Source organism: Streptomyces sp. NPDC051218 (genome assembly GCF_044455475.1).
GTDB lineage: Bacteria > Actinomycetota > Actinomycetes > Streptomycetales > Streptomycetaceae > Streptomyces.
In genome coordinates, this window is sequence record NZ_JBITEU010000002.1 from 790,511 (window position 1) to 847,293 (window position 56,783).

The following is a 56,783-nucleotide window of genomic DNA, read 5'->3' on the forward strand; positions in this document are numbered from 1 at the left end:
AGGCGAAGGCGGAGCTGAGGTCATGACCACCACCACCGACATACCCGCTGACGCCGCGCGGACCGAGCGCCCCGCGCCACCGACCAAGCAGCCCGGCAGGCTTCGGCGCGAGGGCGCCGCCTGGGTGTTCCTCTCGCCCTGGGTGCTGGGCGCCGCCGTCCTGACGCTCCTTCCGATGGCCGTCTCGCTGTATCTGTCCTTCACCGACTACGACCTGTTCAACGCCCCGCGCTGGGTGGGACTGCGCAACTACGTCCAGATGTTCACCGAGGACCCGCGCTACTGGCGCTCGGTCGGCGCGACCTTGATGTACGTCGTGATCGCCGTGCCGCTGCAACTGGCGCTCGCCCTCGCCGTCGCCCTCGCCCTGAAGTCCATGAAGCGCGGCAAGTCCTTCTACCGGTCCGCCTTCTACGCCCCTTCGCTGCTCGGCGCGTCCATGTCGATCGCCCTGGTGTGGCGGGCGGTCTTCAACGACGGCGGCACCGTCGACAACCTCCTGGCGGACGTCGGCATCCATACCGGCGGCTGGGTCAACAAGCCCGGCTGGGCGCTGCTCGCCGTGGCGCTCCTGACGGTGTGGCAGTTCGGCGCCCCCATGGTGATCTTTCTGGCGGGTCTCCAGCAGATTCCCGTGGAGCTCTACGAGGCTGCCGCGGTCGACGGGGCGAGCCGCAGGCGGCAGTTCGTGTCGATCACCCTGCCGATGCTGTCACCGGTGCTCTTCTTCAACCTGGTGCTCCAGACCATCCAGGCCTTCCAGGTCTTCACGCCCGCCTTCGCGGTCAGCGGCGGCAAGGGCGGCCCCGCCGACTCCACCCTCTTCTACACGCTCTACCTCTACGACCGTGGATTCGTCGCCTCGCACATGGGCTACGCCTCCGCCATGGCCTGGGTCCTGCTGATCGCCATCGGAGCAGTGACCGCGGTGGTCTTCCGCACCTCGCGCTCCTGGGTCTTCTACGCGAACGAGGGGGAGCGATGACCACCACCACTGCCACCGCCACGGGCCGCAGGGCCTTTCCCTGGCGTCGCGTCGCGCTGCACGCCGGATGCCTGGCCGCTCTCCTGGTGATGCTCTACCCGCTGGCCTGGCTCGTCGCCACGTCGCTCAAGCCGGCCGACGAGGTGATCGCGAGCCTGAATCTGCTGCCGAGCAAGCTGGAGTGGTCGAACTACTCGACCGCCCTGGACGGCGTGGACGACGTGTCCGTCGGACGACTGCTCTCCAACTCCCTGCTGATCGCGGGCGGCGCGGTCCTCGGCAACGTACTCAGCTGCTCCCTGGCGGCCTACGCCTTCGCGCGGCTGCGTTTCCGCTTCCGGGGCCCGCTCTTCGCCTTCATGATCGCGACGATCATGCTGCCGCACCACGCCGTCCTGATCCCGCAGTACATCATCTTCAACCAGCTCGGCATGGTGAACACCTACTGGCCGCTGATCCTGCCGAAGTTCCTCGCCACCGAGGCCTTCTTCGTCTTCCTCATCGTGCAGTTCATGCGGGGCCTGCCGCGCGAGCTGGAGGAAGCGGCCAGGATCGACGGCTGTGGCCCCTTCCGGAGCTTCTTCCTGGTCGTCCTGCCGCTCACCAGGCCCGCCCTGGTCACCACGGCGATCTTCACGTTCATCTGGACGTGGAACGACTTCTTCACGCAGCTGATCTATCTCTTCTCGCCGGAGAAGTTCACGCTGACGCTCGCGCTGAGGTCGTTCGTGGACGCCTCCAGCCAGTCCGCGTTCGGCCCGATGTTCGCCATGTCGGTGATCGCACTGCTCCCGATCGTGCTGTTCTTCCTCGCCTTCCAGCGTTTCCTGGTCGAGGGCATGGCCAACTCCGGGGTGAAGGGATGAGCGCGCGGGCCCGCGAGACGGGCGAGATCTTCGGACCGCGGATGACTCTGTTCGCGGACGTCCTCGCACTCGGCGTGGTCACAGCGCTGGCCTGTCTGCCCTTGATCACCGCTCCGGCGGCGCTCTCCACCGCCTGCGCGGTGGTACGCGGCACCGAGGACGACCAACCGGCCACGGCGAAGCGTTACTTGGTGCTTCTACGCGACCGGTTCCGTCCCGGCGACCTCGCGGCGGGGCTGGCCGCCGTCATCGGGGTGCTGCTGCTCGCGGCGGACTTGGCGCTCGCGGGGGCGGGACTGCCGGGGGCCCGCGCTTTCGCCGTCACGGCGGCGGCGATCGGGGCGTGCGCGGTGATCGTGGCCCTGCGCGCCTGCGCCCACCCCGCGTCGCTCACCGACTGGCGAGCGGCGGTGCGCGGCGCCGGGGGTGCATCGGCGCGGGACGTGGGCGGCAGCGTCCTGGTCCTGCTCGCCCTCGCGGCGGCCGTCTTGTGTGCCTGGATGATGTTGCCGCTGGCGTTCCTGGTGCCGGGGCCGCTGGCCATGGCGCTTACCGCCGTTGATGTGCGCAAGCGGCGCGTGGCGCTCTCGTCGACGTGTTAGCGGGGCGGCGTGCGGTGGGCGAGGATGGCGTGCGGCGGTGCGGGCGGCCGTCGGTTATTCGGTGCGGGACGTGGGTGGCAGCGTCCTGGTGCTGTTTGCCCTCGCGGCGGCTGTTCTGTGTGCCTGGATGATGTTGCCGCTGGCGTTCCTGGTGCCGGGGCCGCTGGCCATGGCGCTTACCGCCATTGATGTGCGCAAGCGGCGCGTGGCTTTCTCGTCGACGTGTCAGCGGGGCGTCGGGCGGCGGGCGAGGAAGACGAACTCCTTGCCGGGGCGGTCCGGGGCGTCGCGGATCTCTTCCACCAGATAGCCGTGGGCGGCGAGCGATGCGGTCACTTCGTCGCGCTCGCGGAAGCGCAGGGTGGAGTCGGAGGTGAGGGCCTCGCCGGTCGCGGTGAGGACGTAGGTGTGGCGAAAGCTCACCAACGGCAGGCTGACGTCGGTGACTTGCACCCAGGTCTCGACGTCGCCGACGCCTTCGACGGCGACCGTGCGCAGGGTCGCGTCGCGGTTCCACTCCCGCCACGCCCTGCGGTCGGGGTCACGGGTCTCGAAGACGAGATGGCCGCCCGGTCGCAGGGCGGCATGGACTCCGCGAAGGGTGGACTCCCACATCTCCGGAACCGCGATCGCCTGAGCCACGTTGGCGGTCATGGTGGCCAGGTCCACCCGCATGTCCGGGAGCGCGGTCGCGTCACCGTGGATCCATCGCACGCGGTCGCTGCCGGGCTTGGAGCGGGCGATGTCGAGGGAGGCGGCGGCCGGTTCGACGCCGGTCACTCGCAGCCCCCGGCCGGCTAGGAGCAGCGCGAATGTTCCTGTGCCACACCCGACGTCCAGCACCTGATGTGCTTTCAGTTCCTGGGCCACATCGGCGTATACGTCCAAGTCGCCGCGGTCCGACTCCAGCGGGTCGTAGAGCGCTGCCAGCCTCGGATCCTCGTACGCCTCGTCTGCCACGCCCGGAGGCTATAACGGCAGCGACGGTGGAGACACGCCATTTCACGTGCCTCCACCGTCGCGTGCCCGCTCCCGCCGCGACCTATCGGTTGACGGTCAACTCCTGGATGCCCGCGGGCTTCTTCGGGTCCTTGGAGGTGAGCTTCACGCGGACGTAGCGGGCCGTGGATCCTTCGTCCGGCTCGGTGGTCTTCCAGTGGTGGCCGTCTCGCGACGTCTGCACCGCGTACTTCGTGGGCTTCACGTCCGTCCAGCGCGGGGTGATATCGGCGATACGGGACACCTTGCCGAGATCCGCGGTGAGCGTGGCGCGCGCGGCTTCGGGGACCCAGGCGGTGGCGGTATTGCCGTCGAGGGCGGCGTCCGCGTACTGGCCCGGCTGCTCCGAAGTCGCCTTCGCGGCACGGCACCTGGCGAGGTTGTCGGTAGGTTCGAGGTCCGGGCGGCGGGTCTTGAGGTGCGCGGGCGCCCCTTCGCTGACGATCTGCTTGCCCTGCGGCGTCTCGATCTCGAAGGGCTCGCCGTGCGTGAGCCGCACGGTGGTCTCGTGGGCGCCGATGGCGATGTCGTACGTACGGCCCTGCCAGTGCAGGGAGTTGAGCTTCACACCCTGGGACAGCTGCGGCGGCAGCATCGGGTCGAGATGCACGCTGTTCTCGCGCATCCGCTGCCCGGTCAGGCCGTTGGTGAAAACCTGGAGGAAGCCGCCCTGGCCGGTCGTGAAGTTCTGCGCGGGGGAACCGGAGAGCGGGTCGGATGCTCCCGCCTTGTCGCCGCGCGCCTCCGAGAACAGGTCGAACGGCCCCCGCACGAAGGGCCGGATGGAGCGCGTCAGGTACGTGTACGCGGAGCAGCCGGGCTCACCGATCGCGGCGGCGTCGATGGCGTGCACCGAGTCGGTCATCGCGGGCCCGTCGGGGTCGGTGCGGGCCGCGTAGTAGTCGAGGGTGTTCGTGGCGGCCTGCTTCGACATCGGCCACTCCAGCGGGTACATCAGGAGCACGGTGTCCGCCTGCTTGATCACCGAGCCCTTGTAACCGTCGTACTGCTGGAAGACCTGCTTCTTCTTGTCGTAGGGGATGCGCAGTTTGTCCGCGACGCTCTCCCAGCTCGCCGGTGCGTCCTTGCCGAGCAGTTCCGCCGCGCGGGTAGCGGTACGCAGGGTGGTGGCGGCGCCCGCGTTGGTGAACACGCCGTCGTCGACGCCGTTGCTGTACTCGTCGGGACCTGCGACGTCCTTGATGGAGTAGCTGCCGTCGGCGTTGCGCGTGGCGCGGTCGGCCCAGAACTCGGCGATGCCCTTGATCACCGGCCAGCCGCGGGTGCGCAGCCAGTGGGAGTCCTTGGTCGCGAGGTAGTACTGCCAGGCGGCCAGGGCGACGTCGCTCTGCAGGTGGTTCTGGGTGCGGCAGTGCGGCGGGTCCACGCTGTGGCACTCGGCCTTGAGGTCGCCCTTGCTTGCGCTGGTCCACGGGTAGAAGAGGCCGCGGTGGCCGAGCTTCTTCGCGTTGGCGCGGGCGCCGTCCCGGGTGCGGTAGCGGTACTCCACCACGGACTTGGCGAGCTCGGGGTGGGCGGCGAGCAGCGCGGGGTACATCCAGGTCTCCGCGTCCCAGAAGACGAGCCCCGCGTAATTGTCGCTGCTCAGACCGGTGGGGGAGATGCTGTTGGCCGAGCCGGTGCGGGTGCTGGACAGCAGCCCGTACTGGGCGGAGCGCACCCACGACTGGAGATCGCGCTGCCCGGCCACCTCGATGTCGCTGTGCCACAGCTTGCGCCAGGCGGCCGTGTGGCTCGCGAACAGTGCGTCCCAGCCGCGCCCGGCAGCCTGCTGCGAGGCCGCGACGGCGTCACGCTCGGGGGAGCGGGAGGTCAGCGCGGTGTCGACGCCGACGAACTTGGTCATTTCGTACGTCCGGCCGGACCGCACCGGCACGCCGACGGACTGATGCGCGCTCAACTCGTGGGCAGGAGCTGAGCGTTGTTCATTTCCTGTACGCACACCATGCCCCGCGCGGAGCGTCGAGGCGACAGCGCCTTCGGTCTTCGTGCCATCCGTGCGGAACCCCACGGCCATGGTCTGCCCTCCGGAGCGTGCGCCGCCGCCGGTGGCGGTCATGCGCCGGGCGCCGCGTCCGTCGATGCGGTCGGTGACCTTCGCCTCGCCGTCCCAGTGCGGGGTGACGCGCAGGCGTACGGCGCCGACGTGGGGGTTGGCGCGGTCCGCGAGCACGTCGTAGACGAGGTCGGTGGCCCGGCCGTCCGTGGCGGTCCAGGTGAGCTCGGTCCGCACCAGGCCGCGGCGCAGGTCGAGGCTCTGCCGGTAGTGCGAGATCCGGGAGGCCGGCGTCGCGGAGGTGAACGTCTCGGAGTCGGGACCACCGGTGGAGACCGTGAGCGGGCTCCAGGTGGGGATGGCCGCGGCGACCTCGCGGTTCTCGGTGGTGTCCTTGTTGTGCGCGTACAGCCCGGAGACGAAGGAACCGTCGTAACGGCGGCTGAACAGCGGCCAGCCGGTCTTGGCGTCGGAAGCGGTGTAGCCGGATCCGTTGGGCGCGACGCGCTGACCGAGATAGCCGTTGCCGACGAGGGCGTGGTACGTGTCCTTCGCGTCGATACGGGTCGACGTCAGCGTCCAGCCGTCGTCGGACGAGGGCGCGGGCGTCGTCGGCTTCTCGGTGCCTGGGGACGCGATGTCGGCCGCCGCGGTGGGGGGAACGGCTGCGGCAAGCACACCCACGAGGAGGGGTGCGATGAACCGGGCCGTGCGGGGGAGGGACCTCATTGTGCTCCGTTGCGGGGTCGCCGGGGAAGGTCAGGCGACCATAAAGAGGTGAACGGTCCGCGTCAATGAATCGCGCGATGTGTTGAAGAATCAAACGAACCCGCGAGTAGGGCGCGAGGTGGCCTGCCTCGTGCTGTGCGCTCGCTGTGGGCCCGGGGGTACCAATGCGTAGGTACAGGCACTGTTCCGCCTCTTTCGGGCCTCCACCTTCGGTGGGCTGGGGTCGGTGTCCGTACGACACCGGTGATTTCGCCGATGCCGACACCCCGTCAGCGCCACCACGGTGGGGACCGCCAACGAACACGGCGGTCTCCACCGGGACATACCTCCCTCTCCCGGTCGGCCCCGCCATGACCGAGAGGACCCCTCCGTGCGCATGCACGTCTTCTCCCGCCCTGTGGTGCGGGCCGCTCTGGCCGCCGCGGTCGCCACCGCGGGCCTCCTCGGGACCGGCCTCGCGCCCGGTGCCCAGGCCGTCGCGGACAACCCGTACGAGCGTGGCCCCGAACCCACCGTCTCCAGCATCGAGGCATCGCGCGGCTCGTACGCCGTCTCGCAGACCAGCGTCTCCTCGCTGAGCGTGTCCGGCTTCGGCGGCGGGACCATCTACTACCCGACGTCCACTGCTGACGGCACCTTCGGTGCGGTCGTCATCTCCCCGGGCTTCACCGCCTACCAGTCGAGCATCGCCTGGCTCGGGCCGCGGCTCGCCTCCCAGGGCTTCGTGGTCTTCACCATCGACACCAATACGACGGTCGACCAGCCCGACAGTCGAGGCCGCCAACTCCTGTCTGCTCTCGACTACTTGACGCAGTCGAGCTCGGTACGGGGCCGCGTCGACGCCTCCCGGCTCGGTGTGATGGGGCACTCGATGGGCGGTGGCGGCACCCTGGAGGCCGCCAAGAGCCGTTCCTCGCTGAAGGCGGCGATCCCGCTGACCGGCTGGAACACCGACAAGACCTGGCCCGAGCTGCGCACGCCCACTCTCGTCGTGGGCGCCGACGGTGACACCGTCGCGCCTGTCTCCTCCCACTCCGAGCCGTTCTACCAGTCGCTGCCGAGCAGCCTGGACAAGGCGTACCTGGAGCTCAACGGCGCCTCCCACTTCACGCCGAACTCGTCGAACACGACGATCGCGAAGTACAGCATTTCGTGGCTGAAGCGGTTCATCGACAACGACACCCGCTTCGAGCAGTTCCTCTGCCCGCTGCCGAGGCCGAGCCTCACCATCGAGGAGTACCGGGGCAACTGCCCGCACAACTCCTGACCCTGACGGCCCGTCATGGGGGCCCTTCGTCCGTCGCCGGTGGATCAGCCGGCGGCGGACGACGTATGTCGTCCCCCGGTCCGCGGACTGTGCCCGCGCACACCCGGACGCGGATGCCGCTGGTGGTGTGCCCAGTGCGGTGGACGCGGGGCTTCCGGGGGGTGTTACGCGGAGTAACGTGCGAGCGTGACCCTTTCGACGACCGGACCCGGCGTGCTCACGGCCCCCGAGCTCTACGGCCGCCGCGAGGCAATCGTTGCGGTGGAAGCCCTGGTGGCACGCTTGTGGGCGGGCCGAGGGGGCATCCTCGCCCTGGTCGCGCAGCCGGGCCTCGGCCGCACCGCGCTCGTGGAGTACGCGCGAGCGATCTGCGCCCCGCTCCCATCGGTTCAGCTCGCCGCCCCGGCGGCATTGCCGCGGGAGGGCCCGCTGCTGGTCTGCGTCGACGACGCACACAGGTGGCACCCGGCGGCCCGGGACGCCCTCTTGGCCGACTTACGCCGCCTGCCCGCCGACAGACCGGTGGCGGTCCTGCTCACGCACACCGAACACAGCTACGGTACGCGCGAGTTGAGAGACCTCACGCCCCTGCGCCTGGGCCCGCTCGACGACAGCGCGGCGGCCGCCCTGCTCGACCGGCTGACCCGCGGCTCGGCCGACCCGGTCGTCGGAGCCTGGCTGATCCGCGAGGCCGCGGGCAACCCACGCCTGCTCACCGCGTTCGTCGCGGCTCTCACCCCCGCCCAACTCTCCGGCCGCACCCCGCTGCCCGATCCCCTGCCGGGCGCCGAACCCCTCCTCGACGACTACACAACCCCCCTCGCCGCCCTGCCACCCGACACCCGCACCTTGCTACTGCTCGCCGCAGCAGCGGGGGAGCACGAGCCCGAGGGCACGGGCGCGGACCTGTCACTGGTGTTACGGGCGGCAGCGGTTGGGGAGGGGGAGGGGGAGGCTGAACGCGCGCCCGGTGGGTTTGCTGCGGCTGAAGTTGCCGGGGTGGTTTTCAGGGCTGGGGGGCGGGTTTACTTCGCTCATCCTCTTCTTCGGCGGGCCGTGTTGCACCGTGCCCCCCTAGCTCGCCGTAGAGCTGCCCATGCCTGGATTGCTGCGGTCTGTCGGGATCGGCTCTCCTGCTTGGTGCAACTGGCCTGCGCCGCAGGGGAGTACGACGCGCGGCTCGCCGAAGCCCTCGCCGGGGCCGCCGCGGCGAGCGTGCCACGCCCGCCCGCCGAGCGTTCCGCCGCCCTGGCCCGCGCCGCGGCCCTCACCGCCGACACAGGGCTCCGCACCGACCGGCTCGCCGACGCGGCCGAAGCCGCCCGCCAGGCGGGCGACCCCGTACGGGCCCGCGCCCTGCTCGCCCGCACCGCCGCCGTTCCCGCGCACGGCGGGGTCCACCGAGTCCGCGGGCTGCTGTCCCTCGCCGACGGCCCCGCCGCCGACGCCCGTGAGGACCTGCTCGCAGCCGCCGCACTGCTCCCGCCCGCACCGGCCCGCCACGCCCTGATCGGCGCGGCGGAAGCGTCCTGGGCGATGGGCGACGCCGCGGCCTACCGGGAGGCGATGGCCCGCGTGCCCGCCTGCGCCGACGACCCCTCCCTGGAGGCGTACCGCGCCGGGATGTGCGCGGTCCTCGCGGGCCGCATCGCCGAGGGCCACACCCTGCTGCGCCGCTGCCTGGACGCGCTGCCCGAAACGGCTGACCCGGCCGCTCTGTTGCGCGCCGGGGCCGCCGCCCTGGTCGTCGGCGAGGTCGACACCGCCTGCGGCGCCGGCGCCCGAGCACTCGCCGCCGTACGCGCCCACGGCCCCGAGGTCCTGCTGCCGCGGGCCCTGGAACACCTGGCGTACGGAGAACTGCGTGCGGGTCGGCACACCACGGCGCGGGCGCACGCCCTCGAAGGGCTTCGGGCAGCGCACCGTATCGGGCAGCCCAACGTCGCCGCCTGCCTGCACGCCGTCCTCGCGCTCGCGGCGTCCGTGGAGGGCGACGCCGATGCCTGCGCCGGGCATGCGGCCGCCGCTGCCGAGGGCGCTGGGCCGCACGGTCTCAACCAGGCGGCCACGCTCGCGGTCTGGGCGGTCGCGCGATCGGATCTCGCGGCGGGGCGCCCCGGGGACGCGGCGGCCCGCCTTGCCCCACTGGTCGCCCCCGGCCCCCGGCGCGGGCACTTCGCCGTCAGGATGCTGGCCGCCCCCTGCTTCGTCGAAGCGGCCGTCCAGGCCGGGCGCACGGCAGAGGCCCGGAACGCTACCGAAGAGTTCACCCGCTGGACGGAATCCACCGCGGACCGGCTCGCCCCGGCTCAACTGGCCCGCTGTCAGGCCCTGTTGGCTCCACCTCAGCAGACAGCCGCATCGTACGAGAACGCCCTCGCACACCACGACCGCTCACCCGGCGAGTTCGAACGCGCCCGCACACAGCTGCTGTTCGGCCAGTGGCTGCGCCGCAGGCGCCGTACCCGCGAGGCGCGCGGCCCGCTGCGGGACGCGCTGGTCGGCTTCGAACGGTGCGGAGCGCGCGCCTGGGCGGACCGCAGCCGCGGTGAACTCCGCGCCGCGGGCACGGCGGTGGCGGGGGAACCGGGAGCGGGAGTGCTCTCGGCGCTGACCCCGCAGCAGCAGCGCATCGCCCGTCACGTGGCGGAGGGCGCCACCAACCGCGAGGTGGCGGAACGCCTGTCGGTGAGCCACCGCACCGTCGACCACCACCTGCGCAATGTGTTCGCCGCGCTGGGCATACGCTCCCGCGTCGAGCTGTCCCGGCTCCTCGCCGGCGACGCAGGGTTGCCGGACCGTGATGAGGAGATTGCCGCACACCTCTAGGTACCGACCGGGCGGTATGCCATTCTTCGGGCGTCAGGAAGATCCGGCAGTGCGGTTGCGCACACTCCCGTGGAGGCCCCATGCCACACGTCCTGCGGTCACGGGTCGGGCCCCTGCACGAAGTGCCCGCCATCACCCCGCTCGCACCGGGCGCCCGCTCCCTCCTCGACGCCGATGCCGTCGCCGTACTGCACCGCGCGGCCCGCGCCCTGCTGAGGGACCTGCCCGCGATGACCGACCGGCTCGTCGCGGAGCTGCGTGAGCAGGAACCCGCCTACCGTACGGACATCGCGGCCCGCCCCACCGAGGTGTGGCAGGAGGTGCACCGCTCCCTGCGGTACAGCGTGACCTCGCTCCTCCAGCCGACGGAGACCAGGGAGGCCGCCCACCGCACGTCCATCCAGATCGCCGGGGTGCGCGCCGAACGCGGCCTGCCGCTCGACGCGTTACTGCACGCCTTCCGGCTCGGCGGGGCGATGGTGTGGCAGGGCCTGGTCGAGGAGGTCGCGCGCGGCAACCCCGACGACATGCGGCTGCTCATCCATGTCGCCACGGACGTATGGAACTTCGTCGACGAACACTGCGGCGTGGTCGCCGACGCCTACCGCCGCACCGAGCGCCGCATGGCCTGGCGGCACGAGAACAGGCTGCGGCTCCTGACCGCGAGTCTCCTCGACGGAAGTGCGCGTCTCACGGATCTGCCCACCGCCGCGGACGTCCTGGGGCTGCCCGAGGACGGGTGGTACGCCGTGATCGCCCTGGCGGGGGAGAACGGCACCCCCGCCCTGCCGCCAGGAACGCGGACGCTGCGCCACACCGGGCCCGGGGTCCAGTACATCCTGGTGCTGCTCGGCGACTCCGCCGCCGACGGCGGACCGGCAGCCGAACTGTCCGCGCTCGGCGCGGGTCTCGCCCTGCCCACCGGGGCCCGCGCGGGCATCGGCTCACCGGTGGAGGGCCTCACCGCCGTCCCCTGCGCCCGCCGCCTCGCGGACACCGCCCTGCGCGCCTGCCCCCGCAGCGGCGGCATCGTACTCCTGGACGAACGGCTGCCCGACGCCCTGGTCGTCTCGTCGCCCGAGCTCGCGGAGGCGCTCGCCGAGCGCGTTCTCGGCCCGCTGCGTTCCCTCGACCCCGCCGACCGGGACCTCCTCATCGACACGCTCGTCGTGTGGATGGAGACCGACGGCTCCGCGCAGCGCGCGGGCGCCCGCCTCTACTGCCACCGCAACACCGTCCTCAACCGGCTGCGCCGCGTCGAGCAGCTGACCGGCCGCAATCTCACCCGGGTCGGCGACCTGGTGGAGATCTCCCTCGCCCTCGGCGCCCGCAGGCTGCTCGGCGGGTGACGGGGAAACGGCGACGGGCGGCAAGGGAACGAACCCCTTGCCGCCCGTCGCGGAGCCGTAGGCCTTGTCAGGCCACCGGCACCGGGTACGTCGGGTACTCCACGCCGGAGACGTGCTGGACGACGCGGATGACCTGGCACGAGTAGCCGAACTCGTTGTCGTACCAGAGGTAGAGGATCGCGTTGTCGCCGTCGACCTTGGTGGCGCCCGCGTCGACGATCGAGGCGTGCCGCGAGCCGACGAAGTCCATGGAGACGGCGTCGGGAGCGGTCGTGAAGTCGATCTGGCGCTTCAACGGCGAGTGCAGCGAGACGTCGCGGAGGTGCTCGAGGACCTCTTCGCGGGTGGTCTCGCGGCCCAGGCGCAGGCTCAGGATGGCGATCGAGACGTCCGGGACGGGCACGCGGATCGAGCTGCCGGTGATGGGCGCCTTGAGGTCGGGCAGCGCCTTGGCGACGGCGGAGGCGGCGCCGGTCTCGGTGATGACCATGTTGAGCGGCGCGGAGCGGCCGCGGCGGTCGGCCTTGTGGAAGTTGTCCAGGAGGTTCTGGTCGTTGGTGAACGAGTGGACGGTCTCCACGTGGCCGCGCAGCACGCCGTACTCGTCGGCCATCGCCTTCAGCGGCGGGACGATCGCGTTGGTGGTGCAGGAGGCGCAGGACAGGATCTGCTCGTCCGGCTTGATCGTGTCGTGGTTGACGCCGTGCACGATGTTCGGGACGTCGCCCTTGCCCGGCGCGGTCAGGACGACCTTGTCGATACCGGGGCGCAGGTGCTGGGAGAGCCCCTCGCGGTCGCGCCACTTGCCGGTGTTGTCGATGAGGATGGCGTCCTTGATGCCGTACGCCGTGTAGTCGACCTCGGAGGGGTCGTTGGCGTAGATCACCTTGATCGCGTTGCCGTTGGCGATGATCGTGCTGGTCGCCTCGTCGACGGTGATCGTGCCCTGGAACTGACCGTGGATGGAGTCACGTCGCAGCAGCGAGGCGCGCTTGACGATGTCCTGCTCACCGCCCTTGCGGACGACGACGGCGCGCAGGCGCAGGCCGTTGCCGGAACCGGCCTTCTCGATCAGCAGACGCGCGACGAGGCGGCCGATGCGGCCGAAGCCGTAGAGGACGACGTCGCGTCCCTCGCGGCTCTCGATCTTGTTGGCGCCCGTGGCTCCGGCGACGGCCTCGGCGGTGAAATCGGCCACCGACATGCCACGGTCGTCGGTCCTGTACGCCTCGGCGAGCAGGCCGACGTCGATCTGCGAAGGACCGAGGTCGAGGGTGGTGAGGGCCTGGAGGAACGGCAGCGTCTCGGTGACGGAGAGTTCCGCACCGGCTATCTGTCGCGCGAATCGGTGGGTCTTGAGGAGGCTGACCACCGACTTGTTCACCAAGGAGCGGCTGTGGAGCAGGACGGTGACGTCCCGCTCCCGGTGCAGCTTCCCGATGATCGGGATCATCGACTCCGCGATCTCCTCGCGGTGCTTCCAATTGGTGAACGAGTCGTCATTGACAGTCACAGGTTTATCTTTCGAGCTAGGCGGCGCTCATATGCTAACCCGTGCGACTTTTGATCTTGCAGTGGGCTCCCGTGAGCGACCCGTGGCCCAAACCCCGCCTTCGTGATCCCATAAGCCGACCTTATGAGGTCATAGGTCCAACCCCAGTACTAACTTAGGATTGCCTTAGTTTAGGCTTCCCCACGAGCCCCATGTCTTCGCTCGAAGGGAAACCTGATCATGTCTCGCCCTCTGCGGGTAGCCGTTGTCGGAGCCGGTCCGGCCGGCATCTACGCCGCCGACGCGCTGCTGAAATCCGCAGTGGCGGTCGAGCCCGGTGTGTCGATCGACCTCTTCGAGCGGATGCCCGCACCCTTCGGCCTCATCCGCTACGGCGTCGCCCCCGACCACCCCCGGATCAAGGGCATCGTCACGGCCCTGCACCAGGTCCTCGACAAGCCGCAGATCCGCTTCTTCGGCAACGTCGACTACCCGCGCGACATCGACCTGGACGACCTGCGCAGCTTCTACGACGCGGTCATCTTCTCCACCGGCGCGACGGCCGACCGGGCGCTCGGCATCCCCGGCATCGACCTCGACGGCTCGTACGGCGCGGCGGACTTCGTCTCCTGGTACGACGGGCACCCCGACGTCCCGCGCACCTGGCCGCTCGACGCGGAGAAGGTCGCCGTCCTCGGCGTCGGCAACGTCGCGCTCGACGTGGCGCGCATCCTCGCCAAGACGGCGGAGGAGCTCATCTCCACCGAGATCCCGCCGAACGTCCACGAGGGGCTCAAGGCCAACAAGGCGCGCGAGGTGCACGTCTTCGGGCGTCGCGGCCCCGCGCAGGCCAAGTTCAGCCCGATGGAGCTGCGGGAACTCGACCACTCCCCGAACATCGAGGTCATCGTCGACCCCGAGGACATCGACTACGACGACGGCTCGATCGCGACCCGGCGCGGCAACAAGCAGGCCGACATGGTGGCCAAGACGCTGGAGAACTGGGCCATCCGCGACATCGGCGAGCGGCCGCACAAGCTGTTCCTGCACTTCTTCGAGTCGCCGACCGAAATCCTCGGCGAGGACGGCCGGGTTGTCGGCCTGCGCACCGAGCGCACCGCCCTCGACGGCACCGGCAACGTCAAGGGAACCGGCGAGTTCAAGGACTGGGACCTCGGCGCCGTCTACCGCGCCGTCGGCTACCTCTCCGACGAACTGCCCAAGCTGCCCTGGGACGTCGCGTCGGGCACGGTGCCGGACAAGGCAGGCCGCGTCATCGAGGAGACCGGGGAGCACCTGCAGTCCACGTACGTCACCGGGTGGATCCGCCGTGGTCCCGTGGGCCTGATCGGGCACACCAAGGGCGACGCCAACGAGACCGTCGCCAGCCTCCTCGACGACCACGCGAACGAGCGTCTGCACACGCCCGCCGCCCCCGAACCGGCGGCAGTGAACGCCTTCCTCGGCGAGCGGAACATCCGCTTCACCACGTGGGAGGGCTGGCACCGCCTCGACGCCGCGGAGAAGGCCCTCGGCGCGGCCGAGGAGCGCGAGCGCGTGAAGATCGTCGAGCGCGAGGACATGCTCAAGGCGAGCGGCGCGTAGCCCTCTCCGGCGGGCGGAGCAGATTGGGGAGCGCGGTCACCCCGGCATGGATGTGGCCGTGCGGTAGTCCGCGAGGGCTGCCGCGGTGTCCGCGAGGGAAAAGCGGGCGCCGAGCTGTCCGTCGGGGCGGACGACGAAGCCGGTCGGTCCTTCCGGTCGGTAGAGCCGGGCGAACTCTCCTGCGGCGTCGCGGTATCCGGGAACGGTGAGGGTGCCTGCGAGGTCCGGTGCGCCTCCGCGGGCGAGGACGGCGATCGTCTCCAGGCCCGCGCGGGCGGGGCCACCTCCGTCGGTGGCAGCCGCGGCCGCTGCGTTCACGTCGGCGATGTCGTCCGCGTACAGCAGCAGGACGTGTTCGGTGCGGCCCCGCAGGACGTCGAGCAGACGCAGTGGGTAGGTGGCCAGGGTCCCGGTGAGACCGCCACAATCGGGGCTCCGGTCACCGGGCTGGGGCGCATCGGCCGGTCCGTACGGGGCGTGGGCCAGCGGACCGCCCCGATAGCCGACCAGCAGCTGGGCCTCGCGCAGCATCAGGGTCCGCGGGTCGTCCGGGTCGGTCTCGATGCCCTGGGTGGCGTGCCGCACGGTCCGGCCGACGACTTCCTCGCCGACCGGCCGGCGCTCGGCGTCATAGCTGGTCAGCAGGGCGGGCCCGGCCGTGCCCCGGACCACGAGCGCCAGCTTCCAGGCCAGGTTGCAGGCATCCTGGATGCCGGTGTTCATGCCCTGGGCGCCGGTCGGCGGATGGATGTGGGCGGCGTCGCCCGCGACGAAGACGCGTCCCTCGCCGTAGCGGTCGACGATGCGGTGGCTGATGCGGAAGACGGAGGACCAGCGCAGCCGGGAGAGGCGGGCGGGGCGCGGCGCCAGGCGGTCGACGACGGCCTGGAGATGGTGCAGCTCCGGGGCGACCTGCCCCTCCAGGCCGTGCACGACGCCGTCGTCCCCGGCTCGCCCCCGGCCCGTGGTCCGCGTGGACAGTTCGGGCGGGACCAGCATCGACATGCGATAGCGGCCGCCACGGCCGGGCAGTGGGATGCAGACCAGCAGGTCGTCGGTGGAGCCGTCGTCGGCCACGTGGAGGGAACGGATGCCGTATCCGTGCGGCAGGTCCCAGTCGGCCTCGACGTCGCCCAGCATGTACTCCTCGGGCAGCGCGCCGCCCTCGAATGTCAGGCCGAGGCCCTTGCGGACGGTGCTGTGCGCGCCGTCGCAGCCGATCAGATAGCCGACGTGTGACTCCTCCTCGGCCCCGGAGGCCGTCCGCAGCCGGACCGTGACGCCGTCCGGGTCCTGAGCGAACGACACCAGTTCCGTCCGGCGCTCGATGACCGTACCGAGCCCCGCCAGGTACTCCTCGAGAAGCCGCTCCGTCTCGTACTGCGGCAGCGCGGCGAACCCGTAGGGCACCTCGGGCGGCAGCTCGAGCTCGATCCGCGCCCGCTCCTGACCGTTCGCGTAGATCAGCTGGCCGCGCATCGGGGCGGCGTTCTCCATCGCGGCGCGCGCCAGACCCATCCGGTCCCAGATCTCCAGGGTGCGCGGCTGTACGCCGACCGCCTTGGCGTACGGAAGACGCTCGGGCAGGCGGTCGACCAGGCGGCAGCGCACCCCGTGGCGGCGCAGCTCGGCGGCCGCGCTCAGCCCCACGGGGCCCGCTCCCGCGATCAGTACGTCGGTCGTGTGGGTGTGCGCCACGTGAGCCTCCCGTACCCGGCTCCGGGGCCGGTATCAGCTCCATGGTCACCCGGCGGTACGCGCGCGGCGAGCCGGGCGGTCAGCCCGGGGCCCCTGCGCCGGGAAACAGCGGGGCACCAACAGGGAGGCAGCGGGGAACCAGACGCGTCCCGCGGCCGACCACTGGTGCGCACGTCCCGTACGCCGTCGCTCACGCAGCCGCGGCGTACGGGCCACGACAGCCCACTGGATCGAGGTCGCGGCAGCATGCACTGGTACGAGGACGAGGGATTCTGGTCCGACTTCTCCGAGACGATGTTCTCCGAGCGGCGGCGGGAGGAGACGGCGGACACCGTCGCCCGCTCGCCGCTCCTCGGGTTCCCGGCCGGCAGCCGCGTACTCGACCTGTGCTGCGGACCCGGCCTCTATCTGGAGCCGCTGGTGCGCCGCGGCTACACGGTCACGGGCGTGGACCTCAGCGCGGAGCTCCTGAAACGCGCCAGGGCCGGGTGCGACGACGCCGGGGTCGATGTCCGCCTGATCCAGGCCGACATGCTCACCCACGTCGAGCCGGACACGTACGACGTGGTACTCAACGTCTTCACCTCCTTCGGCTACTTCGACGACCCGCAGGACAACGTCCAAGTGCTGCGCAACGCGCACGCCTCGCTGGTGCCCGGCGGGCAACTGCTCATCGACGTGATGGGCAAGGAAGTCCTCGCCGGCTGGATCGGCCGCCCGCAACTCGTCGAACTCGACGGTGCGTACGTGGTGCAGCGCGACACCGTCCTGGACAGCTGGACACGGCTGCGGACCGACTGGACGCTCGTGCGTGACGGTGTCGCGCGCGAGGCCTCCCTCACCTCCTTCCTCTACAGCGCGGCAGAGCTGCGCGGCCTCTTCGAGGACGCCGGGTTCACCGGCGTGGAGTGCTTCGGCGGCTTCGACGCCGAGCCCTACGACCACCACGCGCGGCGGCTGATCGTGCGAGGGACCAAGCCCGCCCGCTGACGGGGGGCAGTTCGTGAATCTCCGGGAACTGAGCGGCGACGCCCGCCGACTACTGGATCGTGCCGCACCCCGCAGGGGCGGCCACACCGCTCCGAACTGTCCGACGGGTGAAGGGACTTCATGACCGAGGCCACATCTGATGCCCCGACAGAGGCATCACCCGGGACCGCTTCCCCCGAGGCCACCCTTCACGAGGCGGCGGGCAGGGCAGGCCGCGGCCGGCTCGTGACGACGCTCGCGGTGCTCTCCGTGACGCTGGTCGTCTCCGTCATCGCCGGGATCGCGCTCGGGCCGACCGTCGTACCGCTCGGGGACGTCGTGCGCTTCCTGACCGCCGCCCTCACCGGCGGCAGCATCGGGGCCGATGACGTGACCGGCTACTCCATCGTCTGGCACGTGCGCACCCCGCGGGTGCTGCTCGCCGCCGTGGTCGGGGCGGGGCTCTCGGTCGTCGGCGTCGCCATCCAGGCGCTGGTGCGCAACGCGCTCGCGGACCCGTTCGTCCTCGGTATCTCGTCCGGCGCCTCCGTCGGGGCCACCGCTGTCGTGGTGTTCGGAGTCTTCGCCGGGCTCGGCGTCTACGCCCTGTCAGCCGCCGCGTTCCTCGGGGCGCTCGGCGCCACCGTCCTCGTGTACCTGGCCGCGCGCGGGCCGCTCGGCCTGACACCGCTGCGTCTTGTGCTCACGGGCGTAGCACTGGCCTACGGGTTCCAGGCCCTGATGAGCGTGCTCGTCTTCCTGTCCCCGAACGGCCAGGCCGCGCGCACCGTGCTGTTCTGGCTGCTGGGCAGCCTCGGTTCGGCGTCCTGGGAGTCGCTGCCGCTGGCGGCCGGTGCCGTACTGGTGACGGTCGTGGTGCTGCTGCGCCAGAGCCGTTCCCTCGACGTCCTTTCACTGGGGGACGAGACCGCGGCCAGCCTGGGCGTCGACGCGGAGGCGCTGCGGCGCCGTCTCTTCCTCCTCACGGCGGCGGTCACCGGCCTGATCGTCGCGGTCAGCGGCGCGATCGGCTTCGTCGGGCTCGTCCTGCCGCATATCGTGCGCATCCTCGTCGGCTCGACGCACCGCCGGGTCCTCGCCGTGGCGCCACTGGCCGGGGCCTGCTTCCTGGTCTGGGTCGATCTCGTCGCCCGTACCGCCTTCGCTCCCGAGGAACTGCCGCTCGGGGTCATCACCGCGCTCATCGGCGTACCGGTGTTCATCGTGCTGATGCGGCGCCGCGGTTATCTGTTCGGAGGGCGGTAGATGACCCTCGTACTGCGGGACCTCTCGGTCGAGGCGGCGGGGCGCGCCCTGGTCGACCGGCTGAACATCGAGGTGGAGGCCGGGCGGATCGTCGGGCTCGTCGGCCCGAACGGCAGCGGCAAGTCCACCGCGCTGCGCTGCGTCTACCGGGCGCTGAAGCCGACGTCCGGAGCCGTGCTCCTGGACGGATCCGACCTGACGACGCTCAAGCTGCGCGACAGCGCCCGGTCGATCGCCGCGCTCACCCAGGAGAGCCACACCGAACTCGACTTCACGGTCGGGGAGGTCGTAGCCCTCGGCCGTGCCCCCCACGCACGCGGCAACCAACCCCTCACCGCACGCGAACACGCCCTGTGCCGACAGGCGATGGACCGGCTCGACGTCACCCACCTCATCGACCGCAGCGTGCTCACCCTCTCCGGCGGCGAACGGCAACGCGTGCTCGTGGCGCGCGCCCTCGTGCAGGAACCGCGCGTCCTGGTCCTCGACGAGCCCACCAACCACCTGGACATCCGCCACCAGGTGGAACTCCTGTCCTTCCTGCGCGGATCGGGCCTCACCGTGCTCACGGCCCTGCACGACCTCAACCTGGCTGCCGCCGCCTGCGACAGCATCGCCGTCCTCGGCGCGGGCTCCCTGGTCGCCACGGGGCCCCCGGCGGACATCCTCGACCCCGAGCTGATCCGCAAGGTGTTCGGCGTCGACGCCACCGTCGTGCACCACCCCCGCACCGGCATCCCCCAACTCGTCTACGACCTCGCCCCCACCGGCACCCCGGCCCCCGCCGACGCCCTGGCAGAAGGACCCCACTCATGATCCGACCACCGCTGCCCCGCGCCCTGGCAACCGCCGCACTCCTCACGACCGGGCTCCTGATCACCGGCTGCGGCGCCGAGGTCGAGCCGACGGCGAAGAACAAGCCGGAGACGGTCACCGTCTCCAACTGCGGCAAGGACGTCACGTACACCCGTCCCGAGCGTCCGGTGGCCTACGACGTCAGCGGCGCCGAGAAGATGTTCTCCCTCGGCCTCGCCGACCGGATGCGCGGCTACGTCATGAACAAGCTCGGCGACCCCTCCATCAAGGGCTCGCCCTGGCGCGAGGACTACGCCGACGTGGAGCGACTCGGCACCGAGCGCATCACCCGCGAGATCGTGGCCGACGCCAAGGCCGACTTCGTCCTCGCCGGGTGGAACTCCGGCTTCAGCGAGGAGCGCGGCATCACACCCGCCCTCCTCAAGAAGGTCGGCTCCGCCAGCTATCTGCACACCGAGACGTGCTGGGACTACGGCGACAAGAGCGTCGCCGTCAGGCCACTGGAAGCGCTCTACACGGACCTGGACAACCTCGGCCGGATCTTCGGCGTGGAGAAGCGCGCCGAGAAGGTCGTCACCGGCCTCAAGGGGCGCGTCACCGCCCTGAAGAAGACCTGGCCCGAGAAGGGCGACCCGGCCAAGGTCTTCGTCTACGACTCGGGCACCGACCAGCCCTTCACCGCCGGGCGGCACGCCGCACCGAACGACATCATCAAGGCCGCGGGCGCCACGAACGTCTTCGACGGCCTGAACAAGGGCTGGACGACGGTGGGCTGGGAGCCGGTGATCAAGGCGAAGCCCGAGGTCATCGTCATCATCGACTACGCCGACCAGCCGGCCAAGGAGAAGATCGCCTACCTGAAGTCGCTGGACAGCCTCAAGTCGGTCCCGGCCGTGCGGAACAGCCGCTTCTTCGTCATGTCCTACGGCGACGCCGTCAGCGGCCCGCGCAACGTCAAGGGCGCGGAGCGCCTGGGCGGTTACCTCCGGTCGGTGGGCCGATGACCCCCCTGCGCACGGCAGCGCCCGCGGCCCCCGCGGCCACCGTCCACGGGCACATCACCGACGCGATGAAAGCCCCTGACCTGCTGCGGCTCAGCGACAACGTCGTCCTCGCGCGCTTCGAGACGATGAAGGTGTACGCGGCGCTCGGCGCCGTCCGTACGCTCCTGGAGCGCGGCACCGTGCGGCCCGGCCAGACCCTCGTCGACAGCTCGAGCGGCATCTACGCCCTCGCCCTCGCCATGGCCTGCCACCGCTACGGACTCGGCTGCCACATCGTGGCCTCCACCACCGTGGACGCCGCGATGCGGTCCCAGTTGGAGATCCTCGGGGCCACGGTGGACCAGATGCCACCCTCCGACAGCCTGCGCCTCGACCAGGAGCGCCGTGTGCGCCGCGTGCGTCAACTGCTCGGCGAGCGCACCGACATGCACTGGATGCGCCAGTACCACGACGGCGTCCACTACACGGGTTACGAGGAGTTCGCGGACCTGGTCGACGCCGCGCTGCCCGACGCCCCGCTGACGGTCGTCGGAGCCGTCGGCACCGGAGCCTCCACCGGTGGACTGGTCCAGCCGCTGCGCCAACGCGGCCGGGAGGTGCGGCTGTTGGGGCTCCAGCCCTTCGGCAGTGTCACCTTCGGCAGCGAGGACTTCAGCGACCCCGAGGCGATCATCGCCGGAATCGGCAGCTCGATCCCCTTCGACAACGTCCGCCACGACCTGTACGACACCCTCCACTGGGTCGACTTCCGGCACGCCATGGCGGGAGCCGTCGATCTGCTGCGCGCCCACGCGGTGTTCGCGGGCCTGTCCACCGGGGCGGCCCACCTCGTGACGGCCTGGGAGGCGGCCCGCAACCCGGACCGCATGCACCTGGTCATCGGCGCCGACACGGGACACCGCTACACCGAGCGGGTCTTCGCCCGGCACCAGGAGGCACTCGACCCGCGCACCCTCAAGCCGCACCAGATCACGGACCTGACCGACCTCGCGCTGCCGTGGTCGGCGATGGAGTGGAACCGGCGCAGTTACGACGTACGCACCAAGAAGGAGGGGAAGGCATCGTGACGATCGCCGCCCTGGAAGCGCTCACCATCGGCCTCGGACGGATGGTGGAAGCGGCCGAGGCCGCCGGACATCGCCTCTGCTTGCTCACGGGCAACCGTGCCGTGTACCGACATGAACTGGACCGCCTGGCACCGGGTGCGCTCGACATCGTCGACGTCGACACCCGCGACGCGTCCGCGTCCGCCGCCGCCCTCGCCGCGGTCCCCGGCCTGAAGGGGCTCATCAACTCGACCGACACCTGGAGCGTGCCGGGCGCGGATCTCGCCGCCGAACTCGGCCTTCCGGGGCCCGACCCGGCCGCGGTCCGTGTCCTGCGGGACAAGTCCCGGGTGCGCAACCTCCTCCACGAGCACAACCTGAGCCCCGGCCCCGCCCTCACGATCCCTGCCGAGCCCGCGGCGGCCGACGAGGTGCTCCGGAAGCTCGGCCTCCCGGTGGTCCTCAAGGACTCGGCGGGCACCTCGTCCCGTAACGTCTGGCTGGTCCGCGACGAGCGCCAGCTGCACGCCGCTCTTGGCGAAGCCGCCCAACGCCCCTTCTCCGGGCGGCTGTTCGCTGAACCCTTCTTCGCCGGGCCCCTCTACAGCGCGGAGACGCTCAGCTGGGCGGGTGAGACGAAGCTCCTCGGTGTGCTCAGCCGCCAGATGTCGCCGGAGCCGTCCGTCCGTGAGGAGGCCGCGTCCTTCCCCGTGGCCCTGCCACAACCGGATTTCGCCCTCGTCCAGGACTGGGTGGGACGCGTCCTGGAGACGGCCGGTCACGACGCGGGCTTCGGGCACGTCGAGTTCGTGTTCACCGCCGAAGGACCGCAGCTCGTCGAGATCAACCGGCGCATCGGCGGCGCGCTCGTCGGCGAGGCACTGTGCCGGGCCCTGCACGCCAACGTGTACGACGCGATGGTCGCCGCGGCGCTCGGCCTGCGCCCCGCCCTGCTCGACGCACCCGCGGCCACGGGCCCCGCCACGGGATTCGTCCTCGTCTACCCCGACCGGCCCGGCACGCTCACCGGATGGGCCGGCGTGGACGGCCTCGCCGCCTTCCCCGGCTCGCCCGAGTGGTACCCGACCGCGGCCCCCGGCGACCGCCTCGAGCACGTGGGCGATCAGCGCGGCTGCACCGGCATCGTCCTTGCCGAGGGCGCCACCGCCGAACTCGCCCTGCACCGTGCGCTGAGCGCGGCCGGGAGCATACGGGCGCTCGTCGCCGCCGACGCCCCGGAGTGACGCTGCTCGGGAGGCCGCGCGGGCGCCTGCGATCGCTGCGATCCGGCCTCGCGCGGCTCACCGCGCCGCAACGCTTCCTGCTGGCCGGATCGTTCCTGATACCGCTGGGCAGCTTCGCCGTCCTGCCCTTCATGTCGGTGCTGCTGCACGAACGGCTCGGCATGGGGCTCGGGACGGTCGGCGTCGTGCTCGCCGTCGCCTCGCTGGTGCAGTTCTCGGGCGGAGTGGTGGGCGGCGCGATCACCGAACGCATCGGCCTCCGGCGCACGATGCTGCTCGCCCTGGTGATCCGCACGGCGGGTTTCGCCTGCTTCCTGCCCGGCCTCCGCCACCCGGCCGCCGCCGTCTTCGCGCTCTTCCTGGTGTCCGTCGGCGCGGCCCTCTATCTGCCCGCGAACAAGGCCTACTTGATACACGAGGCGGGGGAGGAGCAGCGCCCCCTGCTGTTGTCCGCGAGCAGCTCCGCCCTGAACGCGGGCATCGCCCTGGGGCCGCTTGCGGCGGCGCCCTTCGTCCTCAGCGCATCGGCCGGACTCTTCACCGCGGTGACCGCGCTGTTCGCGGCGATCACCGTGGGCCATGCCCTGCTGCCCGCCGAGAGTCCCGGCCACGGCCGGACCGCGGAGGCCGGGCAGGAGCAACCCATCAACAACCAGGGAGCTCAACCCGCGCCCAGGGAAGGGGCGTTGTCCGGCATCGCCGTGCTCCCCTTCGTGACCACCGTACTGAGTCTGTACGTCTTCATGTTCTTCCAGCACTACCTCGCGCTGTACGCGGTGCCGCGCACCTCGACGACGTACTACGGCCTGGTCCTCGCGCTGTACGCCCTCCTGCTCGTCGTCGCGCAACCCCTCCTCTCGGACCGGATCGCGCGCCTGCCCTACGTCCACGCCTTGTGGTTCGGCTTCAGCGCGATGGCTGCCGGGATGGCCGCGCTCGCCATCGGCGGCCATGTGGCGATCCTGGCCGGAGCCTTGCTCGTCTGCCTGGGTGAGATCGTCCTCTTCTTCAAGAACGACCTGGAGGCCCTCGCCCGCTCGACGCGTGCGCCGGCGGTTGTCTTCGGCCACCAGCGGCTCGCGGCCGGTATCGGTGCCTTCGCCAGCGGAGTCGCCGGAGGCGAGGGCTATCAGCTGGCCGAACGGGCGGGCAATGCGGGCCTGTTCTGGATCGCGGTCGCCGCGCAGTGCGCGCTGCTGCCGCCGCTCCTGAGGCGCTGGTCGAGTCGGCCCGCGGTCACAGACCGAGTTCGCTGAGGCCGGGGTGGTCGTCGGGACGGCGGCCGAGCGGCCAGTGGTACGTGCGGCCGGACTCCTGGAGGGGCAGGTCGTTGATGCACGCGTACCGGACACGCATCAGGCCGTCGTCGTCGAACTCCCAGTTCTCGTTGCCGTACGAGCGAAACCAATTGCCGGAGTCGTCGTGCCATTCGTAGGCGAAGCGCACCGCGATGCGGTTGCCGTCGTGCGCCCAGAGTTCCTTGACGAGGCGGTAGTCCAGCTCCCGGGCCCACTTGCGCGAGAGGAAGGCGACGATGGCGTCGCGCCCGGTGACGAACTCCGCACGGTTCCGCCAGCGGGAGTCCTCGCTGTAGGCGAGGGCCACCTTCTCGGGATCGCGGGAGTTCCAGCCGTCCTCGGCGAGGCGGACCTTCTCGGCCGCGGTCTCCAAGGTGAACGGCGGGACTGGGGGACGGGTGGCCATGGCCGGCTCCTCGGGGCGAGACGCACGAAGACGGTGAGAACGGTCGTTCTCCCTCAGGATCGACCACGATAGGAGAACGGTCGTTCTCGCGCAACGGTGTGGCGGAGTGCGGACGCGCAGTAGCCTGGAGAACGCACATTCTCCACCCCTGCAGGGAGCCTCCATGGACCACGCCGAAGCGGAAGTCAGACTGCTCGACGCCGCGGACGAGCTCTTCTACGAGCGAGGTGTCCAGGCCGTGGGCATGGACCAGGTGCGTGCGGCGTCCGGCGTTTCGCTCAAGCGCCTCTACCAGGTCTATCCCTCGAAGTCGGAGCTGGTCCGCGCCTGGCTCGAACGCCGGGACCGCCGTTGGCGGGCACGACTCGCCGAGTACGCCGAATCCCGTCCCGGCGGGACGGAGCGTGTCCTCGCGGTCTACGACTGGCTCTACGAGTGGTTCACCGAACCGGACTTCCGGGGCTGCGCCTTCATCAACTCCTTCGGTGAACTCGGGGCCGTCGACCCGGCGGTGGCGGACACCGTTCGTGCGCACAAGACCGCCTTCCGCGACTACATGGCGGGTCTGGTGGCCGCCGCGGGTGAATCGGGGCAGACTGTCGGCCCGTTGGTCCTGCTCGCGGAGGGGGCCATGACCGCGGCCGCCATATCGGGCTCACCCGAACCGGCGCGCCAAGCCCGCCAGGGCGCGGCTCAGTTGCTGGCCGCGGGGTGACCGCCGGTCGCAGAACAGGAAGAAGGCTGATGGCGAAGACGTATCGCGTCGGTTTCGGCACCCGTCTGATCAACGGCGTGTTCCGGACGATGACCCGGTTCGGGCGCGGCAAGGGCTACCGGTACATCCTGACCGTGCGCGGCAGGAAGTCGGGCCGCCTGTTCTCCACCCCGGTCGACGTGATGTCAGCCGGCGGCGAGCGGTGGGTAGTCGGCGCCTACGGGGTGAGCAACTGGGTGCGCAACGCCCGCGTGGCGGGGCAGATCGACCTCATGCGGGGCGGTACGACACAGACGGTGCGCGTGGTGGAGCTCGGCCCCGAGGAGAGCGTCCCCGTGCTGCGTCAGTACTGGCGCGAAGTGCCCGTCACCCGCCCCTATTTCGACGTGACGGGCGACTCGACGGACGAGGAGTTCGCCGCCGAGTCGGCACGTCATCCGGTGTTCCGGCTGGTCTAGCGGTGTTCGGCTGGTCCAGCGGTGTTCCGGCTGGTCCAGATCGGCCGGTCGGCTGCGCCGCCGGTCCGATTCAGCCCGTCTTGGCGCCCGTGTGCAGCGCCAGGGCGGAGCGGGCGGGCAGGGAGGTCTCGATCTTTCCGTCGTCCCCGACGGTGACCGTGTCGCCGTCGCAACTGTCCGGGGAGGCCTTGGCGACATTGCAGTACGTGCCGCCGGGCAGGGACGTCGCGAACGTCTGGTTCAGCTCGCCGTCGCCGTTGTTGAGGGCCACGAAGCCCTGGTCGCCGCGGCCGAAGGCCAGGGCGCTCGTGCCGTTGTCCCACCAGTCGGTCAGCTCGGCGGTGCCCACCTCGTTGCGGAAGCCGACCAGGCCGGTGACCGCCTGTTGGGCGTGCGTGTTCGTCCAGCCGTCCGCGCCGCTCGGCGGGCCCGCGTCCTTCTCGGACCATTCGTAGCCGGAGTACACGTTCGGTGATCCGTAGGGGGACGCGAGCATGAAGACGTTGGCCAGGGCGTAGGCCGCGCCGTCCTTGTAGGTGAGCGTCGAGCCGTTGCGCTCGGTGTCCCAGTTGTCGACGAACGTACGGGCCGAACCGCTGCCCAGTTTGCCGTCCGCGACCGACTTCAGCTGCGCGATGTTCCCGCCCTGGAAGGCGCTCTTGAGGTGCCCGCCGTAGCGGAATTCGTCGACGTCCCCGATGCCCGTGTACTCCTCGGGCTGGACGGCCTCGCCGCCTCCGTGAATGACCTCCGACACCCAGAAACCCGGGTCGCTCATCCTGCCCTTGATGGCGGCGACGTCGTCGGCGGACATGTGCTTGGCGGCATCTATACGGAAACCGTCGACGCCAAGGGACCGCAGGTCGTCGAGGTAGGCGGCGATGGTGGTGCGCACCGCGTCGCTGCCGGTGTCGAGGTCGGCGAGGCCCACCAGTTCGCAGTTCTGGACGTTGTCGCGGCTGGTGTAGTCGTTGATGCTCGTGCGGCAGGTGTGGAAGTCGGCGTCCCGGAAGTAGCCGGGGTACTCGTACTTGCCGTACGCCGTGCCACCGGTGCCCGCCCCCGATCCCGCCGCCATGTGGTTGATGACGGCGTCCGCGATGACCTTGACGCCCGCCTGGTGGCACGCGTCGACCATGCTCTCGAAGGCGGCGCGGTCGCCGAGACGGCCCGCGATCTTGTAGCTGACGGGCTGGTACGAGGTCCACCACTGGTCGCCCTGGATGTGCTCGGACGCGGGGGACACCTGGACGTAGCCGTAGCCCGCCGGGCCGAGTTGGTCGGTGCAGGCCTTGCCCACCTCCGCGAACTTCCGCTCGAACATGGTGGCGGTGACGGTCTTCTCGCCGGGCGGGGTCGCCTGCGACTGCGAGGGCGCGAACGTGGCGAGACCGGCCGCGGCCAGGACCCCGGCCGACGTGGTGGCGATCAGGCGGGAACGGTGCTGCATGGTGCGGCTCCTTCGTGGGGGGATTCCGAGGGGGAGCCTGCCGCCCACGCATGTACGCGTCAATGCTTTCTGCAAGGCATTTCAACTACCGCTGTCTGCTGCGGGGTTGTTGCTGCAAGAACTTGCGCATATTCACTTCTTACTCAGGGGTAGGCTCGCTGCTTTCCTTGTTATACGGTCTGTCTAACAAGCGGGCCGCGGCGCGTTGTGGGACGGCGCCCCGGTCCGTTGCCTGAGCGAACAAGAGAACGTACGCATCAGAGTCAAGGAGCCGCAGCATGGCAAGCAGCACTGTTCGGCCGATATCCCAGGACCGCCCCGAAGAGGACGACGTCGCCCGGCGGTTGCTCGACTCGGCCGCCGAACTGGCCTATGACCCGGCCGTCGAGGTGGACTGGGACACCCCCCTCGACCGGGACTTCCACGGCGCGAGCCCGGAATGGTGCTCCCTGTACGGCACGGCCTACTGGCAGGAGATGACCGAAGCGCAGCGCAAGGAACTGACGCGGCAGGAAGCCGCATCGGTGGCCAGCACGGGCATCTGGTTCGAGATGATCCTCCAGCAAATGGTCCTCCGCGATGTGTACATGAAGGACCCGGCCAGTGACGAAGTGCAGTGGGCGCTCACCGAGATAGCCGAGGAGTGCCGGCACTCGATCATGTTCGCCCGCGGCGCCCGGAAACTGGGCGCGCCCGCCTACCGGCCCAAGCGGTTCGCGATGGAGCTCGGCCGTGCGTTCAAGACGGTGGCCTTCGGCGAGGCGGCCTACGCCGCGATCCTCGTGGCCGAAGAGGTGCTCGACGTCATGCAGCGTGACTGGATGCGCGACGAGCGCGTCGTGCCCTTCGTCCGCACGATCAACAACATCCATGTCGTCGAGGAATCACGGCACATGAAGTTCGCCCGCGACCAGACGACCAAGCGCCTGAGCGGGGCGGGCCGGCTGCGGCGCCAGATCAACGCGTTCGTCGTCGCCATCGCGTCGTACTACATCGTCACCAGCATGGTGAACCCCAAGGTGTACGCGAACGCCGGGCTCGACGAGAAGCGTGCGCTCGCCGAGGCGAAGGCCAACGAACACCACAAGTCCATGATGCGGTCCAGCTGTTCGGGCCTGATGGAGTTCCTGGCCTCCTCCCGGCTGCTCACCAAGCCGGCGCTCGCCTTCTACAAGCGCGCCCACCTCATCTGAGCCGGTCCGACCTGAGCCAGCCTGATCCGAGCCGGCCTCCCCAGCCGGATTCACCCGACCCGAGCGAGTCGAGCCGACGACATGACCTCCTACGCCATCACCCAGACCTGCTGCAACGACGCCACCTGCGTCGCCGTCTGCCCGGTCAACTGCATCCACCCGACCCCGCAGGAGCGGGCGTTCGGCAGCACGGAGATGCTGCACATCGACCCGGCCACCTGCATAGGCTGCGGCGCCTGCGCCGACGCCTGCCCGGTCGAGGCGATCTTCCCCGTGGACAGCCTGCCCGTCGCCCAGCGGGAGTACGCGACGATCAACGCCGCCTACTACGCGGGCCGGGCGCCCGAACCGGCCCCCGAAGGACCGAACTTCCACGCCTGGGACGAGCCGTCCTTCCCGCGCGTCCTGCCCTCGGACTTCGCGCCGCTCAAGGTCGCCGTCGTCGGCACGGGACCTGCGGGGATGTACGCGGTCCAGGATCTGCTCCTGCACACCAGCGCAGAAGTGACGCTGATCGACCGGCTCCCGGTGGCCGGCGGCCTCGTGCGCTTCGGCGTGGCGCCGGATCACCCGGCCACCAAGAAGGTCGGCGACACGTTCACCCGGTTCCATACGCATCCGAGGGTGCGGATGCATCTGGGGCTCGACGTGGGGGCCGACGTCACCGCGCAGGAACTGGCCGCGCATCACGACGCGGTCATCTACGCCGTGGGCGCGTCGGCCGACCGCATGCTGGCCGTGCCGGGTGAGGACCTGCCCGGCAGTATCTCGGCGAGGGCCTTCGTCGCCTGGTACAACGGCCACCCGGACGCGGCGCCGGACTCGATCGACCTGTCCGCCGAGCGCGTGGTCGTCGTCGGCAACGGCAACGTCGCCCTCGACGTCGCCCGCATCCTGCTCGCCGACCCCGACAGCCTCGCCCGCACCGACATCGCCGATCACGCCCTCGCGGCGCTGCGTGCGGGCAAGGTGCGCGAGGTGGTTCTGCTCGGCCGGCGTGGTCCCGAGGACGCCGCCTACACCAAGTCCGAACTGCTCGCCCTCCAGCACGTTCCCGGCCTTGACCTGGTGGTCGACGACCACGACCCCCGGACGGCGTCGGTCATCGACGAGGCCGGCCCGGCCACCGACCCGAAGGGCAGGGCGGCGCTCCTGCGAGGCGTCACGCGCCGGCGGGTCGACTGGTCGCAGGCGCCCGCTCCCGGGCGGCGCATCGTGCTCCGCTTCCACTCGACCCCGGTGGAAATGACCGGGGACGAAGCCGTCCGGGGCGTACGCGTCGCGGAGGCGTCGGGGGAGCGGACCATACGGACGGGCATGGTGCTGCGCGCGATCGGCTACCGCGGGGTGCCGGTCGCCGGACTGCCCTTCGACGAGGCCACCGGCACCGTGCCGCACGAGGGCGGCCGAGTGACGGGACAGCCGGGCACCTACGTCGTGGGCTGGATCAAGCGGGGCCCCAGCGGCGGAATCGGCGCCAACCGCACCTGCGCCGCCGAGACCGTCACCACGCTCCTCGCCGACGCGGTCGCCGGCACCCTGCCCGCGCCGCGGAGCGCTGCGAAGACCTTCCACCGGCTCGCCCGCCGCCGCGGCGGCAAGGGCAGCGCCGCACTGAGCCGGTAGCGGCCGCTCACACGGCGCGGGCCTCGGCCAGGGTGTGCGCGACCAGGGCGTTCGCGTGACCGTGGCCAAGGCCGTGCTCGGCCTTGAGCCAGCCGACGAGCTCCATGTGCTTGGTCAGCGGCGAGGAACGGATGAGGTCTTTCCACTCCGCGACGGGGCGCCCGTACTTCTCCTCAATCGAAGGGAAGTAGCTGGCAGGTCCCTTGGTGGCTTCGGTCATGGTGACGCCGTCCCGTTCTCTCGGAGTGGTGTTGCCCATAGGACGTGCGGGGCGCGATCAAGTCATCGGCCGGCCGGGGTGTCGTGGGTCACACCGAGGGGACGAATGGCGGGCCCGGATGGCCGGGCTTAGCCTGAGGGAGTGAACGACTCCGTTCACTGCCTGCTTGACACGCGAGCCACCCCATGACGAGCTCTCGGACGACACCCTCGAAGCCTGCCGCATCCCCGGAGCGGGGCAGCGGCAGTGGTATCGCACTCCTCGTCATCGCCTCGTGTCAGCTGATGGTGGTCCTCGACATCACCATCGTGAACATCGCTCTGCCGCACATCCAGACCTCGCTCGGCTTCTCCACCGAGACCCTGTCGTGGGTGATCAACGCCTACACGCTGACCTTCGGTGGTCTGCTCCTGCTCGGCGGGCGACTCGGCGACATCCTCGGACGCCGCCGGGTCTTCATGTTCGGCGTCCTGCTCTTCGTCTTCGCCTCGTTGCTCGGCGGACTCTCCCAGGAATCCTGGCAGTTGCTCGCCGCGCGTTCGCTGCAGGGCGTCGGCGGCGCCATCGCATCGCCCACCGCCCTGTCCCTGATCACCACGACGTTCCGCGAAGGACCCGAGCGCAACCGGGCGTTCGGCGTGTTCGCGGCCGTGTCGGCGGGCGGCAGCGCGATCGGACTGCTCGCGGGCGGACTGCTCGTGGAGTGGCTCGACTGGCGCTGGGTCCTGTTCGTGAACATCCCCATCGGCCTGCTCATCGTCCTCGCCACCCCCCGCTACATCCGTGAGTCCGAGCGCCACCCGGGACACTTCGACATGGTCGGCGCGCTCACCTCCACGGCGGGCATGGTGCTGCTCGTCTACGGCTTCATCCGTGCCTCCGAGGACGGCTGGAGCGACAGCGTGACCATCGCGGCCTTCGTGGCGGCCGTCGTCCTTCTGGGGCTCTTCCTCGCCGTCGAGCGGCGATCCAGGCAGCCCATCACACCCCTGTGGATGTTCCGCGACCGCAACCGCGCCGGTGTCTACGGGATGATGCTCTGCCTGGCCGCGGCCATGTTCGGGATGTTCTTCTTCCTGACGCTCTTCGTGCAGAACATCCTGAACTTCAGCCCGTTGCGGGCCGGTCTCGCCTTCCTGCCGGTGAGCGCGATCATCGCGGTGGGCGCCGGCCTCGCGTCCCAGCTCCTTCCCAAGTGGGGCCCGAAGCCCTTCATGGTGGTGGGCGCGGTGCTGGCCGCCGCGGGACTCGGCTGGCTGACGCTGACCGATGTCGACAGCACGTACATGGGAAGCCTGCTCGGGCCCGTCCTCGTCTTCGGCTTCGGCATGGGCATGCAGTTCGTGTCGCTGACCCTGATGGCGGTGTCGGGTGTGGAGTCGCAGGACGCCGGTGCGGCTTCCGGCATCCTCAACGCCACCCAGCAGGTGGGCGGTTCACTGGGCCTCTCCGTCCTTGTCACCGTCTTCGGCACGGCAAGCCGCAACGAAGCCACCGACCAGGTACCGCGCTTCATGGCCGAGGCGACCCGGGCCGAGCAGCTGGAGTTCCGCAGGACGGGGGAGCTGCCGGGGCGCTGGGGGGACGAGGTCCTTGCCTCGGGCATCTCCAGTTCCTTCATCGCCGCTGCCGTCTTCGCCGTCGTCGCCGCGCTGATCGCCCTGGTGGTCATCCAGGTGCGGCCCGCCGACCTGGAGCGTCTCCAGGGCGGCGGCGTGCCGCTCGCGCCACCGGCCGCCGACGCGTCGGAGCCGGGCGCGGGTGGGGCGGACTCGGCCGACGGTCCTTCTCCCCGCAACGACCCTCCCGCGCCCGGCTGAAGCCGCGCGCCGCCTCTCCGGCCCCGCTTTTCCGGCGGATGGCCTGATTCCCTTGGTGTGCAAGCCAGTTGACAGCGGGCAGACGTAGTATGACCAGCCGATCGGGGGCGGGAGCGGGGGCGAGGGCGGTGGCTGGGCGGCGGCGCGGGGCAAGGACCCATGGAGACGGGCTTGGACACGGACACCGACTACCGCTTGCTGGGCCCGGTCGAGGCGTGGCGCGCGGGTCGCCGCCTCAGCCTCGGCGGCCCCAAGCCCCGCGCCCTGCTCGCCGCGCTGCTCCTGGAGCCGGGGCGCGTGGTGTCCGTCGACGCGCTGATCGACGCCATCTGGGGCGAGAGGCCGCCGGACACGGCACGATCCCTGATCCAGTCGTACGTCTCCGCGCTGCGCCGCGCCCTGCCCGCCGACGTCATCGAGACCCGCTCGCCCGGCTATCTGATCCGCGCGGACGCCACCCTCGTCGACCGCGTCGAGTTCGAGCGCCTCGCCGTACAGGGCAGGCAGGCCGCCGCCGAAGGGGACCACGGCGCGGCCGCCCGGCTGTTGGGGGACGCCCTCGCCCTGTGGCGTGGCCCCGCCCTCGGCGGCATCGGCGAGACGCTGCGGGCCATGGCCGACCAGCTCGACGAGGCGCGGCAGGCGGCCCTGGAGGAGCGGATCGCCGCCGAGCTCGCCCAGACGGGCCGCGAGCGGGAACTGGTGGCCGAACTCACCGCGCTGGTCTCCACCCACCCCACCCGGGAGCGGCTGCGCGGCCAACTGATGCTCGCCCTCTACCGGTTGGGACGCCAGGCCGACGCGCTCGCGGTCTACGCGGAGGGCCGTGACGTACTCACCGAAGAGCTCGGCATCGATCCAGGCCCCGATCTCAGGCGGATGTACGAGGCGATCCTGCGGGCCGACGAAGAGCTTCTTCCGGCCACGGCGGACACCCCTGGGCCCGCCCCCAGGGACACCGCGGCCCTTCCGGTGGCGGCGCTCCTCCCACCCACCATCGGCGACTTCACCGGCCGGGACACGCAGCTCGCCGACGTGCGGGCCGCGCTGTCCGGCCCTCGCGATGCCATGCCGGTCGTCGTGCTCTCCGGTCCCGGCGGCGTCGGCAAGTCCACGCTGGGCGTCCGGGCGGCGCACCAGGTTGCCGAGGCCTACCCGGACGGACAGCTGTACGCCGAACTGCGGGGCGCCGCCGATCCCGTGGCACCCGGCGAAGTCCTGGGACGGCTCCTCTACGCGCTGGGGGCCGATCCGCCCGACGGGGACGCCGAGCGGCGCGACCTCTTCCGCAGCCTGGTCTCGGGGCGCCGCGTGCTGCTCGTGCTCGACGACGCTGCCAGTGAGTCCCAGGTGCGCCCCCTGCTCCCCGGCAGCGCCACCTGCGGGGTGCTCATCACGGCGCGGGCCCGCCTCGGCGCCCTGCCCTGCACCCACCGCACCGATCTCGACGTACTCGACACGGAGCCCGGCATCGAACTCCTCGGCCGCGTCGCGGGGGAGCGTCACGTCAGGGACGAGCCGGACGCCGCCCGCCGCATCGTCGAGCTGTGCGGCGGGCTCCCGCTCGCCATCCGGATCGCGGGCGCCCGCCTCACCACCCGCCGGCACTGGACCGCGCGGATGCTCGCCGACCGGCTCGCCGACGAACACCACCGCCTGGACGAACTCGCCGTCGGCGACCTGGAGGTACGGGCGGGGCTCGGCATGAGCTACCGCGCCCTGGACGCCCCGGCCCGCACCGCCCTGCGCCGCCTCGGCCTGCTCGCCGCCCCCGATGTCGCCGCGTGGGTGGTGACCGCGCTGCTCGACGTGCCCGAAGCCGAGGCGGACCGCGTCGTGGAGCAGCTCATCGACGCCCAGCTCCTGCACTGCACCGGCGTCGACCGCGCGGGCCAGCCCCGCTACCGGCCCCACGACCTGGTCCGCGTCTACGCCGCCGAGCGCGCCGACGCCGAGGACCCGCCCGCCGAACGGGCCGCCGCCGTCGGCCGCGCACTGGGCGCCTGGCTCTGGCTCACCGGCCTCGCCGCGTCCGCCACGCCATCGGGCGCCGTCGAGCTGCACCGCGGGCTCCTGGACTCCAGCCCGACCGGCTCCCCGGCCGGCTCCCTGCGGCAACTGGTCCGCCCGGTCGGACCGGAAGCCACCCAGCGGGCACTCGCCGACCCGGCCGCCTGGTTCGAAGCGGAGGCCGACGCGATCGCCGCCGCCGTGGAGCGCGCGGCCGCCCTCGACCTGCACACGCTCTCCTGCGAAGCCGCGGCGGCCCTGTGCTCGTCCGCGTACACCGTCGGCAACCGTTTCGAAGCCTGGTGGCGCACCCATGACGCGGCGCTGGCCGCGGCCCGCCGAGCGGAGGACAGGGCGGGGGAGGCCCTGCTGCTCATCGGCCTGGGGCAACTGCGCTACGAACAGGACCGGTTCCCCGAATCCCAGGGCTACTTCAAGCAGGCGGCCGGTCTCTGCGCCGAGCTCGGCGACGTACGCGGACAGGCCGCCGCCCACGCCGGTCTCGGCAGCGCGCTGCGCGAAGCCGGGCGGCTGCGGGCGGCGCAGGAGACACTGGTGCGCGCCGTCGACGGGTTCCGTGAACTGCACGACGACCCGGGCCTCGGCCTGTCCTGCCGGTACGCCGGATCCGTCCAGCTCGAACTCGGCGATTTCACGGCATCGCGCGCCTTCCTCGACGAATCGCTGCGCGCCTACCGCAGGCTCGGCAGCCGCCGCGGCGAATCCCTCACGCTGCGCTCTCTTGGCCTGGTCCATCGCGCCCTCGGAGAGTACGAGGCGGCGGAGGAACTCTCCGGCCGAGCGGTCGACCTCCTGAGCACCTTGGGGGACCCGCTCATGCTCGCCTACGCGATGCAGGCGCGGGCGAAGTCACATATCAGGCTGGGGCGTTCGGCCGAGGCGGAGGCCGAGATCAAGGAGGTCCTGGCCATCTGCCGCGGCCAGCGCGACCGCTTCGGCGAGGCCCTCGGCCTGCGCACCCTGGGCGAGTGCGAGCTCGCCGCGGGCCGCATCGACACCGCCGAGCAGCACCTGACCACGGCCGCGGCCCTCTGGGACGACCTGGGGCTTCCCCTGCCCCGGGCCCGCACCCTGCGCGATCTCGCGGCGGCCCGCGAGGCCGCGGGCGACCGGGTGGCGGCAGGCGCGCTGCGCGCCGAGGCGCGGGAGGTCTTCACGGCGTACGAAGCACGCGAGCGGAACGAGCCGGGGCTCTGACGTCCGCTTTCAGCGGCGGCCTGTAATCCGCTTGTCCCGGACTTGCAGAGAATTTGCAGCGGGCTGCGGCACGCTGTGGTTGTCGGCGGGTGAACACGCCGACGGCAACGGGGGATCGCAGGAAACAACGGGGGACTCAGCGGAATTCATCGGGGGAAGCACGGGGGAAGGCCACTGAAGCCTCGTACGGCCCACACCACCGACACCGTCGGTCGTGTGGGCCGCTCGTCGCGTAGAGCCCCTGCCAGGGCACGGAGGGGACTTCGGGGGCGGGCGGCAGCCCGTCCCCGGAGCTGTGCCCGCCACCGTCGCCACGAAGGGGCATACATGTCGTCGATCATCCTCATGAACGATCCCAGAGTCGTCGGCATCCCGGTCCACGACTGCGCGGAAGCCCTCGTGGACCTGCGCCAACTGCCCTTCGTGGACGTCGACGACCGCCTCGCCGACCCGGCCGGGGCCTACGCCCAACTGCGCGAGGGCGTCGCCTGGCGTCTGGCCCGCGCCGCCCGGCTGCTGCCCGAGGGCCTGCGCCTCCTGGTCACCGAGGGGTACCGGCCGCTGGCCCTGCAGATCCAGTACTTCGAGGAGTACGCCGCCGAGCTGAGGAAGGCCAACCCCGACTGGACGGACGCCTACCTCCATCAGCAGACGAGCCGCTCCCTCTCACCGCCCGAGGTCGGCCCGCACGTCGCGGGCGCCGCGGTCGACCTCACCCTGTGCACCACGTCCGGCACCGAACTCGACCTCGGCACCCCGGTGAACGCGAGCCCGGAGGAGAGCGACGGCGCCTGCTACATGGACAGCGCCCTGATCTCCCCGGAAGCCCGCCGCAACCGCCGCACCCTCACCGCCGCTCTGGCCACGGCGGGCCTGGTGAACTACCCCACGGAGTGGTGGCACTGGTCCTACGGCGACCGCTACTGGGCCCTCACGACCGAGGCGCCCGCCGCGCGGTACGGTCCCGCGACGCTGGACGGCTAGCCCGTCAGTTGTGCGGGACGATGACGACCGGGCACCTGGCCTGGTGGATCGCTGCGTGCGCGGTCTCGCCCAGATGCGGCCCGGTGGGTATGAGGCGGCCGATGACCAGCAGGCAGGCGTTCGAGGTCGACTGGACCAGGTGATGGCCCGCCGCGTCGTGCACGAGCCGCTGATCCACGTGCGTTTCGGGAAACTTCCGTCTCCATGAGCTGAGTTCGGAGGCCATCAGGCGCTCTTTGTCCGGCATGGGGTCGACGGCTTCGGATTCCTCGGTCATGGGGGCGGTCCAGACGTGCACGACGTGGAGCGGCGCCCGGCGGGAGGCCGCAGCGTCGAAGGCGTACTCCAGTAGTTCGTCACCGCGACGGTCGAGGTCGAGACCGAGCACGACCGGGCGGTCCGCCGCATCCCCGTGCTTGTCGTCGTGGGTGTCCGCCGCCCTCACCAGAGCGACGGGGCACGAGGCGCGCGTGGCGACGGCCAGCGCGGCCGAGCCGACCATGACGTTGGTGAGTCTGCCGGCGCCATGCGATCCGATGACGACCAGAGCCGAGGAGGGGGCCGCCGCCAGTAACGCCCCTGCCGGTGATCCGCTCACCCGATCGTCGATGATCTCCAACTCGGGGTGCCAGCGGGAAAGTTGCTGCACGGAGCGCTCCAGCACGCCGGTCTCCAGGCGGGCCGCGGCGTCGCTCCCGTCGAACCGGCCGCGTTCCCCCGGCGGCTCATGGGCGTGGATCAGACGCAGGGGCAGGTCACGTCGCAGGGCCTCGCCCGCCGCCCAGTCGGCGGCATCAAGGCTGCCGGGTGAGCCGTCGACGCCGACGGTGATGGTCTGTTGCGTGGGCATGGTGGTCCGCACCTCCGCGGTGAAGTCGGGACGTCAGCCGTGGGCCAGGCCGGCCGGCGACCCGGGTCCGGAGCGACGAGTGCCCCGGGTGGCTCCGTTCTACCTTTTCGGGGGCCGCGCCATGGAGGTGCTCCTAGCACGGGCGGCACGGAGTGGCAACGGGTCGGACACCAGCGGCAGTTGGTGGCGTTGTGGAGTCCCGCGCCATTCTGTCTCCGCCCGGGAGGCTCCTACGGTTTGGGTCGCGTGATCCGCCCCGGAGACCGCGCCACCCTCCGTCGGGAGCCGCCATGCCGTCGTACGAAAGACCTCCGAGCCAGGTGCCCGAAGAGCAGCCTTCCCGCCGTGTGAGGAGGTGGCGCCGCGCCTTGGGGCGGCTGACCGCCGTCGTAGGTCTGGTCGTGGCCGGGGCCGTGTTCGCACCCGCGCCCTCGGCGCAGGCGGCTCAGGCTGCCGTCGCCCTGGAGAGGGTCGGCAACTTCGGTGCCAATCCCGGCAGTCTGAACATGTACGTGTACCGGCCGACGTCACTGGCGGCGAACCCCGCCGTCGTGGTGGCCATGCACGGTTGCACGCAGAGTGCGCAGATCTACGCCGACAACTCCGGCCTGGCCAAGTTCGCCGACCAGCACGGCTTCCTGCTCGTCCTGCCGGAGCAGACGACCGCCAACAACAGCAGCAAGTGCTTCAACTGGTTCCAGCCGGGCGACACCCGACGCGGACAGGGGGAGGCCGCCTCGATCCGTCAGATGGTCACGCATGCCGCTTCCGCTTACGGCGGCGACACGGCGCGGGTCTACGCCACGGGTCTCTCGGCCGGTGGCGCCATGACGTCGGTGATGCTCGCGACGTACCCGGACGTGTTCGAGGCGGGAGCCGTCGTCGCCGGCCTCCCGTACGACTGTGCCGATGACGTGCTCTCCGCGTACACCTGCATGAGCCCCGGCGTCGACCGCACCCCGTCGGCCTGGGCGCAGGGCGTCCGCGACGCGCACCCCGGCCATACGGGCCCCTGGCCGAGGGTGGCGATCTGGCACGGCGACGACGACCCCACCGTTGCCAAGAAGAACGCCGACGAACTGCGTGACCAGTGGACCGCCGTCCACGGCCTGGACCAGACCCCGGACCGCAGCTCGGTCATCGGCCCCAACTCGACCCGCAGGGAGCAGTATCTCGGGACCGACGGGGCGGTCGCCGTGGAAGTCGACCGGGTCCCGTCCATCGGCCACGGCACTCCCGTCGACCCGGGAACAGGTGCACAGCAGTGCGGCGCGACCGGGACGGCGAACTTCATCGACTCCATCTGCTCCAGTCACTGGATCACCGGCTTCTTCGGCCTGGACGGCTCCGATCCGGACCCCGGTGGTCTGCCCGCTCCGAGCGGCCTGGCCGCGACCGGCGCGACCGACACCTCCGTCACCTTGAACTGGAACGGCGTCTCCGGGGCCGCGTCCTACACCGTCTACCGGGACGGCACCCGTCTCGCCACCCCGAACGGACCTCCGTTCACGGACACCGGCCTCAGCGCCGGCAGCAGCCACACGTACAGCGTCGCCGCCCGTGGCCCGGACGGGACGGAAGGGGCGAGGTCGTCCCAGGTCACCGCCTCCACCACGGGCGCCACCGCCAAGTGCTGGACCGCGAACAACTACCAGCAGGTCCGGGCCGGACGAGCCACCACCAACGGCGGCTACACCTACGCGAAGGGCTCGAACCAGAACATGGGCCTCTACAACACCGCTGTCACGCACACCCTCAAGGAGTCACCGGCCGGCCATTACGTCATCGCCGACGGCGCCTGCCCCTGACCGAGCCCGCTCCGTAACAGCCGTACGCATTCACGCCCACCGGAGGAACCGTGCCTGCCATAGATCCGCCCCTACGCCTGCCGCGTGCGAGGCGCCGCCCGGCCCGGTCGCTCCACAGTGCTCTCGCGCTGACCGCGCTGCTCGTCACGCTCGCCGCGGTCCCGGCCGCGGCAGGGCAGCCCGGTGAAGATCGAGACGGCAGCGCAGGTCATTGCGCGTCGTCCGCGAAGTTGAAAGTGCCGGGCGCGGAACGCCAAGAGGTCTCGTGTCTGGGCGAGTTGACGACGGCCGGGACGGTCGACTCGGGACACACCGACCCGGCCGACTGGGCGGGGCTGACCCCCGCCGGGCTCACCGCACCGCGCGGTGTGCCCGGCATCCAGATCGACGGCTACTTCCCCGACAGCTCGACGACCAACACCAACCACGGCTGGAAACACGACGCGCAGTTCGTCATCCGCCTGCCCGACCGCTGGAACGGCGGCCTCGTCGTCGCGGGCACACCCGGAGTCCGCGAGCAGTACGCCAACGACCGGGCGATCGGCGACTGGGTGCTCTCGCAGGGCTACGCGTTCGCCTCGACCGACAAGGGCAACACCGGCGCCGCCTTCTACCGCGACGGCGCCGAACCGGGTGACGCGATCGCCGAATGGAACGAGCGCCTGACTCAACTCACCCGCGCGGCGCGGACCGTGGTCGCCCAGCGATACCACCGCCCCGCCGCGCGCACCCTCGCCACCGGCATGTCCAACGGCGGCTACCTGGTGCGCTGGCAGCTGGAGAACCACCCCGAGCTGTACGACGGGGGAGTGGACTGGGAAGGCACGCTGTGGCGGACCAAGGGGCCCAATCTGCTCGACTTCCTGCCGCCCGCGCTGCGCGCCTATCCGACGTACGCGGCGGGTGGTGAGGGAGCGGACAAGGCGCATCAGGAGATGGTCGCCGCGGGCTTCCCGGCCGGCTCCGAGTTCCTGTGGCCCTATCACCACCAGATCTACTGGGACTTGACCCAGCGGATCTACCGCGAGGAGCTCGACCCGGGCTACGACGGCGCGACCGAGGCAGGAACTCCCTTCTGCGCACCGGGAACAACGGCATGCGACGCCGACTACGCGTACGCGACCCGGCCGCGGGAAGTGCGTGACGCCGTGCGAAAGATCGCCCTGACCGGACGCATCGGCAAACCACTGATCACCGTGCACGGCACCCTCGACGTCCAACTGCCCATCAGCAAGGACTCGGACGTCTACGCGCGGATGGTGCACGGCGCGGGCCGCAGCGGCCTGTTCCGCTACTACCGCGTCGAGGACGGCACACACGTCGACTCGCTCGTCGACGCCTTCCCCGACAAGCTGCGGCCTCTCGTGCCCTGCCACCGCTCCGCCGTCACCGCCATGGAGGCCTGGCTCGGCCGGGGAAAGCAGCCGCCGCCCAGTCGGACCCTGCCGCGCCCGGAGGCCGCCGACCCGGCGGCTCTGCTCACCCGATGCCCCCTTACCGGGCGGTAATTCCGGCCAATCCCGGGCAGAGCTCCGCGCGCCGGAAGGCAAGCTTCCCCAACGGCCAGCCCGAAAGCGCCGAGTTGACCTAAGATCGCCACGCTCCCCATTCGTAAGGGAGTTCGGTGCGTTCGGGGAGGGTTCGTTCGTCGTGGTGAAGGTGTGCAGGGCCGCCGGGGCAGGGGCGGCGTGGTGAGCCGTCCCGGACACGGGTCCGTGAGCCGCGAAGCCGTGGTCTGGCTGACGGCGGTGGTCCTCGCGATCGTGGGCGCGGTGCTCGCCGCCCTGGGCTCGGCGGCGCAGTGGCGGCAGGTCCTGGCCGGTGGCTGCGCCGCGGTCGCGGTACTGCTGCTCGCCTGGGTGTTCGTACTGGTCCGGCAGTTGACCGCCGAGCGGGCCGACCGCGCCCGCCACGAGCGACGTGCCGCGGCACGTGAAGCCGAGGTCGCGCACCTGGCCGGCGTGCGGCTCCCGGCGATCGCGGAGCGCGTACGGGCCGGTCAGCGACTGGAAGGTGTGCCAGGGCCGTTGACGGGGCCGGCCGAGACCGGTGAGGAGTTCGCGCGGGCCCTGTCCGCCGTGGCCTTCGCCCTGGGATCGGACGAGGCGGTGCGCCGCGAGCGCGGACTGCGCGACTCGGTGCAGGCCGCGTTCGAATCCGTCGCCCGCACCATGCACGCGATGGCCACCGTGCAGCAGCAGGTTCTCGACCGGGTCGAGCGCTCCATCGACGACCCGCACCTCATGGGCGAGGTGATGAAGGCCGACCACGCGGCGGCCCAGATGACCCGCAAGGCCCAGACGCTGCTCGTGATGTGCGGGATCTGGCCCGCTCGCAGGGAGACCCGGCCGGTCTCGCTGTACGACTGCGTGCGCGGCGCCCAGTCGCGGATCGTGGAGTACAGCCGGATCGAGGTGCACGGCGGACGGACGCTGTACGCCGTACCGCCCGCGGTCGAAGGGCTGATGCACGCCATCGCCGAACTCCTGGAGAACGCCACGGTGTTCTCCCCCTCGCGCTCCCAGGTCGTCGTCACCATCCGCGAGGTGGGGGCCGGAGCGGTCCTGGAGATCGACGACGCCGGACTCGGGATGCCGCCGGACGTGCTGCACCGGGCGATGGGCCAGCTCCGCGACGACCAGGACCTGGCCCGCCTCGGCGCCGTGCCGCGCCTCGGCCTGGCCTGCGTGGGCCGATGGAGCCGCGAGCTGGGCTTCAACGTGGAGCTGAGCGGTGCCTCGGCCTACGGCGGCACGCGCGCCGTGACGTTCGTGCCCTTCCGCCTGCTGACCGAGCCCCCCTCGCAGCTCACGGGGTCCCATCGGGTGAGCGCCCAGGTGACGCCGACGCAGCACACGGACGCGCAACTGCCCCACCAGCAGGACCAGAGCGAGCAGCTGGGCCGGCACGCGCGGCAGGACCAGCACGAGCAGCAGGACCAGCACGACCCGGCGCAACACGAAGAGTTGTTGTCCGTGCGGCCCGCACCGAACGTGCCTCCCGAGCGCGAGACGGCGGCCGGCCTGCCCAAGCGGCGCAACCGGCGCCGAGCGGCGGCCCCGGACGCTCCCGGCCGGCCGGTCCCGGAGGACCGGCAGGCGCCCCCGGCCGCACCCACCACCCCCTGGACACCGGAGGCGGCGCGGGCGTCGATCGCCAGCGTGGTGTCCGGTTCGCTGCGCGGCCGCGCGGCTCTCGACGCGGACAAGACCGCGGCCGGGGAGGCGAACCCGTCGGCCGGAACCCCGCCGACGGAGACACCGTCCCGACCCCCCACCCCTGACGAGCAAGACGGAGGCCGGCAGTGACCGGAATCATCACCCCCCTTCCCGACCTGGGCTGGATGCTCCGCCCGCTGATCGAGATCCCCGGGGTCCGGCACAGCGTGGTGGTCTCCGAGGACGGGCTGCGGCTCGGCCACGCGTCCGCGGAGAACCTCTCGGGCCCCGTGGCCGACCTGAGCGTCGCCGAAGCCGAGTCCCTCTCCGCGGCCTGCGCCGCGATGACCATGACGGGCCGCTCCACGACCGCGCTGCTCTTCGGCTCGGGTGCCGGCGTACGGCAGTTGATGCTGGAGTCCGACCACGGCTTCGTCCTGTTCACCCACGCCGGTGTGGGCGCGCACCTGGGCGTCGCCACCGACCTGGAGGCGGACGTCGGCCTGGTCGCCCAGCAGATGCAGCTGCTCGTGGTGAAGATCGGCTCGCACCTGAGCAGCCAGCCGCGAGATCCGGCCGCCGCGGCGTCATGACGGAACCGCGGCCGGAGGAGCCGACGGCCTCGGCGATCCGCCCCTACGTGATCACTCGCGGGCGAGCGGCAGCCGACACCGAGGCGCTGGCCTGGGAGTCCCTGGTCATGGCGACGGACGCGGCGTTTCCCGCCTCGCTCCAGCCCGAGCACCAGACCATCCTGGCGCACTGCCAGGGGCTCCTCTCGGTGGCCGAGGTGGCCGCCCACATCGGCCAGCCCCCCTCGGTCGTACAGGTGTTGCTCTGCGATCTCCTGGAATGGGGGCTCATCGTGACCCGCCCGCCGGTGCCCCCGGCCGAACACACCGATGTGACCATGCTCAGAAAGGTCCTCCATGGTCTCGAAAGCCGCCTCTGACGCACCGGTCCCGGCAACAACACCGGCACCGGTAGCGGCGCCGCAGCCGGCCGGCTCCGGGAAGTACCTCACCTCCGGCGTCGCCGGCGCCGCCAAGATCCTGGTCGTCGGACCGCTCGGGGTCGGCAAGACCACCCTGATCGGCACCGTCTCGGAGATCAAACCCCTGTCCACCGAGGCGGTCATGACCCAGGCGGGCGCCCGCGTCGACACCGTCGTGGCAGGCGGCAAGACCACCACGACCGTGGCCCTCGACTTCGGCCGGATGACCATCGACGGGGAGCTGGTTCTCTACCTGTTCGGCACCCCGGGCCAGCAGCGGTTCCTGCCCGCCTGGCGGGACCTGGCCAAGGGTGCGCTCGGGGCCCTCGCCCTGGTGGACACGCGTGACCTGGAGGCGTCCTTCGACGCGCTGGGCAACCTGGAGGAGCTCGGACTGCCCTTCGCGGTGGCCGTCAACGTCTTCCCCGGCAGCCCCCAGCACGGCGCCGACGATCTGCGCGCCGCCCTCGACCTGCTCCCCGGCACCCCCGTGGTGACCTGCGACGCACGCGACCCCGCGTCCTCGGTCCGTGCGCTGGTCGCCCTCGTCCAGCACCTCATCCACGTCGCCACGGAGACCACATGACCTCGCCCCACGCCACGGCCGGGCCGCCCACCCACTGCCCGGTCACCGGAGCCGCGGGGCCGTCGACCGCGCTGTACGGACCCCACCTCGACGGCGACGCCATGCCCGCCCTGTACGAGCGACTGCGCCGCGACCACGGGCCCGTGGCGCCCGTCACCATCGCGCCCGGCGTCGACGCCTGGCTGGTCATCGGCCACCGCGAGCTGCTCCAACTGACGCGCGACGAGCAGGACTTCTCGCACGATCCACGCCGCTGGAGCCTGCTGCGGGAAGGCCGCGTGCCCGCCGACTCGCCGATCCTGCCCATGGTCGGCTGGCGACCCGCCCTGCTGTTCAACGACGGACAGCAGCACCGCAGGATGCGCGCAGCCGTCTCCGCCGCGCTGGCGGGGATCAACGGCCACGAACTGCGGCGCTCCGTACGGGCCACCGCCGAGGAGGTGATCGAGTCGTTCGCGGAGCGCAGCGAGGCAGACCTGGTCGCCGACTACGCGCGCAAGCTGCCGATGCGCGTCATCACCATGCTGCTCGGCGTGGACGATCAGACCGGCCGCCACCTGGTGGAGGCCGTCGCAGGAACGGTCGCCGCCACCGCGGAATCCGCTGACGCCAGCAAGCGCATGGGCGCGATCCTGCTCCAGCTGATCGAGGAGAAGCGGCGCCGCCGCGGCAACGACATCACGTCGGCCCTGCTGCACCACCCGGCCCGGCTCACCGACGAAGAGGTCCTGCACAACCTCGTCGTCATGTTCGTCGCGGGCAACCAGACCACCGTCAACTGGATCGCCACCACCCTGCGCATCTTGCTGTGCGACCCGCAGTTCCGCTCCTCGCTGACCGGCGGCCACCTCAGCGTGGACGACGCACTCGACCTGGTCCTGTGGCGCTTCCCGCCCACGCAGAACTTCCCTGCCCGCTACGCCACCCGCGACATGACCTTCGGCGGGCAGGCCGTCCGCACCGGCGACATGCTCATCCTCGGCCTGGCCGGCGCCAACGCGGACCCGCAGATCCTCCCGGACGACGGCACACCGGTCGTGGGCAACCGCTCGCACCTGGCCTTCGGCGCGGGCCCGCACATCTGCCCCGCCCAGGACCCGGCCCGGCTCATCACGCGCACCGCCGTGGACACGATCCGCCACCGGTTGCCCGACCTCGAACTCGCCGTCCCGCAGGGCGAACTGGAGTGGATCAAGTCGCCCTGGAGCAGGGGACTCGCCGCACTTCCGGTGCGCTTCACCGCCCCGGTCCTCTCGCAGCATCCCGACCCCTCGACCAGGAGAGCCCGTTGAACACGTCACCGGTGAACACCGACGCCGCAGCAAGCAGGCCGCACCGCTTCGACCCGGCCGGGGGCTGCCCGCACGCCGACAACGCCCGGCTCCTGGCGCGCGGCGCCGTCACAGAGGTGGTCCTGCCCGGCGGCGTACAGGGCATGGCGGTGCTCGGCCACGACGCGCTCAAGGAGTTCCTCGCACACCCCGATGTCGCCAAGAACGCACAGCACTTCGCGGCGCTGCAAGCGGGCGAGATAGCCGACGGCTGGCCGCTGAAGACGTTCGCCACGGTGCAGGGCATGACCACCGCCGACGGCACCGATCACCGCAGGCTGCGCTCCCTGATGGGCAAGGCGTTCACCGCGCGCCGGGTGGCGGAACTCCAGCCGCGGATCACGGCCCTGACGACCGAGCTGCTCGACAACCTGGGAGAGGCAGCAGCCGCAGGCGACGGCGTGGCGGACCTGCGCAAGCACTTCGCGCTGCCGCTTCCGATGGGGGTCATCTGCGAACTCCTGGGCGTGGACGCCGAGTACCACGACCGGCTGCACCACCTGTCGAACCAGATCGTCGCCACCGACATCGGCCCCGAAGAGGCGATGGCCGCCAACCGGGAGATGGTGGAAGTCCTCGGCGCGGTCGCCGCCGCCCGCGCGGCGAACCCCGGAGACGACCTGACCACCGCCTTGATCGCGGCCCGCGAGGAGAACGGCGACCGGCTAAGCCCTCACGAGCTGCTCGGCACCCTGATGCTCACGATCATCGCCGGGCACGAGACCACCCTCAACCTCATCACCAACGCCGTACGCGCCCTGTGCACCCACCGCGAGCAGCTCGCCCTCGCCCAGAGCTCCAAGGTGAGCTGGGCGGACGTGGTGGAGGAGACCCTGCGCTGGGACAGCCCCGTCAGCTACTTCCCCTTCCGGTACCCGACGCGCGACCTCACGCTCGACGGCACCGTCATCCCCGAGGGGACCCCCGTCCTGGCCGGCTACTCCGCGGCGGGCCGCGACAAACAGGCGCACGGCCCCGACGCCGATCGCTTCGACATCACCCGCGACAACACCACCACCCGGCATCTGTCCCTGGGCCACGGCGCGCACTTCTGCATGGGCGCCCCGCTGGCCCGCATGGAGGCCACCATCGCCCTGAAGCAACTGTTCACCCGCTTCCCGGACCTCGACCTCGCCGTCCCGGAGCCGGAACTGCCACGCCACGCCTCGTTCGTGGGGAACAGCGTGCAGAAACTTCCCGTGCGGGTGGGTGCCCGCGCGCGGCTATGAGCCGAGGCGGTACTCCGCGCGGTCCTGCCAGCGTGTGCCGTCCCAGACGATGAGGTGTACGGACCGGACACGGCAGCTCAGCGGCAACAGCGGCTCCAGCTCGGCCTGCAACGTGTCGTACGCGGCGTCCTGCGTCGCGGGGCCCTCGTTGTTCGCGACCGTCAGATGCGGGCCGAGCGGGGGGTCGAAGATCCCCCGGTAGGGCACCGCATCCGGCCAGCGCGCGGCGAGGTCCTTGGCCAGGGCCGTGACCGGGGCGTGCGGCCACGGGTCGAGGTACAGCACGCCGGGATAGCGGGCGAACTCGGCGAACGTCAGGGTGAAGGCGTCATGTCCGGCGAAGAGGCCGGTCAGCTCGCGGTGGGCCGCGGCGTCGATGCGACTCTCGTGCAAGAAGGGGTAGAGCACGGTCACATGGGCCGGGAACCCCGCGCGGACCAGCGGATCGGCTTCGGGGACCTTGATGGTGAGCGCGGTGTCACCGGGTATGTCCGGCCATCCGTCCCCCGCGGGCTCGTCTTCGGCACACTGTTCGTCGGCATTCATCACGCGCCATGATCGCACCGGACGGGGATGGGCTCCGTCCCCACGGAATGGCGCGGCCACCGCGGGAGTTCGAGCAGGCATGACGAACGATCAGCGCACGAAGGGACGGCAGGTCCGATGCGTAACGTGAACAGCGCACTCCTCGTGATGGATGTGCAGCGCGAGATCGTGGACCTCGCCGACGACGGCTCCGGTTATCTGCCGCGTCTGCGCCGGGCGATCGACGGTGCCCGCGCCGCGGACCTCCCCGTGATCTACGTGGCCATCGCGTTGCGACCGGGATACCCGGACGTCAGCACCCGCAACAAGGCGCTCACCGCCGTGGTGCGGGCAGGTCTGCACGTCGAAGGCGAGCCCGGCACCGAGATCCACCCGGAGATCGCTCCGCAGCCGGGCGACACCGTGGTCACCAAGCGGCGCGGGAGCGCGTTCTCGGGCAGCGACCTGGACCTCGTGCTCAGGGCGCGCGACATCGACAACCTCGTCCTCACCGGCATCGCCACCAGCGGCGTAGTGCTGCACACGGCGTGTCACGCGAACGACCGGGACCTGGGACTCACCGTCCTGTCGGACGCGTGCCTCGACCTGGACCCCGAGGTGCACACGCTCCTGATGGGAAAGCTGTTCCCGCAGTGGGCGGAGGTCGTCGCCGTCGAGGAGTGGCTGGGGGCCGTCGCGAAGGGGTAGCGCCGCGGTGGCGCCGACCGCTCAGACCTCGGTGACGGCGGTCAGTACGACGGCCGAGTCGTCCAGCGCGGTCAGGCCGTGGCGCTCGTGCGGGATGGGCGCGAACTCACCCTCGCTCAGTTCGAGCGTGTCGCCCGCGGTGGTGAGCCCGACCCGCCCGCGCAGGACGAAGAGGGTCGCGGCCGTGGGGGTGTCGTGCTCGCTCAGCTCGTGTCCGGCTACGAGCACGATGAGGCTCTGCCGCAGGGGACCGTCGTGCAGGAGCAGCTCGGCGCTGCGTCCGTGCGCGGCGGCGCGGGCCTTCTCGAGGTGCTCTGCGACGAGGGCGTAGAGGTCGGCCACTGGAGGTCCCTTCGACGGAGAGCGAGCGCGCGCGCGAGAGCGCGCACGCGTGTGCGGACACGCGCACCCCCCAGTGTTCCCCTCGCCCGCGAGGCCCGCATCCGGCCGCCGGAACCCGATCACCCGAAGGTGGCGTCCTTCCAGCCACGCGACGCTCACGGCCGGGGAGCCGGGGAGCGGGGGAGGCAGGGGAGCCGAGTGGAGCGGATGGACGACGGCACGGGGCCGGATACGAGGCTCGCGGGTCTGCTGCGGTGGCCGAGCGGGGGTTTCCGGCTGCGGTGGGGAGTGGACGCGAAGGGCCGGTCCCGCTGGACGCGCGGCCGGATTCTCGCCGCGCTCGCCGTCCTGACCACGGCCCTCCTGGCCTTCCACTCCGCGGTGCCCAACACCGTGGGCCGCTTCGGCAGCCTCCTGGAGACGTTCCTGCCCTGGCTTGGCCTGGCCGTTCCCCTGTTGCTCACCCTGGCCCTGCTGCGCCGGTCGGCCCTGGCCCTGCTGGCCCTACTGCTGCCGGTGGCCGCCTGGGGTCTCCTCTTCGGCGGGCGGGTGACCGCCGGGGACGGCGGCGCCCACGACCTCACGGCCGTCCAGCACAACGTCAGCGACGTGAACGCCGACCCCGCGGGCACCGCTCGCGCCCTGAGCGACGCCGGCCCGGATCTCATCGCCCTGGAGGAGCTGACGCCGGCCGCACTGCCTGCGTACGAGGCGAGCCTGAGGGCGCAGTACCCCTACCGGGCGGTGCGGGGAACGGTCGGACTCTGGTCGAAGCACCCGCTGACGGAGGCCGGGGCAGTGGACATCAGGCCGGAGGGGATCGGGAAGGACTGGAACCGCGGATTGCGGGCCCGAGCCCGTACGCCGTGGGGCGATGTCGCGGTGTACGTCGCCCACTTGCCGTCGGTCCGCGTCCAGTGGCACGGCTTCAGCTCCGGCCGCCGGGACGAGAGCGCAGGCCTGCTGGGCGCGGCACTGGACGCCGAGCAGCTGGAGAAGGTGATCCTGCTGGGCGACTTGAACGCCACGGTGGACGACCGCGGCCTCGACCCGGTCACATCCCGCCTGGACTCAGCGGGAGAAGACAACTTCGCCTTCAGCTGGCCAACCACCCTCCCCATCTCCAGGATCGACCACATCATGACCCGCGCAGCAAGGGTCACCCAGATCCGCCCCCTGCCCTCCACCGGCAGCGACCACCTGCCGGTCGCAGCGGACATCAGGTTCGCCCCTTGATGTGCATGCCCCATGATGAAGCCTTCGATCGGCCGTGGAGGGGGCGCTGGAATGGGGTACGACCTGCAAGCAGTGGTCGGTGGCGAGGTTCTGCGCGTCGGCTCGCGGCAACTGCCTGCCGCTCGGTTGGCGTCGATCGGGCAGGGCCTGTCCCTGATGCCGATGACCGACGAATTCTTCGACTCCATCGCGCTCGGCAGTGAAGAGGGCGCGCTGGGCTTCTGGCGCCTGCCGGAGGGATTCGCGAAAACCCTCGCCGACTGGTCAACTGCCGGGCCAGTAGCCTACGTAGAGGCCGAGTACTTCGGTGGCGTGGGGGAGCAGACGGCCGTCGTCTGGGACGCGGGTGCCATCGTGCTGGGGCCTCTCCACGAACCGGAGGGCCGGCCCTCCTCACCCGGGGGCAGCCCCATCTCGCAGGCGCTGCGGCGACTCGGCGTGGTGGCGGGCGTCGGCGAGGACGAGTTCAAGGCCGTGGGGTTGGGTCGTCACCGAAGCGTCGACGGCTGGCTTGCGTGAGGTTCTGACGACCGCCCCGCAGCAGCGCCGTCAGTTGGCGTCGGTGATGAAGTCGGTGATCGCGGTAGCGACGGCTTCGGGCTGCTCATCGGGGATGAAGTGCCCGGCGCCGGGCACGACGACTCCGGTCGTGTTGTCGGCCCATGGGCTGATGGAGGCTGCCATGTCCGGGACGGAGCCGTGACTGCTGGATATGCCGAGGATGGGCACCGTCAGGTGCTGCCGGTCGAGTGCCTGGTGGTTCTTGCGCGCCGATTCGGCGGCGTCCCGGTAGTAGGCGAGGGAGGCGCGGAGGCCTCCGTCGGCGGCGAGGGCCGCTGCGTAGTGGTCCAGGTCGGCGTCGTCGAATGTGCCGGGAGCGAGGGCCTTCGTCTTCAGGAACCAGTCGACGTACTCCCGTTCACGGCCGGTGAGCAGGGTCTCGGGCAGGTCGGGCACGAGGTGGAACGCGAAATGCCAGGTCTTCCACGCCCGCGCCGGGTCCGTGGGAATCGTTTCCGGCAGGGTGATGCCGGGGATTCCGGCGTCGAGCAGGGCGACCCCGCGCAGTTGGCTCTCGTGATTGAGGGCGAGGGAGAAGGCCACCCAGGCGCCGATGTCATGGGCGGCCAGCCAGTAGGACGACACTCCGAGTGCCTTGACGGTGGCGTGTACGTGGGCGGCGACCGTGTGGGTGTCGTAGCCGCGCTCCGGGCGCTCGGAGTGGCCCTGGCCCGGCAGGTCGATCGCGATGACGCGGAACCGGTCGGCGAGGCTGGGCATGACCTTTCGCCAGGCCCACCAGGTTTGCGGGAACCCGGCGAGCAGGACGACAGCCGGGCCGTTCGGCCGGCCGCCTTCGACGGCATGAAGGCGGATGCCGTCCGCGTCGACCCAGCGGTGGGTGAAACCGGCCAGGTCGTGCAGGGGCAGGTCGCGGACGGGGTTGCTTCCGGAAGCGGTCACGGCATTCTCCACGAGTTGAGGCGAGAGGGGCGGTAGGGGCGAGCGGGCTCGGCTTGGAGGGGGCGCCCGGTCAAGATCATGCCTGGACGCTAACACATCTTGAACCGATCAGTTCAAGATAGAATCGCGGCGGGCCCCCGACACCCCGAACCGCACCGACACCCCGAACTCACCGACACCCCTGCAAGGAAGTGCCACGTGGCAGGCAAGAAGCAGTTCGACATGGACACGGCGCTCGACGCCGCGATGATCCAGTTCTGGCGCGTCGGCTACGCCGACACCTCAATCGGCGACCTGTCCCGGGCAACCGGCCTGAACCGCAGCTCGATCTACTCCTCACTCGGCGACAAGGACGCCCTCTTCCTGCGCTGCCTGGATCGCTACGCCGCGCGCTACGGGGGCAAGTACGACGCCGCCCTGTCGTGTGCTGCCTCCGAGCCCGTCGCGGCTGTCCGAGCGTTCTTCGACGTCACCCTTGAGCGCATCGCCGATCCCGAAGTGCCCGACGGCTGCCTGATCGCGCAGTCGGCCATGGCGATCCCGGTGCTGAGCCCCGCCGTCGCGGCGCACGCCAGGCAGGCGCTCGGCTTCCAGCGCCTGCGCCTGCGCACCGCGCTGAAGGCCGGCGGGCTGACCGATCAGGACGCCGAGGTCTTCGCTGAACACGTGGCGGCCGTGAACCAGTCCCTCGCCGTCATGAGCAGAGCCGGGGCGAGCCCGGCACAGCTCCAGGCCGTGGTGGACGTGACGGTCGGCGCGCTCTCGCAGGCGTCCGCCCCTAGAGAAACCCACCCCTAGAGAAAGCTGACGTTCTGGGCCAGGGCCAGGCGGCCCGAGTAGTTGATGGTGTTGGTGGCCGGGCGCATGTACGCGCGCCAGGCGTCGGAGCCGGACTCGCGACCTCCGCCCGTCTCCTTCTCGCCGCCGAACGCGCCCCCGATCTCGGCGCCGGACGTGCCGATGTTGACGTTGGCGATGCCGCAGTCGGAGCCCTCGGATGACAGGAACAGCTCGGCCTCCTGCTGATCGCGGGTGAAGATGCTGGAGGAAAGGCCCTGCGGGACGTCGTTGTGCAGCGTGATGGCCTCCTCCAAGCTGTCGTACGTGAGCACGTACAGGATCGGGGCGAACGTCTCCTGCCGTACGACGTCGGTCTGTTCGTCGACGCGAACGATGACGGGTTCGGCATACGCGGCCCGTGGCGCCGCCTCCGCCAGGCGCCTGTTGCCGCCCGCGAGGATCTTGCCGCCCTGTGCCTGTACGCGGGCGAGGGCGTCCTGCATGCCGTCGAGGGCGGCAGGGGAGATGAGCGGTCCGACGAGGGTGTTCTCGTCGAACGGGTCACCGAGGGGAAGCTTGGTGTACGCGGCCGTCAGGCGCGCGACGAGCGTGTCGGCGATGTCACGGTGGACGATGAGACGGCGCAGCGTGGTGCACCGCTGGCCGGCGGTGCCCGCCGCCGCGAAGACGATGCCCTGCACCGCGAGGTCGAGGTCGGCCGAAGGCGCCACGACAGCGGCGTTGTTGCCGCCGAGTTCGAGCAGGCTGCGCCCGAAGCGGGCCGCCACGCGCGGACCGACCTCACGGCCCATGCGGGTGGATCCGGTGGCGCTGACGAGCGCGACGCGCGGATCGTCGACCAGCCGCTCACCCACCACCCGGCCGCCGAGCAGGAGACGGTGTACGTCGACGGGGGCTCCGGTCTCCTCGGCGGCGCGGGCAAGCAGCCGGTCGCAGGCGAGCGAGATCAGCGGGGTCAGCTCGGACGGCTTCCAGACGACCGTGTCGCCGCAGGCCAGCGCCACCGCGGTGTTCCACGACCACACCGCCGCAGGGAAGTTGAACGCGGAGATCACCCCGACCACGCCCAGTGGGTGCCAGGTCTCGGCGAGACGGTGACCGGGGCGCTCGGAGGCTATGGTGCGCCCGTAGAGCTGGCGGGAGAGGCCGACCGCGAAGTCACAGATGTCGATCATTTCCTGGACCTCGCCGAGCGCCTCGGAGCGGATCTTGCCCGCCTCGATCGTGATCAGATCCGCCAGGTCGCTCTTGTGGTCACGCAGCAACTCGCCCAGACGGCGCACGAGTTCACCCCGGCGTGGGGCAGGCGTGGTGCGCCAGGTGAGGAATGCCTCGCGGGCGGCGGCGACGGCACTCTCGGAGTCGGTGGCGCTCGCAGCGGCCAGGCCGAAGAGGTCCTCGCCCGTGATGGGCGTACGCGCCTGGAAGTCGCCGCCCTCCGGGACGGCCACACCGACGCGCCGCAGGCTCGAGAGGGCACGGGTACGCAGGTCGTCGGTGGCGGGCAGGGGGGTCGGGCCGGTCATGGTGCTCCCTGGGTGAGGTGGTCAGTGGTGGGCGGGGTCGATGTCGACACCCAGGTCGCGGCCGACCTGGGCGATCGAGAGATGCCGCTGGTGCTCGTACAGGGGGAACGGGTCGAGGACCTCACGGCCGACGGCGCCGGAGAGCCAGTCACTGTCGTACGCGGCGCCTTCCTGGTCGGAGTTCCGCGATCCCTGGCCACTGAGATTGGACTGGAAGATGCCGGCGGCGGAGCGCGGCAGGAAGTCCTCGTAGACGACGGGTTCGGCCCGCACCCAGCCCTGGCCCTCCAACTCGGCGATGGTGGACGGGGGTTGCATACCGTCGCGGGGGCGGTCAGGCGCCGTGCGGTAGGTGAAGTAGGCCAGCCCCTGTGCGTCGAGCTCGTGCTCGGTGGCGGGCACGTGTGCGGCCCACAGGGTGCGGGCCACCTCGGTGCGGTCGACCGCGGGGTGCCGGGCTGCCGCGGAGCGCCGGGCGGTCTCGTCGTCGACGAGGCTGAGCAGGCGGTCGTAGAGCGCGCGGCCCGCCGGGGTGAGGGCGATACCGCGCGCCTCGACCTCGCCGAACCGCACCCGCAACGCACCGCGGGTCACGCTGCCGTCGGCGAGGCGCAGGGCGCGCGGTTCGGCGAGGGCACGGAAGGACGTCTGCCGCAGCAGCAGGTCGGGGCCCTTCCAGGCGGGCGGGCCCTGGATGGTGTCGATCATCTCGATGCCGCGCTCGGTCATGCGCCGGTACAGCTCGTCGATGTCCAGGACGCGCGGGGTGAGGTGGTTGATGTGGGTGGACCGGACGCCCCCGATGTCCGCGGCGACCGCCGAGACCCTCTCCAGCTCCCCGTACCAGGCCTTGTCGATCGGCTCAGGCGACAACTCGAAGGATTTAACCGCGAGTTGCAGGAAGCGCTCGGCGTCCGGCTCGGGAAGTTCGCACTCGGCCTCGGCCCGGTCGGCCAGGGTGAGCAGCTCCGGCGGGAACAGCTCTCGCCCGGCGAGGAACGTCTCCAGGCGGGCGCGCAGGTCGGCGTCGAAGAAGCGCGGGTCCGCGGGCGTGAGCAGCGAGGTGAAGACCCGGAAGGGGTTGAGCGCCAGCTCCTGCGCGTCCACCGGCCGGAATGCCGTCGAGACGACGGGCACCGCGCTCGCTGCCGCTTCGCGTAGGTCGTAGAACCCGACCGGACGCATACCGAGAGCGCCGAAGACCCGGGCGACGTCACGCAGTTCGGTGGGAGTGCCGACCCGGATGGCGCCGTGTCGCTCGGCGGTGACCCGGCTGATGGAACCGAGTCGTTCGGCGTCGGTGCCCCGCGCGCGCAGGGCGTCCTCGTTCACCTCGCGCGTGACGTCCACGAGGGTGTCGTAGGCCGGGACTTCCCGTCCGTACATCTCCGAGAGCCGTGTGGCGAAAGCGGCTCGCAGCCGCCACTGACTGATCATGCAGGGTCTGCCTTCCTGCGGTCGGGAGGTGGGCGAGGGGTCATACGATGTGGGCCTCGGGGCGGCTCGCTGCCCCGGACCGGAAGCGGTCGGCGCTCATCGGCGTGATGTCGACGCATGGTTCGCGTCCCAGATGGAGATCGCGTACGACCTCGCCGACCGCCGGGGCCTGGAGGAATCCATGCCCCGAGAACCCGGTGGCGTAAAGGAAGTTGGAGAGCTCGGCGGCGCGGCCGATCAAGGCGTTGTGGTCGGGCGTGACCTCGTACAGGCCCGCCCAGCCGTCGGCGATCGGCATCGAGGCGAGGGCCGGGGCGCGCCGGCGTACGACGTCCTGGAAAAGCTCGAGCCACTCCGGGGACCAGGTGGTGTCGAAGCCGTCGGGCTGCCGGGGGTCCGCGAGGCCGAACAGCAGCCCGTCGTCACTGTTGTGGAAGTACGCCGACGAGGTGAAGTCGATGGTGAAAGGGATCCGCGGCGCGGCCGGCGAAAGCCGCTCGGTGAAGGCGAGTTGGCGGCGCACGGGCCGGACGGGGAGGTCGACGCCGGCCATGACGCCGATCCGCGCCGACCAGGCGCCCGCCGCACAGATCACGGTGGAGCAGGTGACAGTGCCGCTGTCGGTGTGGACGGCGCTGACACGGTCACCGGAGATGTCCATGCCGGTGACGCGGGTGTGCGTGGCGAAACGGACGCCCGCCCCGGCTGCCGCGTCGGCGTAGCCGTGTACGACCAGGCCGGGACGGGCGTGTCCGTCGGTGGGGGAGTGGACGGCGGCCACGAGGCCCTCGGTGCTCAGATACGGGCAAAGACGCCGGGCCTCGGCGGCGTCGATCAACCGGCTCGGCACGCCCAGGCTGTTCTGGAGCCGCACGCTTTCGGTGAACTCCGCGGCCTGGCCCTCGCCGGTGATCAGGAAGAGATAGCCCACGGTGTCCAGGCGTATGTCCGCACCGGGCCGGTGCGGGAAGTCCTGGAAGGCGCGGAGACTGCGCAGGCCGAGCTCGATGTTGAGCGGGTCGGAGAAGTGCGCGCGCACGCCGCCGATCGGTTTGCCGGAACTGCCGCAGGCGAGCTCGCCGCGTTCGACGACGACGATGTCACGCACCCCGGCCTCGGCCAGGTGGAAGGCGATGGAGGCGCCCATCACGCCCCCGCCGACGATCACTACATCGGCGCTCGGCGGCAGGACGCGGAAGGCGGCGGGGCTGGACGGACGCGGTGGCGAGGGCAAGAGGCCGATCCTTTCCGGGGGCCGACACCCGGTTCAACCAGGCCTGGGAAAGCCATAGTTCGTGGGCACGGCATGGCCGTCAGAAACGTGGTCGGAAGCTCGCGGGGCGCTGATCAGCTGGGCTTCCCGCCATCGTGACGCAACCCGACCGTTGACGTCCATGAACAGTTCCTGCTCCTGATCATTGACGATCTCTATACGGTCGCCCGATGATGGCGGCCTCATGGATTGGACGAGCTCCCAGTTGCGGTCCCTGGTCGAGCTGGCCCGGCGCGGCACGATCACCGCCGTCGCCCAGGCCCTCGGCTACACGCCGGGCGGCGTCTCGCAACAGATCGCCGCCCTTGAGAAGGCCGCGGGCACACCGCTGCTGCGCCGGGTGGGCCGCAGGGTGGAACTCACCGACTCCGGGGCCACCCTGGCCCGGCACGCCGAGCGGATCCTGGCCACCGAGGCCGAAGCAGTCGAGGAGCTGGAGCGCGGTCGCGGCGAGGTCCGCGGCACCCTGCTCGTCGGTCTTTTCGCCACGGCCGCCGCCGAGATCCTGCCGCCGGCCCTGCGCCGCATCCACACCGCCCACCCCGAACTCACCGTGCACAGCCGCGACATGGACGTGGACGAGGTGTACGACGCGGTCGCCTCCGGGGGCGTCGACCTCGCGCTCGGACTCGACTACCCGGACGTGCCCATCCCGCGCGACTCCGCGCTGCGCGTGACCCGGCTGCACCGCGAGCGCTTCGCCCTGGCGGTGCCCAGCGGCTGGATGAAGGGCCGCGACCGCGCCGCCCTGGCCGACACCAGGGACCTGGCGTGGATCTTGCCGACCGCCGACAGCTACTACGGCCGAGCCGTACGCACCGCGTGCCGCCGGGCGGGCATCGAGCCGGACGTGCGGCACGAAGTCACCGACACCGCGGCCACCCTGGCCCTCGTCGAGGCGGGTATCGGCGTGAGCACGGTGACCGAGCTGATGCTCGGCCTCCGTGCCTCACGCTTCGACGTGCTGCGTCTTCGCGAGCGGATCGAGCGGCACGTCGTCGTGGTGTGCCGCGCCTCCGCCGAAAGGCGCCCGGCGGTGGCGGCTCTGGTCGATGTGCTGGGCGAGGTGACCGAGCGGCTCCCTCACCCCTGACGCAAGGTCAGAACAAGGTCACGCGGCAGACCGTGGGTGTCATGGAGGTAGTGCAGGTCCTCCTCGCCGAGCGGGCCCTGGAACCGGGGTCGAGCGAGCACCTGCCGACCCCGCTCCAACAGCTGCCGAAAGCGCCGCTCCTCCTCGACCAGCACCCGGCGTACGACCTCGGCGTCCATGTCCACATCCTGACGGAAGTGTTCGAGGGTGTGTCGCGTCAACTCGCTGGGGAGATCCACCA

At 71.2% G+C, this 56,783-nt stretch carries 50 protein-coding genes (2 of these 50 running past the window's edge); 35 read left to right on the top strand and 15 right to left on the bottom strand.

Features of this window, described 5'->3' with window-relative positions; translation table 11 throughout:
- The 4 genes in view from ACIBCK_RS09980 to ACIBCK_RS09995 are tightly spaced (each overlapping or abutting the next) and all read left to right on the top strand, a layout consistent with a single transcriptional unit that may run on beyond the window.
- A protein-coding gene (locus tag ACIBCK_RS09980) for an ABC transporter substrate-binding protein (protein WP_399388491.1) crosses the window boundary here: on the top strand, positions 1-26 show its end. The gene continues 1,258 nt to the left of window position 1, outside the view; only the last 26 of its 1,284 coding nucleotides appear in the window; its start codon lies off the left edge, out of view; the stop codon is at positions 24-26.
- On the top strand, positions 23-985 hold the full coding sequence (locus ACIBCK_RS09985) for a carbohydrate ABC transporter permease (RefSeq protein ID WP_399388493.1): 963 nt from the start codon (positions 23-25) through the stop codon (positions 983-985). Before ACIBCK_RS09980 ends, ACIBCK_RS09985 begins: the two co-directional genes overlap by 4 nt.
- Positions 982-1,851 (top strand): carbohydrate ABC transporter permease, encoded by an 870-nt coding sequence (locus ACIBCK_RS09990; protein WP_399388495.1) that lies wholly within the window; start codon positions 982-984, stop codon positions 1,849-1,851. The genes ACIBCK_RS09985 and ACIBCK_RS09990 overlap by 4 nt, the downstream gene beginning before the upstream one ends.
- Positions 1,848-2,453, top strand: coding sequence for a hypothetical protein (locus ACIBCK_RS09995; RefSeq protein ID WP_399388497.1), 606 nt, complete (start codon positions 1,848-1,850; stop codon positions 2,451-2,453). Before ACIBCK_RS09990 ends, ACIBCK_RS09995 begins: the two co-directional genes overlap by 4 nt.
- Positions 2,454-2,678: 225 nt before the next feature.
- Here ACIBCK_RS09995 and ACIBCK_RS10000 read toward each other — a convergent pair whose 3' ends face one another.
- On the bottom strand, positions 2,679-3,413 hold the full coding sequence (locus tag ACIBCK_RS10000; RefSeq protein WP_399388500.1) for a class I SAM-dependent methyltransferase: 735 nt from the start codon (positions 3,411-3,413) through the stop codon (positions 2,679-2,681).
- Between the two features lie 82 nt (positions 3,414-3,495).
- Positions 3,496-6,198, bottom strand: coding sequence for a discoidin domain-containing protein (locus ACIBCK_RS10005; protein WP_399388502.1), 2,703 nt, complete (start codon positions 6,196-6,198; stop codon positions 3,496-3,498).
- Positions 6,199-6,574: 376 nt separating this feature from the next.
- Between ACIBCK_RS10005 and ACIBCK_RS10010 the strand changes: the two genes are divergently transcribed.
- The 3 genes from ACIBCK_RS10010 to ACIBCK_RS10020 all read left to right on the top strand — a co-directional run bounded on the left by ACIBCK_RS10010 (position 6,575) and on the right by ACIBCK_RS10020 (position 11,643).
- Complete coding sequence (locus tag ACIBCK_RS10010) at positions 6,575-7,465, top strand: alpha/beta hydrolase family protein (protein WP_399388912.1); 891 nt, start codon at positions 6,575-6,577, stop codon at positions 7,463-7,465.
- Between the two features lie 186 nt (positions 7,466-7,651).
- Positions 7,652-10,294 (top strand): LuxR C-terminal-related transcriptional regulator, encoded by a 2,643-nt coding sequence (locus ACIBCK_RS10015; RefSeq protein WP_399388505.1) that lies wholly within the window; start codon positions 7,652-7,654, stop codon positions 10,292-10,294.
- Positions 10,295-10,374: 80 nt separating this feature from the next.
- Entirely contained in the window at positions 10,375-11,643 is a 1,269-nt protein-coding gene (locus ACIBCK_RS10020; protein WP_399388508.1) for a PucR family transcriptional regulator, read from the top strand.
- A 67-nt stretch (positions 11,644-11,710) separates the two neighbouring features.
- On the opposite strand, the gene ACIBCK_RS10025 is transcribed toward ACIBCK_RS10020, so the two are convergent.
- Positions 11,711-13,156 (bottom strand): glyceraldehyde-3-phosphate dehydrogenase, encoded by a 1,446-nt coding sequence (locus tag ACIBCK_RS10025; protein WP_399388510.1) that lies wholly within the window; start codon positions 13,154-13,156, stop codon positions 11,711-11,713.
- Positions 13,157-13,375: 219 nt separating this feature from the next.
- On the opposite strand from ACIBCK_RS10025, the gene ACIBCK_RS10030 reads away from it, so the two are divergent.
- The gene (locus ACIBCK_RS10030) at positions 13,376-14,740 is read left to right on the top strand and encodes an FAD-dependent oxidoreductase (RefSeq protein ID WP_399388513.1); all 1,365 of its coding nucleotides are present in this window, start codon (positions 13,376-13,378) and stop codon (positions 14,738-14,740) included.
- Between the two features lie 36 nt (positions 14,741-14,776).
- On the opposite strand, the gene ACIBCK_RS10035 is transcribed toward ACIBCK_RS10030, so the two are convergent.
- Positions 14,777-16,438: an FAD-dependent monooxygenase gene (locus tag ACIBCK_RS10035; RefSeq protein WP_399388515.1), complete on the bottom strand. Its 1,662-nt coding sequence runs from the start codon at positions 16,436-16,438 to the stop codon at positions 14,777-14,779.
- Positions 16,439-16,684: 246 nt separating this feature from the next.
- Here ACIBCK_RS10035 and ACIBCK_RS10040 point away from each other — a divergent pair, with 246 nt between their 5' ends.
- The 7 genes from ACIBCK_RS10040 (at position 16,685) to ACIBCK_RS10070 (ending at position 24,039) form a co-directional block, all read left to right on the top strand.
- A complete protein-coding gene (locus tag ACIBCK_RS10040; RefSeq protein WP_399388518.1) occupies positions 16,685-17,428 on the top strand; it encodes a class I SAM-dependent methyltransferase in 744 nt (247 codons plus the stop codon).
- A gap of 120 nt (positions 17,429-17,548) precedes the next feature.
- Positions 17,549-18,673, top strand: coding sequence for a FecCD family ABC transporter permease (locus tag ACIBCK_RS10045; protein ID WP_399388521.1), 1,125 nt, complete (start codon positions 17,549-17,551; stop codon positions 18,671-18,673).
- A complete protein-coding gene (locus ACIBCK_RS10050) occupies positions 18,674-19,489 on the top strand; it encodes an ABC transporter ATP-binding protein (protein WP_399388524.1) in 816 nt (271 codons plus the stop codon).
- Positions 19,486-20,493, top strand: coding sequence for an ABC transporter substrate-binding protein (locus tag ACIBCK_RS10055; RefSeq protein WP_399388527.1), 1,008 nt, complete (start codon positions 19,486-19,488; stop codon positions 20,491-20,493). Before ACIBCK_RS10050 ends, ACIBCK_RS10055 begins: the two co-directional genes overlap by 4 nt.
- Entirely contained in the window at positions 20,490-21,560 is a 1,071-nt protein-coding gene (locus tag ACIBCK_RS10060; RefSeq protein WP_399388529.1) for a pyridoxal-phosphate dependent enzyme, read from the top strand. Before ACIBCK_RS10055 ends, ACIBCK_RS10060 begins: the two co-directional genes overlap by 4 nt.
- Positions 21,557-22,783, top strand: a complete 1,227-nt coding sequence (locus ACIBCK_RS10065; protein WP_399388531.1) for an ATP-grasp domain-containing protein — start codon at positions 21,557-21,559, stop codon at positions 22,781-22,783. The genes ACIBCK_RS10060 and ACIBCK_RS10065 overlap by 4 nt, the downstream gene beginning before the upstream one ends.
- Positions 22,780-24,039, top strand: a complete 1,260-nt coding sequence (locus ACIBCK_RS10070) for an MFS transporter (protein WP_399388534.1) — start codon at positions 22,780-22,782, stop codon at positions 24,037-24,039. Before ACIBCK_RS10065 ends, ACIBCK_RS10070 begins: the two co-directional genes overlap by 4 nt.
- On the opposite strand, the gene ACIBCK_RS10075 is transcribed toward ACIBCK_RS10070, so the two are convergent.
- Positions 24,020-24,487 carry a DUF1348 family protein gene (locus ACIBCK_RS10075; protein ID WP_399388536.1) on the bottom strand — a complete coding sequence of 156 codons (468 nt, stop codon included), beginning with the start codon at positions 24,485-24,487 and terminating at the stop codon, positions 24,020-24,022. The two genes, ACIBCK_RS10070 and ACIBCK_RS10075, sit on opposite strands and share 20 nt — an antisense overlap.
- A 163-nt stretch (positions 24,488-24,650) precedes the next feature.
- Between ACIBCK_RS10075 and ACIBCK_RS10080 the strand changes: the two genes are divergently transcribed.
- Complete coding sequence (locus ACIBCK_RS10080; RefSeq protein ID WP_399388538.1) at positions 24,651-25,202, top strand: TetR/AcrR family transcriptional regulator; 552 nt, start codon at positions 24,651-24,653, stop codon at positions 25,200-25,202.
- A gap of 29 nt (positions 25,203-25,231) precedes the next feature.
- Positions 25,232-25,660: a nitroreductase/quinone reductase family protein gene (locus ACIBCK_RS10085; RefSeq protein ID WP_399388540.1), complete on the top strand. Its 429-nt coding sequence runs from the start codon at positions 25,232-25,234 to the stop codon at positions 25,658-25,660.
- Between the two features lie 70 nt (positions 25,661-25,730).
- On the opposite strand, the gene ACIBCK_RS10090 is transcribed toward ACIBCK_RS10085, so the two are convergent.
- The gene (locus tag ACIBCK_RS10090) at positions 25,731-27,110 is read right to left on the bottom strand and encodes an alpha-amylase family protein (RefSeq protein ID WP_399388542.1); all 1,380 of its coding nucleotides are present in this window, start codon (positions 27,108-27,110) and stop codon (positions 25,731-25,733) included.
- Positions 27,111-27,388: 278 nt separating this feature from the next.
- On the opposite strand from ACIBCK_RS10090, the gene ACIBCK_RS10095 reads away from it, so the two are divergent.
- The gene (locus tag ACIBCK_RS10095) at positions 27,389-28,303 is read left to right on the top strand and encodes a diiron oxygenase (protein ID WP_399388545.1); all 915 of its coding nucleotides are present in this window, start codon (positions 27,389-27,391) and stop codon (positions 28,301-28,303) included.
- Positions 28,304-28,384: 81 nt separating this feature from the next.
- Positions 28,385-29,929, top strand: coding sequence for an FAD-dependent oxidoreductase (locus tag ACIBCK_RS10100; RefSeq protein WP_399388548.1), 1,545 nt, complete (start codon positions 28,385-28,387; stop codon positions 29,927-29,929).
- A 7-nt stretch (positions 29,930-29,936) separates the two neighbouring features.
- Here ACIBCK_RS10100 and ACIBCK_RS10105 read toward each other — a convergent pair whose 3' ends face one another.
- A complete protein-coding gene (locus ACIBCK_RS10105) occupies positions 29,937-30,149 on the bottom strand; it encodes a DUF4287 domain-containing protein (RefSeq protein WP_399388550.1) in 213 nt (70 codons plus the stop codon).
- A gap of 185 nt (positions 30,150-30,334) precedes the next feature.
- Between ACIBCK_RS10105 and ACIBCK_RS10110 the strand changes: the two genes are divergently transcribed.
- The 3 genes from ACIBCK_RS10110 to ACIBCK_RS10120 all read left to right on the top strand — a co-directional run bounded on the left by ACIBCK_RS10110 (position 30,335) and on the right by ACIBCK_RS10120 (position 36,181).
- On the top strand, positions 30,335-31,969 hold the full coding sequence (locus ACIBCK_RS10110; RefSeq protein ID WP_399388552.1) for an MFS transporter: 1,635 nt from the start codon (positions 30,335-30,337) through the stop codon (positions 31,967-31,969).
- A gap of 171 nt (positions 31,970-32,140) precedes the next feature.
- Positions 32,141-35,197, top strand: coding sequence for a BTAD domain-containing putative transcriptional regulator (locus ACIBCK_RS10115; protein WP_399388554.1), 3,057 nt, complete (start codon positions 32,141-32,143; stop codon positions 35,195-35,197).
- A gap of 327 nt (positions 35,198-35,524) precedes the next feature.
- Positions 35,525-36,181 carry a M15 family metallopeptidase gene (locus ACIBCK_RS10120; RefSeq protein WP_399388556.1) on the top strand — a complete coding sequence of 219 codons (657 nt, stop codon included), beginning with the start codon at positions 35,525-35,527 and terminating at the stop codon, positions 36,179-36,181.
- A 4-nt stretch (positions 36,182-36,185) separates the two neighbouring features.
- Here the strand turns inward: ACIBCK_RS10120 and ACIBCK_RS10125 are convergent, their stop codons facing one another.
- Entirely contained in the window at positions 36,186-37,031 is an 846-nt protein-coding gene (locus ACIBCK_RS10125; protein WP_399388558.1) for a universal stress protein, read from the bottom strand.
- Between the two features lie 290 nt (positions 37,032-37,321).
- Here ACIBCK_RS10125 and ACIBCK_RS10130 point away from each other — a divergent pair, with 290 nt between their 5' ends.
- The 8 genes from ACIBCK_RS10130 to ACIBCK_RS10165 all read left to right on the top strand — a co-directional run bounded on the left by ACIBCK_RS10130 (position 37,322) and on the right by ACIBCK_RS10165 (position 46,137).
- Positions 37,322-38,839 (top strand): PHB depolymerase family esterase, encoded by a 1,518-nt coding sequence (locus ACIBCK_RS10130; RefSeq protein WP_399388560.1) that lies wholly within the window; start codon positions 37,322-37,324, stop codon positions 38,837-38,839.
- Between the two features lie 50 nt (positions 38,840-38,889).
- Positions 38,890-40,347, top strand: coding sequence for a 3-hydroxybutyrate oligomer hydrolase family protein (locus tag ACIBCK_RS10135; protein ID WP_399388561.1), 1,458 nt, complete (start codon positions 38,890-38,892; stop codon positions 40,345-40,347).
- A gap of 207 nt (positions 40,348-40,554) precedes the next feature.
- The gene (locus ACIBCK_RS10140) at positions 40,555-42,147 is read left to right on the top strand and encodes an ATP-binding protein (RefSeq protein ID WP_399388563.1); all 1,593 of its coding nucleotides are present in this window, start codon (positions 40,555-40,557) and stop codon (positions 42,145-42,147) included.
- On the top strand, positions 42,144-42,590 hold the full coding sequence (locus tag ACIBCK_RS10145; RefSeq protein ID WP_367038756.1) for a roadblock/LC7 domain-containing protein: 447 nt from the start codon (positions 42,144-42,146) through the stop codon (positions 42,588-42,590). The genes ACIBCK_RS10140 and ACIBCK_RS10145 overlap by 4 nt, the downstream gene beginning before the upstream one ends.
- Complete coding sequence (locus ACIBCK_RS10150; RefSeq protein ID WP_160502689.1) at positions 42,587-42,949, top strand: DUF742 domain-containing protein; 363 nt, start codon at positions 42,587-42,589, stop codon at positions 42,947-42,949. The genes ACIBCK_RS10145 and ACIBCK_RS10150 overlap by 4 nt, the downstream gene beginning before the upstream one ends.
- Positions 42,927-43,577 carry a GTP-binding protein gene (locus ACIBCK_RS10155; RefSeq protein WP_399388567.1) on the top strand — a complete coding sequence of 217 codons (651 nt, stop codon included), beginning with the start codon at positions 42,927-42,929 and terminating at the stop codon, positions 43,575-43,577. Before ACIBCK_RS10150 ends, ACIBCK_RS10155 begins: the two co-directional genes overlap by 23 nt.
- Positions 43,574-44,869 carry a cytochrome P450 gene (locus tag ACIBCK_RS10160; protein WP_399388570.1) on the top strand — a complete coding sequence of 432 codons (1,296 nt, stop codon included), beginning with the start codon at positions 43,574-43,576 and terminating at the stop codon, positions 44,867-44,869. Before ACIBCK_RS10155 ends, ACIBCK_RS10160 begins: the two co-directional genes overlap by 4 nt.
- A complete protein-coding gene (locus ACIBCK_RS10165; RefSeq protein WP_399388572.1) occupies positions 44,866-46,137 on the top strand; it encodes a cytochrome P450 in 1,272 nt (423 codons plus the stop codon). Before ACIBCK_RS10160 ends, ACIBCK_RS10165 begins: the two co-directional genes overlap by 4 nt.
- On the opposite strand, the gene ACIBCK_RS10170 is transcribed toward ACIBCK_RS10165, so the two are convergent.
- Positions 46,132-46,683: a 2'-5' RNA ligase family protein gene (locus tag ACIBCK_RS10170; protein ID WP_399388575.1), complete on the bottom strand. Its 552-nt coding sequence runs from the start codon at positions 46,681-46,683 to the stop codon at positions 46,132-46,134. The genes ACIBCK_RS10165 and ACIBCK_RS10170 overlap by 6 nt on opposite strands.
- 117 nt (positions 46,684-46,800) lie before the next feature.
- On the opposite strand from ACIBCK_RS10170, the gene ACIBCK_RS10175 reads away from it, so the two are divergent.
- Complete coding sequence (locus ACIBCK_RS10175; protein WP_399388577.1) at positions 46,801-47,370, top strand: cysteine hydrolase family protein; 570 nt, start codon at positions 46,801-46,803, stop codon at positions 47,368-47,370.
- Positions 47,371-47,391: 21 nt separating this feature from the next.
- On the opposite strand, the gene ACIBCK_RS10180 is transcribed toward ACIBCK_RS10175, so the two are convergent.
- On the bottom strand, positions 47,392-47,712 hold the full coding sequence (locus ACIBCK_RS10180; RefSeq protein WP_399388580.1) for a cupin: 321 nt from the start codon (positions 47,710-47,712) through the stop codon (positions 47,392-47,394).
- Between the two features lie 207 nt (positions 47,713-47,919).
- On the opposite strand from ACIBCK_RS10180, the gene ACIBCK_RS10185 reads away from it, so the two are divergent.
- On the top strand, positions 47,920-48,948 hold the full coding sequence (locus ACIBCK_RS10185) for an endonuclease/exonuclease/phosphatase family protein (RefSeq protein WP_399388581.1): 1,029 nt from the start codon (positions 47,920-47,922) through the stop codon (positions 48,946-48,948).
- Positions 48,949-48,999: 51 nt separating this feature from the next.
- Complete coding sequence (locus tag ACIBCK_RS10190; RefSeq protein WP_399388583.1) at positions 49,000-49,467, top strand: hypothetical protein; 468 nt, start codon at positions 49,000-49,002, stop codon at positions 49,465-49,467.
- 30 nt (positions 49,468-49,497) lie between these two features.
- Here ACIBCK_RS10190 and ACIBCK_RS10195 read toward each other — a convergent pair whose 3' ends face one another.
- A complete protein-coding gene (locus tag ACIBCK_RS10195; protein ID WP_399388586.1) occupies positions 49,498-50,412 on the bottom strand; it encodes an alpha/beta fold hydrolase in 915 nt (304 codons plus the stop codon).
- Positions 50,413-50,610: 198 nt separating this feature from the next.
- On the opposite strand from ACIBCK_RS10195, the gene ACIBCK_RS10200 reads away from it, so the two are divergent.
- Positions 50,611-51,210, top strand: a complete 600-nt coding sequence (locus ACIBCK_RS10200; RefSeq protein WP_399388588.1) for a TetR/AcrR family transcriptional regulator — start codon at positions 50,611-50,613, stop codon at positions 51,208-51,210.
- On the opposite strand, the gene ACIBCK_RS10205 is transcribed toward ACIBCK_RS10200, so the two are convergent.
- From ACIBCK_RS10205 to ACIBCK_RS10215, 3 genes are read right to left on the bottom strand one after another with little or no spacing between them, the layout of a single operon-like run.
- The gene (locus ACIBCK_RS10205; RefSeq protein ID WP_399388590.1) at positions 51,207-52,739 is read right to left on the bottom strand and encodes an aldehyde dehydrogenase family protein; all 1,533 of its coding nucleotides are present in this window, start codon (positions 52,737-52,739) and stop codon (positions 51,207-51,209) included. The genes ACIBCK_RS10200 and ACIBCK_RS10205 overlap by 4 nt on opposite strands.
- A gap of 21 nt (positions 52,740-52,760) precedes the next feature.
- The gene (locus ACIBCK_RS10210) at positions 52,761-54,176 is read right to left on the bottom strand and encodes a 2-oxoadipate dioxygenase/decarboxylase family protein (RefSeq protein ID WP_399388591.1); all 1,416 of its coding nucleotides are present in this window, start codon (positions 54,174-54,176) and stop codon (positions 52,761-52,763) included.
- 40 nt (positions 54,177-54,216) lie between these two features.
- The gene (locus tag ACIBCK_RS10215; protein ID WP_399388594.1) at positions 54,217-55,410 is read right to left on the bottom strand and encodes an NAD(P)/FAD-dependent oxidoreductase; all 1,194 of its coding nucleotides are present in this window, start codon (positions 55,408-55,410) and stop codon (positions 54,217-54,219) included.
- 223 nt (positions 55,411-55,633) lie between these two features.
- Here ACIBCK_RS10215 and ACIBCK_RS10220 point away from each other — a divergent pair, with 223 nt between their 5' ends.
- Positions 55,634-56,542 carry a LysR family transcriptional regulator gene (locus ACIBCK_RS10220; protein WP_399388597.1) on the top strand — a complete coding sequence of 303 codons (909 nt, stop codon included), beginning with the start codon at positions 55,634-55,636 and terminating at the stop codon, positions 56,540-56,542.
- Here ACIBCK_RS10220 and ACIBCK_RS10225 read toward each other — a convergent pair.
- Positions 56,533-56,783, bottom strand: partial view of an alanine--tRNA ligase-related protein gene (locus ACIBCK_RS10225; protein WP_399388599.1) — the end only. Its footprint extends 952 nt past the window's final position; the window shows 251 of its 1,203 coding nt (coding positions 953-1,203); its start codon lies beyond the right edge, outside the window — the gene reads right to left on this strand; it ends in the stop codon at positions 56,533-56,535. The two genes, ACIBCK_RS10220 and ACIBCK_RS10225, sit on opposite strands and share 10 nt — an antisense overlap.

Bases quoted from the DNA above. Each gene is read 5' to 3' on its own strand.
- ACIBCK_RS10210 (WP_399388591.1), bottom strand. From the start codon at position 54,176: ATGATCAGTCAGTGGCGGCTGCGAGCCGCTTTCGCCACACGGCTCTCG.
- ACIBCK_RS10060 (WP_399388529.1), top strand. From the start codon at position 20,490: ATGACCCCCCTGCGCACGGCAGCGCCCGCGGCCCCCGCGGCCACCGTC.
- ACIBCK_RS10170 (WP_399388575.1), bottom strand. From the start codon at position 46,683: ATGAATGCCGACGAACAGTGTGCCGAAGACGAGCCCGCGGGGGACGGA.
- ACIBCK_RS10105 (WP_399388550.1), bottom strand. From the start codon at position 30,149: ATGACCGAAGCCACCAAGGGACCTGCCAGCTACTTCCCTTCGATTGAG.
- ACIBCK_RS10205 (WP_399388590.1), bottom strand. From the start codon at position 52,739: ATGACCGGCCCGACCCCCCTGCCCGCCACCGACGACCTGCGTACCCGT.
- ACIBCK_RS10155 (WP_399388567.1), top strand. From the start codon at position 42,927: ATGGTCTCGAAAGCCGCCTCTGACGCACCGGTCCCGGCAACAACACCG.
- ACIBCK_RS10185 (WP_399388581.1), top strand. From the start codon at position 47,920: ATGGACGACGGCACGGGGCCGGATACGAGGCTCGCGGGTCTGCTGCGG.
- ACIBCK_RS10045 (WP_399388521.1), top strand. From the start codon at position 17,549: ATGACCGAGGCCACATCTGATGCCCCGACAGAGGCATCACCCGGGACC.
- ACIBCK_RS10120 (WP_399388556.1), top strand. From the start codon at position 35,525: ATGTCGTCGATCATCCTCATGAACGATCCCAGAGTCGTCGGCATCCCG.
- ACIBCK_RS10040 (WP_399388518.1), top strand. From the start codon at position 16,685: ATGCACTGGTACGAGGACGAGGGATTCTGGTCCGACTTCTCCGAGACG.
- ACIBCK_RS10005 (WP_399388502.1), bottom strand. From the start codon at position 6,198: ATGAGGTCCCTCCCCCGCACGGCCCGGTTCATCGCACCCCTCCTCGTG.
- ACIBCK_RS10175 (WP_399388577.1), top strand. From the start codon at position 46,801: ATGCGTAACGTGAACAGCGCACTCCTCGTGATGGATGTGCAGCGCGAG.
- ACIBCK_RS10085 (WP_399388540.1), top strand. From the start codon at position 25,232: ATGGCGAAGACGTATCGCGTCGGTTTCGGCACCCGTCTGATCAACGGC.
- ACIBCK_RS10190 (WP_399388583.1), top strand. From the start codon at position 49,000: ATGGGGTACGACCTGCAAGCAGTGGTCGGTGGCGAGGTTCTGCGCGTC.
- ACIBCK_RS10110 (WP_399388552.1), top strand. From the start codon at position 30,335: ATGACGAGCTCTCGGACGACACCCTCGAAGCCTGCCGCATCCCCGGAG.
- ACIBCK_RS10150 (WP_160502689.1), top strand. From the start codon at position 42,587: ATGACGGAACCGCGGCCGGAGGAGCCGACGGCCTCGGCGATCCGCCCC.
- ACIBCK_RS10095 (WP_399388545.1), top strand. From the start codon at position 27,389: ATGGCAAGCAGCACTGTTCGGCCGATATCCCAGGACCGCCCCGAAGAG.
- ACIBCK_RS10160 (WP_399388570.1), top strand. From the start codon at position 43,574: ATGACCTCGCCCCACGCCACGGCCGGGCCGCCCACCCACTGCCCGGTC.
- ACIBCK_RS10055 (WP_399388527.1), top strand. From the start codon at position 19,486: ATGATCCGACCACCGCTGCCCCGCGCCCTGGCAACCGCCGCACTCCTC.
- ACIBCK_RS10090 (WP_399388542.1), bottom strand. From the start codon at position 27,110: ATGCAGCACCGTTCCCGCCTGATCGCCACCACGTCGGCCGGGGTCCTG.
- ACIBCK_RS10130 (WP_399388560.1), top strand. From the start codon at position 37,322: ATGCCGTCGTACGAAAGACCTCCGAGCCAGGTGCCCGAAGAGCAGCCT.
- ACIBCK_RS09990 (WP_399388495.1), top strand. From the start codon at position 982: ATGACCACCACCACTGCCACCGCCACGGGCCGCAGGGCCTTTCCCTGG.
- ACIBCK_RS10080 (WP_399388538.1), top strand. From the start codon at position 24,651: ATGGACCACGCCGAAGCGGAAGTCAGACTGCTCGACGCCGCGGACGAG.
- ACIBCK_RS10075 (WP_399388536.1), bottom strand. From the start codon at position 24,487: ATGGCCACCCGTCCCCCAGTCCCGCCGTTCACCTTGGAGACCGCGGCC.
- ACIBCK_RS10100 (WP_399388548.1), top strand. From the start codon at position 28,385: ATGACCTCCTACGCCATCACCCAGACCTGCTGCAACGACGCCACCTGC.
- ACIBCK_RS10125 (WP_399388558.1), bottom strand. From the start codon at position 37,031: ATGCCCACGCAACAGACCATCACCGTCGGCGTCGACGGCTCACCCGGC.
- ACIBCK_RS10030 (WP_399388513.1), top strand. From the start codon at position 13,376: ATGTCTCGCCCTCTGCGGGTAGCCGTTGTCGGAGCCGGTCCGGCCGGC.
- ACIBCK_RS10220 (WP_399388597.1), top strand. From the start codon at position 55,634: ATGGATTGGACGAGCTCCCAGTTGCGGTCCCTGGTCGAGCTGGCCCGG.
- ACIBCK_RS10050 (WP_399388524.1), top strand. From the start codon at position 18,674: ATGACCCTCGTACTGCGGGACCTCTCGGTCGAGGCGGCGGGGCGCGCC.
- ACIBCK_RS09995 (WP_399388497.1), top strand. From the start codon at position 1,848: ATGAGCGCGCGGGCCCGCGAGACGGGCGAGATCTTCGGACCGCGGATG.
- ACIBCK_RS10020 (WP_399388508.1), top strand. From the start codon at position 10,375: ATGCCACACGTCCTGCGGTCACGGGTCGGGCCCCTGCACGAAGTGCCC.
- ACIBCK_RS10010 (WP_399388912.1), top strand. From the start codon at position 6,575: ATGCACGTCTTCTCCCGCCCTGTGGTGCGGGCCGCTCTGGCCGCCGCG.
- ACIBCK_RS09985 (WP_399388493.1), top strand. From the start codon at position 23: ATGACCACCACCACCGACATACCCGCTGACGCCGCGCGGACCGAGCGC.